Annotated in this window: 41 protein-coding genes and 1 other RNA gene (2 of these 42 cut by a window edge); 10 read left to right on the top strand and 32 right to left on the bottom strand. The window is 34.9% G+C overall.

From position 1 onward, the window contains the following. From JMA43_RS08990 to JMA43_RS08980, 3 genes are all read right to left on the bottom strand, one after another. A protein-coding gene (locus JMA43_RS08990; protein ID WP_342156161.1) for a 3-oxoacyl-ACP synthase III family protein crosses the window boundary here: on the bottom strand, positions 1-693 show its 5' portion. It extends 315 nt beyond the left edge of the window; the window shows 693 of its 1,008 coding nt (coding positions 1-693); it begins with the start codon at positions 691-693; the stop codon falls past the left edge of the window. Between the two features lie 162 nt (positions 694-855). Next, positions 856-1,617 (bottom strand): SDR family NAD(P)-dependent oxidoreductase, encoded by a 762-nt coding sequence (locus tag JMA43_RS08985; protein ID WP_342156160.1) that lies wholly within the window; start codon positions 1,615-1,617, stop codon positions 856-858. A gap of 80 nt (positions 1,618-1,697) precedes the next feature. Continuing rightward, complete coding sequence (locus JMA43_RS08980) at positions 1,698-2,903, bottom strand: NAD(P)-dependent oxidoreductase (protein ID WP_342156159.1); 1,206 nt, start codon at positions 2,901-2,903, stop codon at positions 1,698-1,700. Between the two features lie 288 nt (positions 2,904-3,191). Here JMA43_RS08980 and ssrA point away from each other — a divergent pair. The 4 genes from ssrA to JMA43_RS08960 all read left to right on the top strand — a co-directional run bounded on the left by ssrA (position 3,192) and on the right by JMA43_RS08960 (position 8,613). Then, positions 3,192-3,592: a transfer-messenger RNA gene (gene ssrA, locus JMA43_RS08975) on the top strand. Between the two features lie 328 nt (positions 3,593-3,920). Beyond that, positions 3,921-5,111 (top strand): glucuronyl hydrolase, encoded by a 1,191-nt coding sequence (locus JMA43_RS08970; RefSeq protein WP_342156158.1) that lies wholly within the window; start codon positions 3,921-3,923, stop codon positions 5,109-5,111. Positions 5,112-5,261: 150 nt separating this feature from the next. Further along, complete coding sequence (locus JMA43_RS08965) at positions 5,262-7,211, top strand: heparinase II/III domain-containing protein (protein WP_342156157.1); 1,950 nt, start codon at positions 5,262-5,264, stop codon at positions 7,209-7,211. Then, the gene (locus tag JMA43_RS08960; RefSeq protein WP_342156156.1) at positions 7,201-8,613 is read left to right on the top strand and encodes a sulfatase-like hydrolase/transferase; all 1,413 of its coding nucleotides are present in this window, start codon (positions 7,201-7,203) and stop codon (positions 8,611-8,613) included. The genes JMA43_RS08965 and JMA43_RS08960 overlap by 11 nt, the downstream gene beginning before the upstream one ends. Positions 8,614-8,706: 93 nt before the next feature. Here the strand turns inward: JMA43_RS08960 and JMA43_RS08955 are convergent, their stop codons facing one another. The 6 genes from JMA43_RS08955 to JMA43_RS08930 all read right to left on the bottom strand — a co-directional run bounded on the left by JMA43_RS08955 (position 8,707) and on the right by JMA43_RS08930 (position 22,963). After that, positions 8,707-10,068: a Gfo/Idh/MocA family protein gene (locus JMA43_RS08955; protein ID WP_342156155.1), complete on the bottom strand. Its 1,362-nt coding sequence runs from the start codon at positions 10,066-10,068 to the stop codon at positions 8,707-8,709. 153 nt (positions 10,069-10,221) lie between these two features. Further along, positions 10,222-13,584 (bottom strand): glycoside hydrolase family 2 TIM barrel-domain containing protein, encoded by a 3,363-nt coding sequence (locus JMA43_RS08950; RefSeq protein ID WP_342156154.1) that lies wholly within the window; start codon positions 13,582-13,584, stop codon positions 10,222-10,224. A gap of 178 nt (positions 13,585-13,762) precedes the next feature. Then, positions 13,763-15,562, bottom strand: a complete 1,800-nt coding sequence (locus JMA43_RS08945) for a RagB/SusD family nutrient uptake outer membrane protein (RefSeq protein WP_342156153.1) — start codon at positions 15,560-15,562, stop codon at positions 13,763-13,765. A 20-nt stretch (positions 15,563-15,582) separates the two neighbouring features. Beyond that, complete coding sequence (locus JMA43_RS08940; RefSeq protein ID WP_342156152.1) at positions 15,583-18,720, bottom strand: SusC/RagA family TonB-linked outer membrane protein; 3,138 nt, start codon at positions 18,718-18,720, stop codon at positions 15,583-15,585. Between the two features lie 202 nt (positions 18,721-18,922). Beyond that, on the bottom strand, positions 18,923-20,326 hold the full coding sequence (locus JMA43_RS08935) for a sulfatase-like hydrolase/transferase (protein ID WP_342156151.1): 1,404 nt from the start codon (positions 20,324-20,326) through the stop codon (positions 18,923-18,925). Between the two features lie 27 nt (positions 20,327-20,353). Continuing rightward, positions 20,354-22,963, bottom strand: a complete 2,610-nt coding sequence (locus JMA43_RS08930; protein WP_342156150.1) for an alkaline phosphatase D family protein — start codon at positions 22,961-22,963, stop codon at positions 20,354-20,356. 216 nt (positions 22,964-23,179) lie between these two features. On the opposite strand from JMA43_RS08930, the gene agaR reads away from it, so the two are divergent. Continuing rightward, positions 23,180-23,944 carry a transcriptional repressor AgaR gene (gene agaR, locus JMA43_RS08925; RefSeq protein ID WP_342156149.1) on the top strand — a complete coding sequence of 255 codons (765 nt, stop codon included), beginning with the start codon at positions 23,180-23,182 and terminating at the stop codon, positions 23,942-23,944. Between the two features lie 67 nt (positions 23,945-24,011). On the opposite strand, the gene JMA43_RS08920 is transcribed toward agaR, so the two are convergent. From JMA43_RS08920 to JMA43_RS08860, 13 genes are all read right to left on the bottom strand, one after another. After that, complete coding sequence (locus JMA43_RS08920; RefSeq protein WP_342156148.1) at positions 24,012-25,121, bottom strand: MBL fold metallo-hydrolase; 1,110 nt, start codon at positions 25,119-25,121, stop codon at positions 24,012-24,014. Between the two features lie 72 nt (positions 25,122-25,193). After that, positions 25,194-26,504 (bottom strand): BatD family protein, encoded by a 1,311-nt coding sequence (locus tag JMA43_RS08915; RefSeq protein ID WP_342156147.1) that lies wholly within the window; start codon positions 26,502-26,504, stop codon positions 25,194-25,196. Continuing rightward, positions 26,488-28,212 (bottom strand): VWA domain-containing protein, encoded by a 1,725-nt coding sequence (locus JMA43_RS08910; RefSeq protein ID WP_342156146.1) that lies wholly within the window; start codon positions 28,210-28,212, stop codon positions 26,488-26,490. Before JMA43_RS08910 ends, JMA43_RS08915 begins: the two co-directional genes overlap by 17 nt. Next, the gene (locus JMA43_RS08905; protein WP_342156145.1) at positions 28,205-29,212 is read right to left on the bottom strand and encodes a VWA domain-containing protein; all 1,008 of its coding nucleotides are present in this window, start codon (positions 29,210-29,212) and stop codon (positions 28,205-28,207) included. The genes JMA43_RS08910 and JMA43_RS08905 overlap by 8 nt, the downstream gene beginning before the upstream one ends. Beyond that, positions 29,205-29,681, bottom strand: a complete 477-nt coding sequence (locus JMA43_RS08900) for a DUF4381 domain-containing protein (RefSeq protein ID WP_342156144.1) — start codon at positions 29,679-29,681, stop codon at positions 29,205-29,207. The genes JMA43_RS08905 and JMA43_RS08900 overlap by 8 nt, the downstream gene beginning before the upstream one ends. Then, the gene (locus JMA43_RS08895) at positions 29,678-30,619 is read right to left on the bottom strand and encodes a DUF58 domain-containing protein (protein WP_342156143.1); all 942 of its coding nucleotides are present in this window, start codon (positions 30,617-30,619) and stop codon (positions 29,678-29,680) included. The genes JMA43_RS08900 and JMA43_RS08895 overlap by 4 nt, the downstream gene beginning before the upstream one ends. Positions 30,620-30,781: 162 nt before the next feature. Then, positions 30,782-31,747: an AAA family ATPase gene (locus JMA43_RS08890; RefSeq protein WP_342156142.1), complete on the bottom strand. Its 966-nt coding sequence runs from the start codon at positions 31,745-31,747 to the stop codon at positions 30,782-30,784. Between the two features lie 43 nt (positions 31,748-31,790). Further along, entirely contained in the window at positions 31,791-32,840 is a 1,050-nt protein-coding gene (locus JMA43_RS08885; RefSeq protein ID WP_342156141.1) for an HAD family hydrolase, read from the bottom strand. Between the two features lie 283 nt (positions 32,841-33,123). Continuing rightward, on the bottom strand, positions 33,124-34,635 hold the full coding sequence (locus tag JMA43_RS08880; RefSeq protein WP_342156140.1) for an arylsulfatase: 1,512 nt from the start codon (positions 34,633-34,635) through the stop codon (positions 33,124-33,126). Positions 34,636-34,785: 150 nt separating this feature from the next. Next, complete coding sequence (locus JMA43_RS08875) at positions 34,786-36,333, bottom strand: arylsulfatase (protein ID WP_342156139.1); 1,548 nt, start codon at positions 36,331-36,333, stop codon at positions 34,786-34,788. A 155-nt stretch (positions 36,334-36,488) separates the two neighbouring features. After that, a complete protein-coding gene (locus JMA43_RS08870; RefSeq protein WP_342156138.1) occupies positions 36,489-37,967 on the bottom strand; it encodes an arylsulfatase in 1,479 nt (492 codons plus the stop codon). A gap of 504 nt (positions 37,968-38,471) precedes the next feature. After that, positions 38,472-38,603, bottom strand: a complete 132-nt coding sequence (locus tag JMA43_RS08865; protein ID WP_342156137.1) for a hypothetical protein — start codon at positions 38,601-38,603, stop codon at positions 38,472-38,474. A gap of 124 nt (positions 38,604-38,727) precedes the next feature. Beyond that, positions 38,728-39,963 (bottom strand): ABC transporter permease, encoded by a 1,236-nt coding sequence (locus JMA43_RS08860; RefSeq protein ID WP_342156136.1) that lies wholly within the window; start codon positions 39,961-39,963, stop codon positions 38,728-38,730. Between the two features lie 3 nt (positions 39,964-39,966). On the opposite strand from JMA43_RS08860, the gene JMA43_RS08855 reads away from it, so the two are divergent. Further along, positions 39,967-41,196, top strand: a complete 1,230-nt coding sequence (locus JMA43_RS08855) for an exo-beta-N-acetylmuramidase NamZ family protein (protein ID WP_342156135.1) — start codon at positions 39,967-39,969, stop codon at positions 41,194-41,196. Positions 41,197-41,203: 7 nt separating this feature from the next. Here the strand turns inward: JMA43_RS08855 and JMA43_RS08850 are convergent, their stop codons facing one another. Then, on the bottom strand, positions 41,204-42,040 hold the full coding sequence (locus JMA43_RS08850; protein WP_342156134.1) for a thioredoxin domain-containing protein: 837 nt from the start codon (positions 42,038-42,040) through the stop codon (positions 41,204-41,206). Between the two features lie 96 nt (positions 42,041-42,136). Next, entirely contained in the window at positions 42,137-42,631 is a 495-nt protein-coding gene (locus JMA43_RS08845; protein WP_342156133.1) for a YkgJ family cysteine cluster protein, read from the bottom strand. Between the two features lie 186 nt (positions 42,632-42,817). Here JMA43_RS08845 and JMA43_RS08840 point away from each other — a divergent pair, with 186 nt between their 5' ends. Together JMA43_RS08840 and JMA43_RS08835 are read left to right on the top strand one after the other, a co-directional pair. After that, positions 42,818-43,489: a hypothetical protein gene (locus tag JMA43_RS08840; protein ID WP_342156132.1), complete on the top strand. Its 672-nt coding sequence runs from the start codon at positions 42,818-42,820 to the stop codon at positions 43,487-43,489. A 3-nt stretch (positions 43,490-43,492) separates the two neighbouring features. Next, a complete protein-coding gene (locus JMA43_RS08835) occupies positions 43,493-44,200 on the top strand; it encodes a class I SAM-dependent methyltransferase (RefSeq protein WP_342156131.1) in 708 nt (235 codons plus the stop codon). A 66-nt stretch (positions 44,201-44,266) separates the two neighbouring features. On the opposite strand, the gene JMA43_RS08830 is transcribed toward JMA43_RS08835, so the two are convergent. Next, positions 44,267-44,899, bottom strand: coding sequence for a 7-carboxy-7-deazaguanine synthase QueE (locus tag JMA43_RS08830; protein ID WP_342156130.1), 633 nt, complete (start codon positions 44,897-44,899; stop codon positions 44,267-44,269). A gap of 211 nt (positions 44,900-45,110) precedes the next feature. Here JMA43_RS08830 and JMA43_RS08825 point away from each other — a divergent pair, with 211 nt between their 5' ends. Then, complete coding sequence (locus JMA43_RS08825; RefSeq protein ID WP_342156129.1) at positions 45,111-46,625, top strand: helicase HerA-like domain-containing protein; 1,515 nt, start codon at positions 45,111-45,113, stop codon at positions 46,623-46,625. A 1,197-nt stretch (positions 46,626-47,822) separates the two neighbouring features. Here the strand turns inward: JMA43_RS08825 and JMA43_RS08820 are convergent. From JMA43_RS08820 to JMA43_RS08790, 7 genes are all read right to left on the bottom strand, one after another. Next, positions 47,823-48,650, bottom strand: a complete 828-nt coding sequence (locus tag JMA43_RS08820) for a mechanosensitive ion channel family protein (RefSeq protein WP_342156128.1) — start codon at positions 48,648-48,650, stop codon at positions 47,823-47,825. Next, entirely contained in the window at positions 48,643-48,819 is a 177-nt protein-coding gene (locus tag JMA43_RS08815; protein ID WP_342156127.1) for a hypothetical protein, read from the bottom strand. The genes JMA43_RS08820 and JMA43_RS08815 overlap by 8 nt, the downstream gene beginning before the upstream one ends. A gap of 2 nt (positions 48,820-48,821) precedes the next feature. Next, positions 48,822-49,394 carry an RNA polymerase sigma factor gene (locus JMA43_RS08810; RefSeq protein ID WP_342156126.1) on the bottom strand — a complete coding sequence of 191 codons (573 nt, stop codon included), beginning with the start codon at positions 49,392-49,394 and terminating at the stop codon, positions 48,822-48,824. A 150-nt stretch (positions 49,395-49,544) separates the two neighbouring features. Continuing rightward, on the bottom strand, positions 49,545-50,249 hold the full coding sequence (locus tag JMA43_RS08805) for a lycopene cyclase domain-containing protein (protein ID WP_342156125.1): 705 nt from the start codon (positions 50,247-50,249) through the stop codon (positions 49,545-49,547). Further along, on the bottom strand, positions 50,249-50,698 hold the full coding sequence (locus tag JMA43_RS08800; protein WP_342156124.1) for a beta-carotene hydroxylase: 450 nt from the start codon (positions 50,696-50,698) through the stop codon (positions 50,249-50,251). The genes JMA43_RS08805 and JMA43_RS08800 overlap by 1 nt, the downstream gene beginning before the upstream one ends. After that, a complete protein-coding gene (locus tag JMA43_RS08795) occupies positions 50,695-51,546 on the bottom strand; it encodes a phytoene/squalene synthase family protein (RefSeq protein ID WP_342156123.1) in 852 nt (283 codons plus the stop codon). Before JMA43_RS08795 ends, JMA43_RS08800 begins: the two co-directional genes overlap by 4 nt. Further along, positions 51,543-53,006, bottom strand: a complete 1,464-nt coding sequence (locus JMA43_RS08790) for a phytoene desaturase family protein (protein ID WP_342156122.1) — start codon at positions 53,004-53,006, stop codon at positions 51,543-51,545. The genes JMA43_RS08795 and JMA43_RS08790 overlap by 4 nt, the downstream gene beginning before the upstream one ends. Before the next feature lie 301 nt (positions 53,007-53,307). On the opposite strand from JMA43_RS08790, the gene JMA43_RS08785 reads away from it, so the two are divergent. Beyond that, positions 53,308-57,671, top strand: the 5' portion of a protein-coding gene (locus tag JMA43_RS08785; protein WP_342156121.1) for a choice-of-anchor L domain-containing protein. Its footprint extends 442 nt past the window's final position; the window shows 4,364 of its 4,806 coding nt (coding positions 1-4,364); its start codon is at positions 53,308-53,310; the stop codon falls past the right edge of the window.

Genomic DNA, 57,671 nt, shown 5'->3' with positions numbered 1-57,671 from the left:
AAATACAAATTGCCCGTTCATGTGTGGCAAGTACGATGTATCGTCTGGATTGTTGTCTTCTAAAATATCTGTTACCCAACGTTTCCCCATTCCAGGAGCAATTAATGCCAACTCTTCGGCATGCTCACCTTCAGAATGTAAATGTGTAGATAAAATCCCTTTTGAAGTATCTTCTTCTCTACTTAAAACAGCTGCACCCGCTCCATCTCCAAAAATTACTGAAACACTACGCCCGCGAGTTGTCATATCCAAACCTGTAGAATGTACTTCAGAACCAATTACCAGAACGTTTTTATACATTCCCGTTTTTATAAATTGGTCGGCTACAGAAATAGCATACACAAACCCAGAACATTGATTTCTAACATCTAGCGCTCCAACAGTTTTTAGTCCTAATTCACGTTGAACTAATACGCCTGGCCCAGGAAAATAATAATCTGGACTCAAAGTAGCAAACACAATAAAATCGATATCATCTTTATCTAATCCAGAGCGCTCAATAGCAATTTTTGCTGCTTTCACTCCCATACTTGTGGTCGTGTCTTCTCCTCTAATTACATGGCGACGCTCTTGAATACCCGTACGTTCTTGAATCCAAGCATCGTTGGTATCCATCAACTTCGATAAATCGTCGTTTGTTACTACATTATCTGGCACATAATACCCTAAGCCTGTTATTTTTGAATTATACATCTGCAAGTCCTTTCTTTTAAAAAATATAAAATAACCGCTTTGAATTGCGATTTTATTAAAATTTAGCGTCGCAAGTTACGGAATATTACTAACTCTTTAAAATAAAGATTGAAAGATTGCATCGTTCTTAACACTGTAAAAACAAACTGTATGAGATTAAAACTATATCATTTGCCCACCAGAAACTTCGATGCGCTGTGCGTTTACCCATTTGGCATCGTCGGTACATAGAAATGCAACAACACTCCCAATATCGTGAGGCAATCCAACTCTACCTAAAGCTGTATTTGCAGCAATTGTTTTGTTCATTCCCTCATTGTCGCGAACAACACCACCTCCAAAGTCGGTTTCGATAGCACCAGGCGCAACTACATTTGCACGAATTTGACGCGCACCCAACTCTTTGGCTTGATATTTTGTGAGTGTTTCTATAGCCCCTTTCATGGCAGCGTAAGCCGAAAATCCAGGTAAAGAAAATCGTGTAAGTCCGGTTGAAATATTTACAATTCCTCCTCCATCATTCATGATATTTATTGCCTTTTGAGTAAGCAAATACGTGCCTTTAAATTGCACATTTATCATAGAGTCTAAGGCTTCTTCTGAAGTTTCTGAAAACGGCACATTAATTCCTATTCCGGCATTATTTACCAAAAAATCGATTTTATCTGTTCCGAAGTTAGTTTTTAAAGCAGATTGAACTTCCTCTAAAAACGACTGAAATTTATCGAATTTTGTTGTATTTAATTGAATCGCAGTAGCTTTTTGACCTAAACTTTCAATTTCCTTTATAACCTCATCTGCCTTGTCTTTGTTGCTATTATAGGTAATAACCACATCAAGTCCTTTTTTAGCTATCGAAAGCGCCATGTCTTTTCCTAATCCACGACTTCCTCCTGTTACTAAAGCTATTTTTCCTTTTTCCATTTTGCAATTTTTTTTGATTGTAAATAATCAGACGGAAGTCAGTATAAAACATTTCATCCGCATGCTATTTTATGTTGAATTTAATCTTTTCCGTCGATATAATCTTGAAGGTAACTATATCGTTCTGTTAATTTTCCGTTGGAGGTCATTCGTGCTCTATGTAAAATTCCATCTGCATCATTATTGAAAAAAGCAGGAATTACATGCGCTATAAAACTGTCTCCAAAACCATCGCTAGCATCGGCTGGAAGTTCGCACGGAAGGTTATCGACCGCCATTACTGCAATGGCATTTTCATCTTTAAAATCTACCTCAGCTTCAGTAATTGGGTGATAGCCATAAATGGGCTCGGCAATGGTTGAAGGACGAATGGTGGTTGCCACAGGTCCGTCGATATCACAACTAATATCTGCAACAACTTTTATTTTGAAGTCAGTTTTTTTGGCATCTTCTCTAGTGAATAAAAACGGAGCTCCATCTCCATAAAAATGCCCCGCAATGTAAAAATCGGATACCGATGCAAACCGCATAAAATCTGATTCGTAAGCTGACGGATTGTTATAAAAATCTTCAACTTCTAATGTTTTTCCATCCTTACGTTTGTTATAATCTAAAACATCTATTTGGCAATAAACAGGCTCAGAAAAATCGGTTTCCAAATATTCGGTTAGCGAAACTTCTTTAATTTTCATGGCGTCGAGCATTTCTTTTGCGCCATTTCCAACACGACCTTTCCCTGTAAGTAAAATTTTAATTACAGGAATACGTACCCGTTTTAAAGCATCGATAAGCACTTGCTGATTTGGAAGTGTGGTTGCTCGTGGTAATTCAAACAAATTGTATTTGAGTCCGTAAGTTCTAAACCCGTTGTACGCACCTACAATTCCAGCATAACGCCCAAAAGCTACCAATCGCTGTCCGCCAGCACTGGTAATAACTTCGTGGTCGTACATTTCAATATTTTTCTCTAAAATTGCTTGTAGCAACTTTCTATTATAGGGTTGCTTTTTAATGGTATGCGAAAAGAAAAAGTATTTTTTATTCGGAATTAACGCCTCGATAGGCACCTCTTTTACCCCGAGCAATACATCGCATTGTTGCATATTGTCTGAAACTTCGAAACCTGCTTTTTGATAATCGGTATCTGGAAAGATTCTGATATCGGAGGGTTCGACAATTATTTCTGCGGAAGGAAATTGATTTTTGACAGTTTGACATGCTTTTGGCGACAATACTACACGGCGGTCTGGCGGTGTTTTGCGTTCTTTGATGATTCCGAATTTCATACGAATTTGGTATAAATTTTGTTCTAAGTTACACGGAAGGAGGGAAATGTACAAGTTTTATTTGGATTCGGAGAATTTGTGTACATTTGCACCCCGCATTAGGGATCGAAGCGACATCCTTTTTTGAAATGGCGGTAAGCGATTTTAAAAAAGATATAGCGAAGAGCCTGTCTACCGACAAAGGCAAGCCCGCCCGGAGCTTTTTTGCGAAGGGAATGCCCAAAATAACACCTTTAAAATGACTATTTTACAGTTTTTGAGGTGGTAAAAAAAGTTCTTTGAATACACGGGGTCGACTGGTTTTGACAGCGAGTCTAATGGAAGTGTAAGCATGCAGAGCGCTGGGATACAGCTCTTTAATCTCATATTTCACATTTTTTTAAATGGCGAGAATAACTACGCTCTTGCTGCCTAATCTGAATTCATAGTAAGATTTTGGCCACGTTCCTGCAAGGCGGGAAGGCGAGATGCCTCAGGGTAGCCCTTGTTGATGGCGACCCGTTTTGAGGCACCATAAAAGTCAACATAGAAATAGTGTAGCTTTGGCACTGTTTTAAACTTTAAGAAGCTAAGCGTGTAGTGGGCGGTTTTTGGTCAGCTGCACGTCGAAAATCGAACAAAAACTAAGCATGTAGAAAGCATTTTTATTGCTTGTTTGGACGGGAGTTCGAATCTCCCCGACTCCACAAAAACCCCTTATGAACCTAGTGTTTATGAGGGGTTTATTTTTTTCGTTGACAGTTTAGTTGACAATTTATTCCATAAAAAAAACGAGACAAACTTTGGAATGCCCCGCTTTAAATGTTTTCACAACATATGGAACTACTCAGCAACCAATATTGTTACCTGTGAATTCTCCTATAAATATAAGAATTGAAAGCAATAATTCTTACTTTCAACCCTACTTTCCTATTAAAGTTTACACACTATTAGACTAGTTTTAAGAAAAAACCATATATTTGAAAATACCAAAAAGAAACCAAACAAATATTTATTTTTTTCAAAAACTTACTTATAATGATAAAAAGAAGCTTCATAACAATAATTACAATCTCGCTCCTTTTCTTTTCTTGTAAAAAAGAAGAAACAAATCAAAATAACGTCCAATTATCTGTTATTCAAAAAATTAACAATCAGTACGATTATTTTTATCCTGAAATAAATAAAAGTATAAACCAAAAAAGGTTTATACCTCGATCTATTCATCATGACTCACTAAAACTAGTTTCGGCATTTGATTGGACAAGTGGATTTTACCCTGGTACTTTATGGAATATTTATAAATTAACCAACGATAAAAAATGGCAAGAACGGGCAAAAATATATACCGAAAAACTATCTAAAATACAATATTGGGAAGGAAATCATGATGTGGGCTTTATAATTGAATGCAGTTACGGGAACGGAATAAAATATGGTGACTTACATTTATATGACTCCATAATTGTTAATACTGCAAAGGCATTATCTACTAGGTTTAAACCAAAAGCAGGAATCATTCAATCATGGAATGCAAATAAGAAATGGAACTGCCCTGTTATTATTGACAACATGATGAATTTGGAATTACTTTTTCATGCAACAAAAATTTCGGGAGATTCTACATATTATAATATTGCAACAACACATGCAAATACTACTATCAAGAATCACTTCAGAAGTGATTATAGTTCTTTTCATGTGATAGATTATGATAGTGAAACAGGCGACATAATTCAAAAGAAAACTCATCAAGGTTTCAAAGATAACTCTTCGTGGGCAAGAGGTCAATCGTGGGGACTATATGGTTATACAATGTGTTTTAGAGAAACTAAAAATCAAACATATTTGCAACAGGCAATGGCTATTGCTAATTATATAATTAACAATAAAAATATTCCTACGGATAAAATTCCTCTTTGGGATTATAATGCTCCGAAAAGTAAAGAGACTCCTAGAGACGCTTCTGCCGCTGCGATAACTGCATCTGCTTTATTTGAACTTCATAAATATGTAGATGAAGAAAACAGTACTAAATACTTAAATTATGCAAACGACATCATGAGTAGCCTTGCTTCAAAAGAATATTTTGCAGATTATAAAACAAATGAAGGTTTTATCCTCAAACATTCGGTAGGTAGTATTCCGCATGGTACTGAAATTGATGCTCCTTTAAATTATGCTGACTATTATTACACGGAAGCCTTAATTAGAGAACAGTCATTATAAAGTCCTTACTTTAATCCCTAAAATCTCCAAAGAATCTAGAAAACAGGCTAAAATTCAAATATGAAAAAATAACAATACGAAAGATAATATTCTTTGTTTTAATAAAATTATTATTTTTACAAGGAACCGATAAAAAACCTAAATCTTTAAATGAGAACTAATTCTAAATTACTATTCTTCTACATATTTTTCATATTTACATTTTGCGGTAATAGTCTTTATGCACAAGAGGAAAGAAATTATTTATCAAAACAACTCACAACAGATAAATATAACGGAGAAATTACCACCTCATTCTTCCCCTCAAAAAATGAAATTTCAGAAAAAATTAAAAATCTATCTCAAGAAGAACAGGATAAGATCTTAACCAAAGCTGAATCAATTAAAAATAAAGCATGGAATAACATACCAGTTACTGCATATTTGGCTTTTAAACGCACGGGAGATCGAAATATAATGCAAACTCCACAAGACAGTAAAACAGCTAAATTAAAAACACTTGTTTTAGCAGAACTACTCGAAAATAAAGGTAATTACACAGATGCAATTATGAATGGAGTTTGGTCTCTTTGCGAACAAACTACATGGGTAAGATCGGCTCATTTAACTGCTCAAAAAGGTGGAATTGGAGCTCCAAATGTTGAAGAGCCAATAATAGATCTAGGGGCAGGAGAGATATCCAGCTTACTTGCATGGACATTCTATTTATTTAAAGATGAATTTAAAAGCATTTCTCCTTACGTTTATAATAGAATTCCGTTAGAAATAAATAAACGAATCATAACACCTTACCTCGAACGAAACGATTTTTGGTGGATGGCATTTAGAAAAGTAGCCTTTGTTAATAATTGGAATCCGTGGTGTAACTACAATGTCCTTTTAAGTACAGCTTTATTAGGAGAGGAAGTTAGCGTTGAAACTCAAGAGGAAGTATTGACAAAATCATTAAAATCATTAGACAAATTTATTAATTACTATAAAGATGACGGTGCCTGCGAGGAGGGCCCTGGATATTGGAGTCATGCTGGAGGGAAGATGTTAGAACATCTTGAATTGGCATACAACATAACAAATAAGAACATTTCATTAAAAGAGAATGACCTTATTAAAAAAATGGGGCTCTATATAATGGATGCAAATATTGAAAAAAATTATTTTACAAATTTTTCTGATGCTACGATTAACGTAAACCCAAACCCTACGTTAGTATATCGATACGGGAAATATATAGAAAGTGAAGAACTGAAGGAGTTTGCTTCTTATCTGGCTCCCAACAATGACTATTACAACAATATAACTAGAGGAAGTATTGATCAAGTAATACACAATCTATTTACACAAGAAGATCTTAAAAACACAAAACCAGAAAAAACAAATACTCCATTCTTTTTCTACAAAGACAACGAGATTATTGGCGGAAGAACTTCCACTAAAGAAAGTGACGGTTTTTTCTTTGCCGCAATTGGCGCTCACAACAAACAGAGTCATAATCATAACGATGTTGGAAGCTTCATTTTATATCACGAAGGAAAGCCTTTGATTTCTGATATTGGTATTGAAACTTATTCAAGAAAAACTTTCAGCAGTAAACGTTATGACATCTGGACGATGCAATCAAACTATCATAATGTTCCACAAATTAACGGCATGGCACAGTTGGCAGGAAAAAAATACAAAGCCACTAATGTAAGTTTTAAAAACACAGAATCTCAACTTAGTTTCAATCTTAATATTGAAAAAGCATATCCAGATTCAACTATGTGTAATTCATTTAAAAGAAATTACATCTTAAAACGAGAAAGAAAAGGTGCGCTAATTATCAATGATAACTATCAATTGAGTGAATATATTTCTCCCACAAAATCGCATTTTATAACTGCAATAAAACCAACTATATCGAGTCCTGGAAAAATATTTTTAAATGAAGATGTAACACTTGCCTACCCTGAAAATACTTTTATTGCAACTATAGAAACGCTTCCGTTAGAAGATAAAAAACTGAGAAACGATTGGAAACAAGATAATCTTTACAGGATTACGCTTTCAACAAAAAACAAAAACTTAAATGAAAACTATACCATCAAAATTTATGAAAACTAAAACCTTATTTCAGTCTAAACTAATTAACATTAAAACAATTTCGTTTGGCTTAATGTTCTTTATTAACTTTTTTGCTTTTTCACAATCTCCAAACGTAGTTCTTATTCTTGCGGACGATTTGGGTTATAACGACGTTGGGTTTAACGGATCTACGGAAATCCCGACTCCAAACATCGACAGAATTGCCAATGAAGGCGTAAAGTTTACCAATGGCTATGTAAGTTATGCCGTTTGTGGACCTAGCCGCGCAGGACTTATTACTGGAAGATTTCAAGATCGTTTTGGCTTTGGCCTTAATCCTTTATATGCGCCAAAAGACCCGAATATGGGGTTACCTCTTTCCGAAGAAACACTTGCTAGCGCACTTCAAAAAGCCAACTACAAATCGGTTGCTATCGGGAAATGGCATTTAGGAGCGCACGAATTGTTACATCCTTTAAAAAGAGGTTTTGATGATTTTTATGGATTTTTAACTGGTGGACATATGTATTTCCCTGAGCAACTTACCATTCAAGATCAGTCGGGGGTAAAAAGCCAGTACGATGCATATCGCGAAAAAATATTACGTAATTATGAACGTGTTGAAGAAACCGAATACTTAACCGACGGACTTTCGAGAGAGGCTGTAAACTACATTAAAAAATACAAAGACGAGCCATTTTTTATTTACTTAGCATACAATGCGCCACACACACCGCTACAAGCAACTCAAAAATATTTAGATCGTTTCCCTAATATTGAAGACAAAAAAAGAAAAACTTATGCTGCTATGGTTAGCGCTGTAGACGATGGCGTAGGAGCTGTTTTGAATACGTTAGAAGAATTAAATTTAGATGAAAATACAATTGTAATTTTCTTATCGGATAATGGTGGTCCTGAGAAACACAATGCTTCTGACAATGGTGTTTTAAGAGGCGAAAAAGGTTCGCTATTTGAAGGTGGTGTACATGTTCCGTTTGCAATGAAATGGCCAAAAGCAATTCCGCAGGGAATGATTTATGAAAAGCCTGTTATCTCTTTAGATTTATTTGCTACTGTTGTTGCACAATCAAACATTCAAACTAAAAACAAGCTAGATGGTGTAAACTTAATTCCATATTTACAAGGTGAAAAAGAATTGGACGACAGACCTTTCTTTTGGAAACAGTTCAATAAAAATAGTTACGGTTTGCGATTAGGAGATTACAAGTATCTTCAATTAAATAATCAAAAAGAAAATATGCTGTTTAATCTTGAAGAAGACATTAGTGAAACCTCCAATTTGTACGAAACAAAATCAGCTACATTTTTAGCCTTAAAAGAAGAGTTTGAAAAGCTTAACAAAGAAATGAAAGATCCAATTTTTATGGGACTTTCTCAAGGAAAGGAATACAACGAATTACACCCAGATAGATTTGAATAATAAATTCTAAATCAAAATAATTTTAAACAAAAAAGCGAATGAAAATTTTCATTCGCTTTTTTTAAGCTAACTGCACAATAAACTAAAAACAAATTATCTTCTGTATTCTTCCTTCATCCAATCGTATGGTTTTCTAGCAATCCATCGACCTCTGGTAAAATCTGGAAAATCTTGTGGCTGACCGTTATTTTCTATCGAAGCTTCCGATAGCGGTGTAATTGCACTCCAAGCAGCAGCATCATATGCGTCCATTGGCGGAGCAACATTATCTAATGCCGACTCAACAAATGCTTTCATTACAAAATAATCCATTCCTCCATGCCCTGCTCCCGTAGCAGTTTCTCCATATTTTTTCCAAATTGGATGATCGTATTTTTTAAGCCATTCCTGAGCATCGTCCCATTTGTGTGGCTTTGATTTCCCTTCAACATAAATTCTACTTCCATCAACTTCCCACAAACCATTTACTCCTTGCACTCTAAATCCAAGTGAATATGGTCGTGGCGAATTGGTATCGTGTGTTATAATAATTGTTTCTCCGTTAGCAGTTTCTACCGTAGAAGTAATTACATCTCCCAATTTGAAATTTACTTTTGCATTTGGATGATCCGCACCTCCTTCATTCACAATATACCTATGTAAACCTCTAGCTTTAGTAGCGTGAGAAGTTATCGACACAAAACGGTTACCACGATTGATATCGCACATTGCAGCAATCGGGCCAACTCCATGTGTTGGATACACATCTCCATTTCTTAAAACAGAATGTTGCGTTCTCCATTTTGCTTCGGAAAGACCTTTCTCTCCAAACTCAACACCACCTCCATACGGTTGCTTTCCATTATTAAATTTTACATGACGTAAATCGTGTTGATATCCGCATCTAAAGTGTAGCAATTCTCCAAAAACATTTTGCTTCACCATATTCAAAACAGCCAACACATCCCTTCTGTAATTCACGTTTTCCAAGATCATTAAGTGCGACCCTGTTTCTTCAGAAGTATTTACCAAGTCCCAACACTCCTCTATTGTTTGCGCTGCCGACACTTCTAAACCTGTATATTTACCAGCTTTCATCGAATCGACTGCCATACGGGTATGCCATAACCAAGGGGTAGAAATAATTACCGCATCAATTTCTTCAAGTTCAAGCATGTTTAAATAATCGTGTTCGTCTTTCCCAAATACTTGCGGTTTTTTTCGTCCTGCTTCTGTTATTTTTTTATTTGCAATATCAATACGGCTCGGGTCGATGTCGCAAATTGCTGTTATCTCTACATCACCTCTATGAATCGCATTATTTAAATGATTCGTTCCTCTTAATCCAACACCTAAAAAGGCTAGTTTTAATTTTTCATTTTTTGCTGATGCATATCCGAAAGACAGGTTTGGGGCTAAAGAAATTCCTGCTCCTACTACGGCCGACTTTTTAATAAAGTTTCTTCTAGAATTCATAATATGGTTACTTAATCTCTTTGTTTTGAATGATAATTTAAAAATGAAGCAAAATGAAAATAAAATATCTTCATTTTGCTTTGACAATATATAATTTTACTTTTTAAAAAGAAAATTATATCTAAATTATTTCAGAAAGAATTCAGTTAACACTTATTCCACATAAAGCTTTTTAAAGTTTTCAATCCACTCTTTTTGAGAACCTTGCTGAAATGGCACTAAATAAAATGAATACGTATATGTATTATCTCCAGAAAAAGTGTACTCTTTTTGTGGTATTGCTCCCCAACTATTATCTCCTGCAACACCACGTTGCCCTAAATCAATATTTAACTGAATTAAATCGCGCTCCACAATATCAATGGTGTGTTTACTTACGTTTACATCTGGCATCCCATCGCTGTAGTTTTCATCTTTAGTTTGCATTTGAGTGTTTTTCGACTTTCCTGTATCGTACGATAAACCTTCTGTAGCATCAAAATCTTCGTTTAACATGTGTAATGCACTTATCCCTAAATTATCTGGATTTTTTTCAGAAGAAACCACCAACAATCCATTTGCATTTTCATCAGCAAAAGAAACCCAACGAACTCCTGTTTTATAACCATTTTCCTGCGGACGTATATACGGCACGTATTGATCTTTCACTTTAGAAGTATACACATCTACAAAACTTGCTGCTTTTCTATCCTGATAATTTTCCCAAGGCCCTCGCCCATAAAACGTCATCGCGTCAAACTTTTTAGGAAGTTGCATTTTTAGCCCAATTCTCGGAATATCGCCTGTGTAGGTTGTTTCATGCAAAGTAGCATCTACCTTAATAACTCCTGAAGCTAATATTAAATAATCAACATTATAGGTTGTTGCCACCCCAGGTAAATTATAGCTAACCGAAACTGTATAACTTCCATCGGTTTGTTTATTGTAGCTAAAATCTATTACCTGCGCTTCCAAGGTTGCTCGCTTCCACTCGATGTTTCTAAACTGCATTTTATTCCCGAAGTCGTTGTCGGTTGGAGCGCGCCAAAAATTAGGCGTTAGTCCATTTCCATCTTTAATCAATTCTTCTTCAGAAAAAACATATGAAGTTATCTTTCCTTCTTCTTTATTAAATTTTACAAAAAATTGATTGTTTTTAAACTCCAACTCATTTCCATTATTCTGAACATTTACAACTCCTTGGTTCCCTAATTTATTTGGTTCCCAATTGATTTTATTGTCGAGTGCTATTTGCTCTCTTGCAACTTGATGCCCTTTGTCAAGAATTCCCCAATCGTATTTAAATCGAGCTTCCAACTCTATAAAATACTCTGTATTTTTTTCAAACTGAATATCGTTTAAAGAAACACGCACCAACTTACTCGTATGCGGATCCACCTCAATAGTTTCGATAGGAATTGCTTTTAAAATTTTCCCATCAGCTTTTACAAACGCATTCAAATCGAAAGCGTGAAGATTTAAAAAGTCATATAAATTTTCAACTAAAATTCGAGCTTCATTGTTTTTGTTAATTCCTTGAAGCGAAAACTTAATCCACTCATGAGCTTTTTTCACTTCGTGAAGTGCAGGTTGCGGAGTTCGATCAGGAAAAACAATTCCGTTGTTTAAAAATGTATTATTGGTTGGCATGTTTTCGCCATAATCACCTCCATAAGCATAATATTTTTGCCCTTTTTCATTGGTTTTCCAAATGGATTGATCTACCCAATCCCAAATAAATCCACCTTGCAAATTGTCGTGTTGGTTGATGATGTCCCAGTAATCTTGAAAATTCCCAGTACTATTTCCCATGGCATGCGCATATTCACTTGGAATAAATGGGCGGTCTGTTTTGTGCTTTCCAACAGACTCAAATCGGGCTGGCGATGGATATTGAGGTACAATAATATCGGTATTGCTATCCATGTCAAACAAGTTTCCGTCTTCGGGTTTGTAGGCGCGTTCGTACTGAACAGGGCGCTTTTGTGGGTCGAGCGCTTTGATGGCTTTGTAACCCTCAAAAAAGTTAACGCCATTTCCTGCTTCATTTCCCATCGACCAAATAATAACAGAAGCATGGTTTTTATCGCGTTTTACCATGCGTTCCATTCTGTCAACATGTGCTTTTTCCCAATCTGGTTTTTTGGCTAGCGAGTACTTTCCGTAATACATTCCATGCGACTCGATATTGGCTTCGTCAACAACGTAAATTCCGTATCTGTCGCATAATTCATAAAACTTTTCAGACTGTGGATAATGACTCAAACGTACCGCATTGATGTTATTTTCTTTCCACAATTTTATATCTTTTAAAATATCTTCTTCGGAAACTACGTGTCCAGTTTCAGGGTTTGTTTCTTGCGTATTGACCCCTTTTAAGGTAACAATCTGTCCGTTTACCTTCAGTAGCCCGCCAGTAATTTCAACCGTTCTAAAACCAACATCCAAAGAAGTCGATTCTATAATATTTCCTTTTTTATCTTTAGAAGAAATTACAACCTTGTACAAATTTGGCGTTTCTGCATTCCACGCCATAACATCGATAATATAGGACGCAAAATTTACTGTAGTTACTTCTTGCGCGTTAAGTTTAATTTGCTGTTCGTCTTCAGCAACTGGAATTTCACTACTATCAAAAATTTGATAGGAAACCGAAATTTTAGCATTCTTGTCAGTATTGTTTTTCACCTCAACACCCAAATCTAAAATCCCATCGCTGTAAGAACTTCCGAGGCTTGCAATAGCTTCAATATCTTTAATCGCTATTTTTGGTTTTTTATACAGATACACGCTACGCTCGATTCCGCTAATACGCCAAAAATCTTGACACTCAAGATACGAACCATCTGTCCATCTAAAAATTTGTAATGCAATGGTGTTTTCGCCTTCTTTGATATATTTCCCAATATTGAATTCTGCTGGAAGTTTACTTCCTTGCGAATACCCTACATAACTCCCATTAATCCAAACAAAGCCACCAGATTTCATTGCTCCGATATGCAAGTACACATCGCTCTCTTTCCAAGTTTTATCAACCGTGAAAGTTTTTCGATATGAGCCAACGGGATTGTAATCGTCGGGAACATTTCCTGGATCTTTAGGATATACACGATCTACAAATTCCATTTCTTCGGAAACAGGAGCTTTGTAATCGGCAAACTCATACTGATGGTTTACATAAATAGGAATCCCGTAGCCTTGCACTTCCCAATTGGAGGGCACTTGAATGTTATCCCAAGTAGAAACATCGATAGAAGGATTCATAAAATCTGTAGGGCGATCGGATGGCTTTTTCACCCAATTAAACTTCCAAGTACCATCTAAAGAAAGATAGTTTCTCGAAATAAGGTAATCGTTATGATATGCTTCCTCTTCGGAAGGATATGAATAAAATGTTGCATGTGTTTCTTCTTTATTTTCAGAAATCACTGCAGGGTTTTCAATGTAATGTTTTAAATCATTGGTTTGGGCGGAGGATAAGCTAACACCAAAAAGTAAACAAAATAAGGATGTTGCTTTAATTGAAATCTTTTTCATTTTAAAAAATATAAATTTCTATGGGTGGTTTAAGGTACTGTTTTATTTGACTTTTATTAAATAGATTATCTTAAAAGTTCTAACAAAATTTTCTTCTTTTACGTATAAATTGAAAAAGCAGAAGTTAACAACTATTTAAGAGGTCTACTTCTGCTTTTTATTTCAAATTAAAATATTTCTACTCTTCTTCTTCAGCACTTGAAGGCCAACCTGGATTTTGAGTAAGTTGTGGGTTCAGCACTAACTCTTCCGTAGGAATTGGATACAAATAGTAATAATCTGGAACTCCTGGAGGTACTCCGTAAGGAGAAATATACCCAGCACTTGCTCCACCTTGAATTGGTAATTTATTACCATAATCAGCGTTATTTACATAACGACCAAGTTTTTCTTCAGCACCATATTCTTGAAGTTTTTTCCATCTTCTGATATCATTAAATCTAAATCCTTCATGCATAAGCTCCACTGCTCGCTCACGTCTAATTTCCCAAAGCACAGCATCAACATCTGCATCTCTAGTTGGATCATCTGGAATTGAAGCTACTTTTAAATCTGCTACATTACCTCTTTTTCTTAATTTATTAATAGTAGCATCTGCAACTGCTTGATTAAATCTTCCTAATTCGAACATAGCCTCTGCATGATTTACAAGTACTTCTCCCATTCTAAAAACTGGAGCATCAGCAAAATCTTGGTTTTGAATACCTGTATTTAGATTGTTATAATATTTGTGACTACGATACCCTGTATAACTCACATTAAACCCTTGCCCATTGTTTGAAAGTCTAAAGTGCGGTTCTTCTTTAATAACAAAACCATTCCAGTTTGCAGTTGGAGTCCCTTTGTGTAAATCATCAGACAAATTTGCCATAATGTCAAGGTACTCTCTATCTGCAGGATCATCTGTATAATCCCACTCCGAAGACCTACCACCTGTTTCTACTTTAAAAGGAGGAACAGTTGTAAAATACAATCTTTCATCTCTATTTCTAAATTCATCGTAAGGATCTTCATCCCCATCAAACATATCACTAACCCATCGGTTCTTTCCATCTTTACAAAGGTATAAATCGACACCTTTTTTTGTTAAATCCCAATATCCTGCAGAATTTCTATGTCTTGAAGTTAATATATGGGTCAACTCTCCAAACAAATAAGTTTTATAAAGCAACACACCACTCACACCACTAAGCGATTCAGAATTAAACAATTCATCATACTTTGAATGTAATGTAGGATTAGAAGCGATTAATTTTGCACTAGCATCTGCAGAAGCTTGTAAATATGTTTGCTCTCCTCCTAAGGCATGGTATTTACGCCATGTTCCTTCAAAAAGTCCGAACCTTGAAATCATTGCGCGTACGACATCTACACCAACAGTATTTGCCGCTCTGTCATCAATATTCTGCTCGGCAAATTTTAAATCTTCTAAAAGTTTACTCGCAACTTCATCTCTTGTATTCTTAGGCCCAAATAACACATCTTCATCCGCATCTGTCAACACCTTATCTACATATGGAATTTCGCCATACTTCACCAATAACTTATAGTGATTATAAGCTCTAAAAAAGCGAGCTATACTTTCCCAATGCCTTTTCTCGTCATCGGTAAGTTCGCTACCTTCGATATTCCCTAGCATTAAATTTGCGCGCCTAATGTATCCATATGGCCCCGACCAACTACTTGTAGAAGCTGGCACAGTTACTCTTTGCCAAAGCCATGAATTCCCTAAGGCTCCACTACCTCGAACCATTAGATCTCCTGACAATTCTGCATCAACTGTTTCATCCCAATCGCTACTATCATAACCTGGAAATACGTTATAAAATGACCATGAGTAAGTTTCGAAATTTTTATCGGTCGTAAACACAGTTTCTTCTACTAAAGAATCTTCTGGTAATTTTTCTAAAAAGTCATCACTACAACCAAAAGTGATTGCGGTTAAGAGACTTATCGATAATATTTTTATTTTTTTCATCTGTTCTTAATTTATCTTTACTAAAATGAAATATTAACCCCTAAACTATACGATGTTAAGTAAGGATACGCTGCCCCTTGACCTTGATTTGCTAGTTCAGTATTGATTCCGTCAGGAAGGTCATCAAACGAGTATAAATTTTCTCCCATTACAAAAATTCTAACTTTATCCATCTTTATTTTATCCAAAACTGATTTTGGTAAACTATATCCAAAAGTTAAGTTTTTGATTCTTAAATAAGATCCGTCTAATAAATACTTAGTTTGTGTTAGCCTACTATTTCCGTAGTTAACACCACCGTTTACATAGTTTCTTGGGAAATACGCATCGGTATTTTCTGGAGTCCAATAATCCATCTGATGATCATAAATAATATTAAACTCTCCAACAAAAGGGAAACGAATTGGATCATTTCTCCAGAGATCTCTTTTTCCAACACCATTTAAGATGAATGAAAAATCAAACCCTTTGAAGTTTGCTCCTCCAAAAATACCGTATTGATAACGTCTTGTTGTGTTTCCTATAACTTGTCTATCTCCTGGATCATCTAAAGTTCCTTCACCAGAAAATATAATTCCATCACCATTTAAGTCTTTATACTTTGTATCTCCTGGATTTGGACTTCTTCCTTGAAAAACTGGAACACCCTCTTTTAAGGTTCCATTCATTAAATTTTCGTCCAAGGTGCCTTCTTCGAAATCATCAACAGTATAGAATCCATCAGAAACATACCCCCAAATTTCTCCAATTTGTTGACCTGCATAATACTCACTGATTAGTCCACCCGGGTTATCAAATTTTGTAATTTCTGATTGTCCATCTGAGAGCGTAGCTCCAATATTATAAGAGAAGTCTCCGATTTTATCTTTCCAATTCACAGACAATTCCCATCCACTAGATTTTAAATCGGCAGCATTCGTATCTGGTGGACTAGCCCCTAAAGTTGCTGGAAGCTGAGCCCCAACAGTAATCATATCAAGAGTTTTACGTTCGTATATATCAAAAGATCCTGAAAATTTATTTTTAAACATCCTTATATCTACTCCAAAGTTTGCAGAACGCACAGTTTCCCATGTAAAACCAGCACTCACCAAATCTGGAAGCCCTAATGTTCTATATCTTAATCCTGTACTTTCGTCCAACCAACTAGCATTAGTTACACCAATTTCTGGTAAATATGGGTAGTATTGTTGCGACCCTCCTCTAGTTACATTCTGATTTCCAATTTCTCCATAAGAACCTCTAAAGTGTAGGTGATTTAAAAAACCAACATTCTTCATGAAATTCTCCTTAGTAACTGTCCAACCAACGGAAGCTGATGGGAAGAAACCATATCTATCATCTTCAGCAAAACGAGACGAACCATCGTAACGACCATTTAACTCAATAAAGTATTTTTCTTTATAATTATAATTAAGTCTTCCAAAGTACCCTAACGTTGCATACCCATAAAAACTATCATCTCCTTCTAAAACTCCTGTTGCAGTTGAAATTGACGGTAAATCAACAGAAATCAAATCTGTTTTTCTAATATAGAAATATTCAAAATCAACATCTTCTCTATTCATCCCCGCTAAGAACTTAAAGTTATGATTACCAAAAGACTTAGTGTAACTTCCATACATATTTATTAAATGACTAACCTCTTTGTCATTCGCTTTTCTATAAAAAGTAGATTCTGGAACACCTCCAAAAGTAGAAAGTGACTCTGGATGAATGTATTCCTGCTGATTATCTCCACTATAAAAATCTCTATATTTTTGTTCGTAGGTATACTCCCCAGTAAAATTCAGTCCTGGAATTGGATTATATTCTAATTTCTGAAACAACCTTATATTACTAGTTTTTCTATTGGTAGAAACACCGAAACGCTCTTGGTTTTCTGGGGTGTAATATGGAGTTTCATTTCCCTCTTCGTCTGTATAAAAGCCTTCTCGAGCAAATGGACTATAATTTACAGCACGACCATAATCTCCAATTGGAAAATTAGTATCTGTAGCAGTAAATAAAACATTAGATGTTGAAGCTATTTTTGAAGAAAGATCTGCTTTTAAATATGCATTTACAGTGTTTTTCTTTGTTTTATCATTGTCCGTCACCATAATTCCATCAACCTCAGTATATCCAGTTGATACACGATAAGCAACGTTCTCTCCTCCACCATTAAAGCTAAAATTATGAATTTGAGAAAAACCACCCTCATCTAAAAAGTCTTCTAATAAACTTGTATCCTTTAATGGATATTCCTGCCCATTTTCATCATAAGCAACCCCTTCAGGATAAGCTCCTGGGTTATTTTTATACTCCTCTAAATAATCAACCCAAGTATCGATATCTTGACCTATCCAAAAAGTATCTTGACCAAAATCTTGTAACGCATTGATAAAATCATACGTTGAAGCTTTTGTAGGAAGGTTTTCAGGATAATTAATACTTGTTGTACCAGAGTAGTTGAATTTCAGTTTTTGGTTTTTACTTCCTTTTTTAGTAGTGATTAAAACCACCCCAAAAGCAGCTCTTGCTCCGTATATTGAAGCTGCAGCAGCATCTTTCAAAACTGTAATAGTTTCGATATCTTGAGGGTTTATATCTCCAAAATTAACAGGCACGTTATCCATTAAGATTAAAGCGCTTCCTCCGTTTAAAGAAGTGGCCCCTCTAATTTGAATACCTAATCCTTGAGACCCTGGTTGCCCAGAAGTAGATGTTACTTGCATCCCTGGAATCATCCCCTGCAAAGATTCTACAGGGTTAACAATTGGTCGATCTCCGAGCACATCTTGCATTTTAACACTACTAACAGCGCCCGTTAAGTTTTCTTTCTTTTGAGTACCATACCCAACTACAACAACTTCATCTAATTGTGCAACATCCTCTTCCAATGTCACATTAATAGTACTTCGTCCCCCAACAACAATCTCTTGTGTTAAAAAACCAACATAACTAAACATTAATGCAGTTTCGGAAGAATTTACCGTTATTTCGTACTTCCCATCAAAATCGGTAGCCGTACCAGACTTTGCATCCTTAAGCTGCACATTAACACCTGGAACTGGCATCCCAGAACTGTCAAAAACTGTCCCCGTAACCACAGTTTGTTGAGCAAATGCTACCACTGAAATCAGTAGAAAAAGCCCTAAGGTTAATAATTTTCTCATAAGTTAAATAGTTTGATTAAATGAATATAAAATAAGAGTACACCTTACTAATATTTTAAATTTTTGTTAAATCTATATATTTCAATTGAGTAATGCAAGGAAAACGAAAATAAATTTTATTTCGTTTTGATATTAAATGAAAGAAATATCATAAAACACTAATATTTATAAAGAATAAAAACTAAAAGTTAAAATCGAAAGTTTAAGGTTGTGTAATTGGGTATTTATCGTCGTACTGATGCAACTGCACTTTTTTCCACATTGCATTTTCCATAAATAAGGGCTGTGGCAAAGAAACTTCCCATTCTCCGAGCTTTTTTAAAAGAGATTTTGTAAGCTCTATATTTTGAAGCGCCACATCATTTTGTTCAGAAATATCTTCCGACAAGTTAAAAAGCATTGGTAACCTATCAGGAATTCTAATTAATTTCCAACCATTTTCTTGTATTGAAGCGCTAATCGTAAACTTCCAAAACATTGATGTTCCCTCACTTCTTGAAGTATTTCCATTTACAACCGATATTAAATCAGGAGATATAAAAGTTTCTTTAATGTTTATTTTATGATTGTAATCTGCTAACGAAATAAATGTAGGAGCGATTGATAAAGAAGTAATTGGTGTTGAAATAATCTTTCCTTTAGACAAATTATTTTTCCAACTCATAATAAAAGGAATATGAATTCCTCCTTCATACAGCGTTCCTTTTTTTCCATTATAAGGGGCATTTATCGATCCATTTGTTTTTACAGGACCTCCATTATCACTTAAAAAAACAATAACTGTATTTTCTAGTAAACTTTCGTTTTCTAACTTTTTTATGATTTTCCCAACATTTAAATCCAATCGATATACCATTGCAGCATAGGTTCTCCTTTTTTCATCTTCTATAAAATCAAAAAGAGCCATATCCTTTTTTAATGCTTGCATTGGGGTATGGGGTGCATTAAACGATGCATACAAAAAGAACGGTTCTTTTTTATGTCTTTCTATAAAACCTACACATTCATCTCCCTTATCATCTGTTATATAAGTTATTGGTTGCGGTGTTTTATAATTGCATTCAATTGTAGCTTTCCCATTTTTATCAACTCCCGAAAAATAACTATGACTTCCACCTCTGTATCCCCAAAACTCATCAAAACCTCTATTAGTTGGATAAAATTGATCTTCGTAACCCAAATGCCATTTACCTACTAGTCCTGTTGTGTAGCCTAGTTCTTTTAAATAATCAGCAATTGTTTTTTGATCTATCGGCAAACCTCTGTATTCTGGATCAAAACCTGGCTGATTTCCTCCTAAATTATTATCATATCCAAACTCAACCTGATTTATCCCTGTTAAAAATCCAGCTCTCGACGGACTACAAACAGGCGCCGAAACATAGGCGTTTTTAAAAAACACACCCGATTTTGCAAGTTTATCAATATTAGGTGTCTTTAACTGTGTTGTACCCGTAATCCCTAAATCGCCATACCCCAAATCATCTGCAACAATTAAAATAAAATTTGGAGGCGTTTTATCATCTCTTTTAACTCCTCTTTCATTTGAAAAAAGAGTAGATGATATCAGTATAAAAAATAATAGAATGGTATTTGGGAGGTTCATAAGTAGTAATGGTTGGTTGTGATTAAATTATACTTTTACTGACTTTTTATTTTCTTTCAAAGCTTTAAACTGATGCTTAATCGTTTTGTTTTCAACTTCAAAATACAATTCAACTGTATGCATTCCCTTCTTAAAAGTTTTTAAACTGAATTTTGCGGAATTAGGTCTATACGCATAAACCAATTCATCTGCACTGTAAAGTTTCACCAAAGGAATTTCTTCAAAAGAAGTTATCTTAATTTCTGGCAAAAAATACTCCTCAGATTTTGAATAACAATCGTATTGCTGTACAGTTATTGGCCAACCCGGGTACTGCTCCTCTCGATTAGTTTTTACATCAACAAACCTCGGCCAACATTCCGTTTTTATACTTCTGTCTTTTTTATTGAAAGTTACCAATCCGTAGCCAGTAGCACGATTGTACAAAACCGAAGGTTCTAAGTTTGTTTGATACGGATTTCCTGCTCCGTAAACCGAAATTTTATTACCAAACCCATCAATATGATCTCCTAAAAACACAGGATTATCATAGGAATGTTTTTCAATTGCTGATGCATTTACAGGGGGCCAAAACCTACGTGGCCAAATATTATTAAGTGCTGGACCAGCAAAAGCATATCCACTATCGCCAAATTCCTCTAACCCGTATTTCACAAAACTCGCCATATGCTGGTCGCCCGCAATATGGAAAGCAAACGCTTTTCGGATAATTCCAACAGCTTTATCTCTTTTATTTGCTGGCCAACCGTTGGAATCCATATCTGTTGTCATCGCATCACCCAAAACATATTCTTCCTTTTGCGGAATGTTAAGTTTAGGTACTACAGCATCTGTTTTTGCTTCCTTGGGCAATGTTGCTACCGTTGCTAAATTTGTTTGAGACAACACAACTTTCATAGTCGTATTTTCACTCCAATCTTGCACCCAATCTTCCAAGAATTTCTCTTGACGCTCGCCTAAAAGTTCCGCATCTAAATCTCTATATTTTTTAACATCAAAATTCTCGTTTTGAATCCACCCATTCCAAATATCTGCTTCTTTTGGCAATACATGCATAGGTGCCGATTTAAACTTTCGGTCTTCTAAAATGGCAAAACTCAACCCTGCATATTTCCATTGCGTATAGTAAACACCTATCCCTTGTTTTACAGGTCGGTCGTCGTAAGGATCTGGTAAATGACTTGTTTGTGTGAATTGAACCATATTCACCCATTCCGGACTCATTTTATACCCTCCAGAATCTTGAGCTGATGCACCATAGCCTCCCGATGTATCTGCAACTTCTCCTCCTTCACCCCAGATATTTCCGTGGTACACATCATGATCATCTGGAATAATTGCACAAGGTTTATGCCTAAACAATTCCCGATACGACCATCCAAAAAGCACCCATTTTCTTATATATTCAATACACAATTCATCAAAATCTCCATCATACATTACCCCATAACCTCCTGTTCCTTCATAAAACTGATCGCCTAAAAACAGAATAATATCAGGATTTAAATAGGCTACATTATCGCAAACATCTTGATCTGGAAAACCATAATGAAAATTACAACTAAAAACACCCGCCGTAACCTCATCTTCATTTATTGGCTCTACAGCAATTGTTCCGTCGTAAAAATATTGATGCGTTTCATTTTTCAAAGGCAATTCTACCAAAACTCTGTATGGAATATCTTTTGTTTCACTCCAATTTTCAACTACAAAATTATTGGCTCTCCCAGCATTTTTATTGGTTTGCGAATCGGAAGTTTGCCAAACTCCATCTTTTTTAAACTGAAGTAAAACCTTATGATTTGGTACATTTTCAAAGGGCGTTAACTGTGCAGTAAGTTTTAGTTTTTTACCATGCAACGTATATTGCGCAAAACAAATTGGTCCGTACAATTGTTCTTCATTCTGAAGTAATCCTGTAGAATTAATTTTCCAATTTGAAAACGAAGCCACCTTCTTTTTCTCTACCTTTTTATTTGATGAATGTACTACCAAGGCGAAGTTTCCATTGATATCCGTATGCGGTATTGTGTTTTCTGCTGAAGCAATTTCTTCCGAAGCATTATTAAAAACAATAAGTTTTACGCTATAAGCTTCGTTTTTATATTTTGCAATAAGTTTTAATTTGAAATTTTCTGGAATGCCATTCAAATCGGTTTTAAAAATTTCATCTCCAATCATTAGATGTCCATCCCCAGTAACTCCAATAGCCAAACCTTTTCCAAAAACTGAAGCCGAACGATAATCGTCAAACTGCCCTTTTACTCCAATTTTAAATCCGACATAAGCATCTTTGTCACCTTTTATATCTTCCGAAAGTATTTTAACTTGTACGTCCTCTTGAAAGTCATCTGTATTCTTTCCCTTCTGAATAGTGAGCAAGTTTAGATTTCGATCCTTACCAACTGCAGTACATACTACTTCTCCGTTTTCAATAACCCAATCTTGCATGCGGTTTGCCCAATATTCTGGCCCAACCCACTTCATATCATACCAATACTGCCAATTGCTTTGAAAATTCACAGCTGTCACTTCACCAAAAAAATTAAGCACTTCGGTATTAATTGGTCTCGACATACCAATAGCAGGTAAAATAGCTCCCAACGAGAAGGTTTTTAGATACGCTCTCCTATTCATAATTAAAATCTGGTTGTTAAAGCCACTAATATAAAAACATATCTATAAAAAACACCATAACAACATAAATAATATTTCGAATTGTTTCTTTTTTATTTTAAAATGATTGCAAATCGAAAATATTTTATTACATTTAGGATTATTTTTATTTCTTTTTTAAAATAAATATTATTGTTTATTTTTATTTATTGAAATCAAGACCATAATTCAATCATAGTGAAAAAAACAGCTGTAAGAAGATCTTTAATTTTAAAAGAATTAGACGAACACGGTCAAGTAAGTGTAAACGACCTTAGTAAAGCCCTAGGGGTAAGTGAGGTTACCATCAGAAACGATCTGGATAGATTAGAAAAAAATAAGCTTTTAATTAGAGCCCATGGTGGTGCTTTTAAAACGAGTAATATTGCTTTAACTGTTAGCGAGAAAAAGAAAATTAACCTCGATATAAAACGCTTAATTGGTAAAAAGGCTGTGAGTCTAATTGGTGAAGACGAAAGTATCATTCTAGATTCAGGGACAACTACTTTTGAAATTTCAAACAACCTTGCAGAAATTCAAAATCTTACGGTTATTAGTAATGCCTTGGATATCGTAAACAACTTATCGCAATACAAAAACTTACAGGTTTTTATGCCTGGTGGTTATTTAAAAGAATTTTCGATGTCATTAGTTGGGCCAATGGCAGAGAGAAATTTAAAACAATTATACTGCAACAAACTATTTTTAGGAGTTGATGGAATAAAACCAAGCTTAGGTGTTTTCACACATCATGTTGAAGAAGCCTACCTAAACCAACTCATGATTGAAATTTCGGATGAAGTTATTGTAGTTGCCGATTCTTCTAAATTTAAAAGAAGTGGTCTAGCATTTATTTCCAATTTTGATAAGATTGACAAGATTATAACAGACTCTAACGTTGACGAGAGTTTTGTTAAAGAACTAGAAAACCATAATGTAGAAGTTATTTTTGCTGATAAATAATAACACTGCAAAAAACATATTTCAAAGCCTCACAAAATTTGTAGAGGCTTTTTTTATTGTGTAATTACTAATCTCTCCACCAAAACTGTTCTAAATCGGTTTTGCTATCTTCAATTAAAATAGGTTCTCCAATTTTAGGAACTCGTATATTTAAATTTAATTCTGAAGCTTTTTTAACAACTCTTTCTACTGGGTCTCTCCAATCGTGTAGGGCTAATTTGAATGCACCCCAATGTATCGGCATAATTACTTTTGCATTTACGTCGACTCCCGCTTGTGCTGTTTGCTCTGGAAACATATGAATATCTGGCCACATTTCGTTATACTGCCCGCATTCCATCATTGCAAAATCAAACGGCCCATACTTTTCTCCTATAGCAGAAAAATGATTGCTATAACCACTGTCCCCACTAAAAAACACATTAAAATCATCTGTCTTAACTACCCACGAACTCCATAAAGTACTTTGTCCATTTGTGAATTTTCTCCCAGAAAAATGCTGTGCAGGCGTACAAACAAACTTCATATCTTTAAAGTTCGCTTCTTGCCACCAATCTAATTCTATAATTTTTTGTGGTGTAACACCCCAAGATTTTAAATGCCTTCCCACACCAAGCGGAACGTAAAACATTTCAACTTTATCTTTTAACTTCTGAATAGATTGATAGTCTAAATGATCGTAATGATCATGAGAAATTAGCACCGCGTCTATGGTAGGTAACTTTTCAATTTCAATTGGTAAAGTGTCGTTAAAACGTTTATCTCCCAACCATGTATAAGGTGCCGCTACTTCGCCAAGCATTGGATCGATTAAAATGGTGTGCTTATCCGATTGCAATAAAAAAGCAGAATGGCCAAACCAAAACATACGCATTGGTCCGTTGTAATTTGCAACATTCGAAGAATCTATTTTCTGAAGAGTCAAAGGGTGATTTGGACGACCATTTGGCACTTTTGTAAACAAAAACTTCCATAAAATATTTACAGTCCCTACAAAACCGTTACTTTTTGGAACATCTTTGGTGTTTACAAATTTATTGTCTTTATAGTTTGCAGAAGCTTGGTAAATCGCTTTATCTTCTTTTGTGATTTCACCTCCAAAAGAAGGTGTAAAATAAACCATCAAAAGGTAAATAGAAATTAAAATTCCTATTAAAAAAAGTATACTTAAAATCATTCGTTTTAAAAAATAAAAAATTTTATTCAACATCATCAACCTAATTATTCAGCACAAAGATACATCTTTCACCTAAGGATTAATCCAATTCTTGTTGGCGTAAACTTCGTTTCTTTTTAGGTATCGATTTCGAATGTTTTTAAGCTTTTTCACCGTCATAGAAACTACAATATTATTTTCATCTACCTCGTTTTGAGGATCGTACTTTTGAAGCACATATTGAATACTTGGTTCTTCAACCTCAATTTCATCAATCCAACGATATAAAGCATTCATCACTTTTGCTTTATCTGAACTCCCTATAACTCGCTTTGCTTTATTGAAATAGTATAATTCTGATTTTAAATAATCCTTTCTACGCTGAATGACATAACTGATAATTTTCCTCAATAGAAAAATCAGTATTAACAAACACAAAATTAACACTACAGCAGCTATGATAAATTCTTTTACTGAAAGTCCTAAAATGGTAAATGGCTTTTCTGCAGATGCTTCTTCTGCCACTTGAACTTCTTGTAATTGAAGCGAATCCCTAACACTATCCAACATTCCTAAATCTGGATTTGGAGCTACCTCAATAGTTACAGCCTTAAGTGTTTTTTTATACAGTTTCCTTTGATACGGATTATACCATGTGAATACCTTTTCAGGGATTGTAATTGTTCCTTCTTTTTCCAATAAATAACGTACCGATTCCGTACGCTGAGCACTAATTGATGTTTTTGATTTATAACTATCAATAGTACCTCGTCCTGGATACAAACTCGCATCTGGTAGTGTATCCCAAACTGCAGGCGGAATTAATTCAGGAACAGTCCCTGAAGCTTTTCTAGTAATCGTACGTTCTAAAACGTCGCCTACTTTAGCTCTTTTTGTGTTGCCAGACCAACCCTCGCTTACCGATAAACTCGAAGCTACCAACCAATCAGAACGTTCAAAATTAGGTGGAATTGGTTTTACTTTTATAAGTTTCTCGGCAGTTTTAACAGTGTGTTTTATTCCTTTATAACCTCCTGGCGCAGGCGATTCTACCTCGATTTCTAAAGCAGGAAAGGTTACATCATCTTCTGAAAAAGGAAAAACATTATAAATAAGTTCTACACCTGCAAAGTTATTCCCGTTCTTCTGAAAAGACTTACTTACGGGTCTGAAATAAGTTGAAAATGCTCCGTTTACTTTAATATTCCCCAAATCTAAACCTGTTGTAAACCAAGTAGAAGTGTACACCGTAAAACTTACTTGCACAGGTTCTCCAACATAAACACTCGATTTATTTAAACGAACATCTCCCCAAATTTGCTGCGCAACTACACTATGGAAACTCAAAACAAGTATCCATAAAAAAACTATTTTTTTGATTAACATATTACCACGCTTGCTCATTAGATCTTGGTTTTATGTTATACTTTTTCACTTGATATTTAAATTTTCGCTGTAAAAATAAAGTTGGATCGTCGTCTACTTTTCGCATTAAAATTTGAGTATCGGTTTGTTGTATACTCGCTTGCACATCGTCGGGAACCTCATCCAATTCTTTCCCCTTATGTACGTTGGAGTTTACAGTTTCTTCCTGACGCTGTTTTTTCATGTCTTCTTTGGTAGCTTCTTGCCCTCCACCACTCAAATCTTCTGGTCCAGAGTTTTGCGTATTTTCAGCATTCTGTTCGCCATTGGATTCTTCAGCATTTTCAACCGACATTTTATCTTCTTCAGGAAGTACTTGCATTAATTTTTGCTGATTCGTTTTGGCTATTTCCAAGGAAGGGTCTTTTTCAACCGCCATATTAAACGCAATTTGCGCAGCAGCATAATCACCATTTTTAAAATATGCTAATCCTAAATTATAAGATCCCATTGCCGAAGTATCTTTAGAAAAAGCATTGATTGCGTCTTCATATTCTTCAGCTTTAAAATACGCCACCCCTTTTCTTAACGGATCTGTATATGCTTCAGCGGCATCTTTATAATCTCCTTTATCGCTTAATCGTTGTCCTTGGTAATCTTTGGTGTACCACAAATCTGAAAAACTTGAAGATGAAGAATCGTTACACGAAACCAACAACAAAAAGGCGAGCGAATACAAAACCCACCCTTTTCTAAACCAAAGCAATAGAAGTACCGCCATTGGAATAATAAACAAAAGACCTACATCACGCCAATCGTCATCCTTTTCTTCATTTTTTTCAGTAAATTCTAAATTTTTACTGATGTCTTTCGCTATCAATTCTACATCGCTATCATCCAAGGTAAGTTGCTGCACTGTAATTCCATCTATACCATTTAAACTCGCCATCAGCGTAGCATCAAGATAAGAACGTACTGCTTTTCCGTCTTTACTTCGGATAACTCCTTTTCCGTTTACAGAAGGAACTTCGGAACCTCCAGGCGTATTCATCGGAAGAATAACAAGTCTGTTTTTAGAATTCTTCACAAAATTACTGAGTAAGTCTCGCTGACTTTCTTGAAAATCATCAGAAAAAATAACGATGGTTCCAGGGGCTTTTGTTACTTTGGTAAGCGAATCTCCTAACGTTAAAGCCGCTTCCAGATCAGATCCTGGGAAAGGCATCGTAGAAGGTTTTAAACCTTCAATATGACTATTAATAATCTCGTAGTCTTTGGTAAGTGGCACAATTGTATGCGCTGTTCCAGCAAAACCGATAAGCGCCATTCGAGCCCTCGGATTGTATTTTATTAAATCTTTAATTTTAAATTTTGCGCGCTCCAATCTATTAGGCTGCATATCTTCTGCCATCATACTTTGCGACAAATCGAGTAATACAACCATAGGCGTTTCTAACTTTTGCCCAGGAACTTCAATTTTCTTCCACGTTGGTCCAGAAAGTCCTAAAATTCCACTTGTAAAAGCCAATAATAAAACTATATGCATAAATATTTTTACGCCATTACTTCCTTTAGAAATAACATAAGGTCTTAAATGCGGTGCTATTATTTTTTTCCATTTTACCTCTTGCTGCATCGATAATAAGCTTATAAGCATCAACACTACAACAGGCACGAGCAACCACAAAAATTGAGGTCGTAAAAAGTGAAAATCACTCCAATTGATAGGAAACAAATCTTTATACATAACTTTCCTTTTTTTGAGTGAATTGACGAATCATTTTTAACAGTGTAAGCACCAACATCATAAACAACAACACACCCACAGCAACACCTAGCGGATACATATACAATAGGGTTACTGGTTTGTTTTGCTCCTCTTCATATTCAATAGGTTCTAACTTATCAAGTTCGGTATAAATTTGCGCCAGACGCTTTTCGTCTTTCGCTCTAAAATATTGTCCGTCGGTAAGGTCTGCAATATCTTCGAGTGTACGCTCATCTAAATCGGTTCCCGATCCACCTGGATCTCCAATTCCGATGGTATAAATTCTAACGGTATCTTTTTGCGCTAAATCGGCTGCATCGAGCGGTAAAATATCTGTTCCTGCATCCACCCCATCTGTTAAAAGCAACATTACTTTTGTTTTGATGGTGTCTTTTTCAAACATCTCTACCCCTTTGGTAATAGCCTTTCCAATATGCGTCATTTGCCCTGCCATTCCAACATCGGCTTCCTCCAGCATTTGATCTACAACTTCAAGGTCTGGCGTAAATGGAGCTTGGATATACGAACTCGAACCGAAAAAAATAAGTCCCATTCGATCCCCTTCACGTTTTTTAATAAAATCGTGCATCACACTTTTCACTGCATCCCAACGGCGCGCTTGCTTTCCGTTTATCGTCCAATCGCGCTGTGCCATACTGAAAGAAATATCAGCAGCTATTAAAAAGTTCCTAGAAGTTTTTACTTTCATTTCTGGTTCTCCTACAATTTGAGGAGACGACAGCGCCGCCAAAACTCCAGCCCAACAAATAAAAAGTCCGAGCCAAACAAAAATATTTCGTCGTTTTACAAAAGCCGACTTTTTAGGTTTTTGGTGTGTATATTTTACTGCATTATTAAATCCTGGAAAAAACAAAGACGCACTTTTTATACGCAACGACGGAAAAAGCGCATACACTATAAAAGGCAACGGCAGTAGAAAGAAAATCCACGGATATGCTATTTCGAAATTTTCAGGCATGAGATTTTATCCATTTTTTAGAATTCGTCAAAATCTGTTGTTTTACTTGTGCATCAAGTTCTTCATTTTTATAAACCGAATTTTGAATGTCGGCCTCCAACGGAATAAATTGTACATCTTTCCCTGTTTTATCTAAAAACTCCAACCACGATTTACCATATAATCTACCAACCTCCTCGCGACCAAAAGTTTGTAATGCTACCATTTTTAAAATCACTAAAACTTCAGAAACAGCGGTCACTTCAGATAATTTCTTTATTGCTTCTCTGCGGTACGCATTTTTAATATAATTTCTGATAAATAAATATCCCGCAATCAAAATCCCTAATAAAATCAACGCTGCTAAAATTTTCCAACCAACAGTTTCAAAAGTAAAAGGAATAGGCTGTGGCTCATAAATTTCTTCAAGCTGAAGATTTTTTAAGTTCTCGGGAATAGAATCTTGTATGGCAGAAGGTATTATACTCATTTTTTAGCATTCATTTTTCCAAATACTTCTTTCAGTTGAAGATCCAGCGGTGTTGCTGTATCGACATTGAAAATTGGAATTTGATATTTTTTCATTTCAGATTGAAAAGCGTAAAAATCGCCTTCAAATCCTTGTATAAAAGCATCTTTTATTTTTTTGTTTTTACCATCTACTACTATTTGATGCGTTTGGTTACTCGCAACAAATTTGGTGTTTGGCATAGCGTATTCCATAGGGTCTGTAACTTTTGCCAAAATCAAATCGTTATGCATAGATATTCCTGCAATTGCTTTAATAACCGTTGGCGAATACCTTAAAAAATCGCTAATGATAACCACTAAATAATCGTGAGTAACAATGTTTCGGACTCTCGGAATTACTGCATTTAAAGTTTCTTCATACGCTTCCGCTTTGGAATCTTTCAAAGCCCGATTTCTGTTTTCGATATTTTCTAAAAAGTGAATTATATTTTTACGACTTCGCTTTGGTGCTACAACATCAAAACCTTCATCAGCAAAAACAACACCACCTACTCTATCGCCTTCTTTAAAAACTCTAAAAGCGGCTATTGCTGCCAACTCGGCGGCCACCACTGCTTTTGTCTTTAAAACCGATCCAAAAAACATAGATTTTGACTGGTCGACAACAATAAGCACAGGTTTTTCTTTTTCTTCAGTATAAACTCGAGTGTGCGTTTTTTGCGTGCGCGCCGTAACTTTCCAATCGATGTTTCTAATATCATCGCCTTTAACATAGTTACGAACTTCTTCAAAATCTAAGCCTCGTCCTCTAAGTTTTGAAGCGTGCTTTCCAGACAAAATACTGTTTACTTTATGTTTTCGAGAAAGCAATGCAAAACTTTGAGCCGTATGCTCCTGCTTTAACAAGTGCTGTAAAGACACAAATACATTTTCTGGATATTCTTCTTTTTTAGACATTGATTTCTAGCTAATAGATTTCGGATTTGCTCCCTTAGTTGAAATTTAAAATAGCTTGACATTTACGTCAAAATATTTTCAAGTTTTTCTGTTTTTACTGCGGAAGTTCGCTCTTTTTGGTAATTGACAAATTTTATCTCAAGGAACTTCAAAGAACCATATTTAAGCTACTACGGCTACTTGCTTTAAAATTTCATCAATAACTTGATCTGCAGAAACTCCATCGGCGTTAGCTTCATAACTCAACATAATTCTATGACGAAGACAATCGTGCACAACAGCACGCACATCGTCTGGAGAAACAAAGTCATTCCCTTCCATCCAAGCATGAACTCGACACGCACGATCGATAGCTATCGACCCTCTAGGACTGGCACCATAATCGAGCCATTTATCCAGTTGCTCATTGTATTTTGAAGGGTATCTAGTTGCCGAAATAATGTCTACAATATATTTTTCCATAGCTTCCGAAATAGTCACTTTAGCTATTTCTTTTCGCGCTTCAAAAATTACGCTTGGCTCTAGTAATTCGTGCTTTTTCTTTTCGGTATGCGTTTGCTCTTCTCGATTAAGTCTTAAAATAGCGAGCTCAGAAGCATCATCTGGATAATCAATAGTAACGTGCATTAAAAAACGGTCCATTTGCGCTTCTGGAAGTGGATACGTTCCTTCTTGCTCTACTGGATTTTGCGTTGCCATTACCATAAAAAGCGGTTCCATAGCATAGGTTTTTCCTGCAACAGAAACTTGACGTTCTTCCATTGCTTCCAACAAGGCTGCTTGAACTTTAGCTGGCGAACGGTTAATCTCATCTGCAAGGATTAAATTACTAAAAATTGGCCCTTGTTGAAACACAAACTTATCTTTTAATTCTGGTTGATAAATCTCAGTCCCAGTAATATCCGAAGGCAATAAATCTGGCGTAAACTGTATTCTGCTTAAACCACAGTTTAACTCTTTTGCCAATGTTTTAATGGCACGAGTTTTTGCCAAACCTGGCAATCCTTCTAACAACATATTTCCGTCGGCTAAGAGAACCAAAATAATTCTTTCAATCAATGTGTCTTGCCCGATAATGGCTTCCGACATTCTTGACTTAAGCGACGTAATTGCTTCGTGTGCTGTCATAACTTAAATATTCTTTTGTATATATTATTGTAATTTGAGGTGTTTATTGAAAACTAAAAATCTTTTTGAAATCGTTTTTCATATCAACCACCAACCAATTTTTCTCTTTTGCTTCTACCAAAGCAGTTTCCAAATGACCGCTTAATGTTTTTGTATCGTACGCAAACTCACGCTCTGCATCGGTATGATGAAGAATTACACACATCGATTTATATTTAGAACTGCTAGTGTACTGCATCATTGCTTGATCTCCATCGCTATTTCCTCCACAAAAAACTGGTTTCTTACCAATAAACCTATGAATTGCTTCTGGTTTCTCGGTTTTATCATCTACAAAAATTGCTCCTGGAACTTTAGAAAGTGTAGGTTTTCCGTCGACTACTTCATATTTAACTTCTCCATACGTACCAACTACTTGGTAAGGCGGAATTCCGTAAATATCTTCCGTCCAAACACGCATAAAATCGGCTCCACCACCACTTACAATAAATGTTTTAAATTGATGCGCTCTTAAATAATCTAACAATTGTAACATTGGCAAGTATACCGCTTCCGTATAAAGTTTTCCGAAACGCTTACTTTTGGTTGTATCGATCCATTGCCTAACGGAATTATTAAAATCGTCTTCCGTTTTGTTCGAATGTGTTTTCTGAATCAAATCAATCAACCCTTTAATTCCAGCTTTTTTTAAAGGTTCAAAATCTCCTTTTACAGCTGCACTAGCCACAGGATTTTTTTGCCATTCTGGATGATTTGGCATTTCCTTTTTAAGATAATCCAACATAAATTGTGCTTGGTTTGGCACAGGTTGTTCTGGCCAAAGCGTTCCGTCGTTATCAAATACTGCTATTCTATCTTGAACAGGAATAAAATCTGAAGATCCTTCAGTAGTTACAGCAGTTACCCAATCTACAATTTCCTTTTTGGGAGCATCTGCCCAAGCATCGAGAGAAACATCTGAAGCGTCTTCAGTATAAGAAATTTCAGAAACAACACTATTTACTTCTGGATGATCTTTAGCTCCTTGCTTACAACCAACAATCGAAAGGATTAAAGCTCCCCCTAAAAATGCATTGAAATTAACTTTTTTCATTTTTTTTTCATTTTAAATAAAATTAAACGCTTGGTTTAATTCATCATAATATTTTAGAACTACAACTTAGTAGTACTTTTCTAAAAAATTATAAGAATTGATGGTTTCACTTTTTAAATTGAATAGACAACATCGCTTTTTATTTGATGCTTATTTTATTTTTTAAGTGAACGGGGGAAATTTTACACTAAAGTAAGAAATAAAAACGGAGTACATATAATATGCACTCCGTTTTCTAAATTATTATCGATGAATTTCTGTTAAGAAACTCTATTTTACAAGCTTAGTTTCTTGTTGGTGTAGACATTTGTTTTACAACTTCGTCAATCGATAAAGAAGATCCTTTAACTGGCGGATACTTTTTAAACGACTCTAAGAAATTTGCTGCCAACTCTTGCGCTGGTACAAACATCCACATATTGTCTCCATACCATTTTAAATACATTCCTGCTTTGTATGATACTTCATACGGATCGGCTCTTAAGTTGATTACTAAAGGCCAGCTTGGCGATTTACGGTATGCTTCATTAATTGCACCTTCCATAAAAGTAAAGTGAAGTTTGAAGTTGTTGTAACGAATTGCATTTAAGTTTCCTCCAGCGTCGAAATAGAAAATCTCTTTTCTTGGAGATTCTTTTACTTGCCCTTTGAAAAATGGCAATAAGTTGTAACCATCTAAATGTGCATTAAACGTTTTACCGTTTGCTTTATATCCGTTTAGCATTTTGTTTACCAAATCAGACTCTCCAGCTGCTGCTGCCAAAGTTGGCATCATGTCTTCATGCGAGAAAATATCGTTGTAAACTGTTCCTGGCTCGATAACTCCTGGCCAACGAATTGCACAAGGCACACGGAAACCACCTTCCCAAGTTGTTCCTTTTTCTCCAGCAAATGGTGTACTACCACCATCAGGCCATGAGAATTTCTCAGCACCATTATCTGTAGAATACATAATAATAGTGTTATCGATAATTCCAAGTTCTTCTAATTTAGCTAAAACACGACCAATACTTTTATCGTGCTCTACCATTCCATCAGCGTATAAACCGATACCAGTAACACCATCACTTTCTTCTGAAAGGTGTGTCCAAACGTGCATACGTGTTGAGTTTAACCAAACAAAGAATGGTTTTCCATCAGCGTGTGCTTTCTCGATAAATTTAATTGCAGCATCTTCAAACTCTTGATCTACAGTTTCCATACGTTTAGAAGAAAGTGGTCCTGTATCTTCAATTCTACCATCAGCATACGAGTGTAATACTCCACGAGGTCCGTATTTTTTTCTGAATTCAGGATCTTTTGGATAGTAATAACTTTCTGGCTCTTCTTCAGCATTTAAATGGTAAAGGTTTCCGAAGAACTCATCAAAACCATGATTTGTAGGAAGATGCTCGTCTCTATCTCCTAAGTGATTTTTCCCAAACTGACCAGAAACATAACCGTGAGGTTTAAGTACTTCAGCAATTGTAGGTTGGTTATCTTTGATACCTTGTTTTGCTCCAGGCATCCCGATTGTTAACAACCCAGTTCTAAATGGGTGTTGCCCTAAAATAAAAGCTGCTCTACCAGCAGTACACGATTGTTGCGCATACCAGTCGGTAAAAATAGCTCCTTCATTTGCAATTCGATCGATGTTTGGAGTTTTGTACCCCATCATTCCACGATTGTTAAAGCTTACGTTCGACCAACCTATATCATCACCCCAAAGAACGAGGATATTTGGCTTGTCTTGCGCAAGTAATACATTAGTCACTAACAATATTGCTAACGACAAAAAATAGTTTTTCTTAATCATAACTACTTAATTAAATTGGTTTATTGATTCTGTAGCAATTGAGGGAATTTGCGACTAAAATAGTATTATTTTAATTACAATCAGCTTAAAATACGAAAAAAAGCCGAACATTAAATGTTCGGCTTTTAAATCTATAAAACTCGTAAAATACTATTTTCCTTCTTGACCAGCTGTAAGTGACTTCATTACCTCATCTAGGTTGAATGAAGCTGGACGCTGTCTTGGTGGATATTTTTTGAAAGTTTCAATCATTTGCCCAGCAATTGCCTGAGAAGAACCTCCTGCAAACTGAATAATTCCTTCCATCCATTCGTAATATCCGTTAGCATTGTGTTGTGCTCTTTCAAACGGATCCATACGTAAATCGAAAACTAATGGAATTCTCAATTGCACAAACGGATACATCCAAACTCCAAATTTAGAAGATTGTTGCTCCATGAAAACTAATTTCCAACGGTCGTAACGCATCGCTACCAATTGTCCGTCGTCATTCCAATAATAAAACTCTCTTCTTGGCCAAGTTGTTGCTCCGTATTGGTCTTTAGAAACTTGTTTTTCATCTGTTAAATATGGTAAAATATTGTATCCATCTAAATGAACTTTGTATCCGTTGTAACCATTTAACAAATCTTGTTTGATGTTTGGTTTCCCTGCAGCTGCCATAAGTGTAGGCACCCAGTCGTTTCCTGCAACAATTTCGTTAACAACTTTACCTGGCTTAATTTTTCCAGGCCATTTTACGATACATGGTACACGGTAACCACCTTCCCAGTTTGTATTTTTCTCTCCTCTAAACGGTGTAATACCACCATCAGGCCACATATTAAAGTGCGGACCGTTGTCTGTAGTATAAACAACAATTGTATTATCATCAACTCCAAGCTCTTCTAATTTTTTAAGAATCATCCCAATTTGATCGTCATGCTGAACCATTCCGTCTGCATATTCGTTCAAACCAGTTCTTCCGCTGTAAGATTCTGGAACGTGCGTAACGTAGTGCATACGAGTTGTATTAAACCACACAAAAAATGGTTTATCGCTACTTACTGCTTTTTCCATGAAATTTTCAGCTGCATCTAAAAACTCTTGATCTACAGTTTCCATACGCTTTTTATTCAATGGGCCTGTATCTTCAATTTTTCCATCAGCAGTAGAATGAATTACACCTCTTGGTCCGAATTTTTTTCTGAACTCTGGGTTTTTAGGATAGTAAGGATTCTCTGGAGTTTCTTCAGCATTTAAATGATAAAGATTTCCGAAGAACTCATCAAAACCGTGGTTTGTTGGAAGAAATTCATCCAAATCTCCTAAGTGGTTTTTACCAAATTGCCCTGTTGTATACCCTAGTGGTTTTAACAATTCTGCAAGTGTTGGATCTTCTTTTTGAAGCCCTAGTGTAGAACCAGGAATACCAACTTTTGTCATACCTGTTCTTACTGGCATTTGCCCAGTAATGAAAGCAGCACGACCAGCAGTACAACTTTGCTCTGCATAATAATCTGTAAAAATAGCTCCCTCGCTCGCAAGTTTATCGATGTTTGGCGTAGTGTAGCCCATCATCCCGCGGTTGTTGTAGCTTAAGTTCCAGTAACCAACATCGTCCCCCATAATCACGAGGATATTTGGTTTCTTTTGTGAAAACATCACATTTACCACCAACAAGCCTGCTAATGATAAAAACAAATTTTTCTTAAACATAAGATGTGATTTAATTAATTTTTAAGTGATAACGTAGGGAGGGAAATTCTCCACTAAAATACTATAAATTATTATATATCGAAAATAAATCGATAAAAACAGAAAAGTCTGAATATGTTTATTCAGACTTTTCTTATATATAATTTTATGAAGAATTATTGTTTTGGTGTAAAGCTTCCTGGCTCTTGACGTACAGGGAAGTCTTTAAACGTAGCCATATAGTTAGCCACAACACTTTGTAATGGTACAAAAGCATACATTCTACGTAATAACCAATCATCGTAGTACGATGAAGATTCTGGAGCACTTTCAAATGGATCTCCTAATAAATCGATTAACAATGGTGCTTTTCTTGGTACTTGAGCATGTAACCAAGCTCCCATTCCTTCTTCTTCTTGCGTAGAGAAGTGATATTTAAAACGTCCTAAACGAACTGCTCCTAAAGTACCATCATCTACAAAAGCGAAGAACTCGTTACGTGGCCCTTTTTCTTCTTTACCAGTCATGTAAGGAATAAAGTTATATCCATCTAAATGTACTTTATATCCTTTGTATCCGTTAAGTAAATCTTTCTTAATATTTGTATTTCCTGCAGCTGCTAATAAAGTTGGCATACAGTCTTCAAGAGAGAAAATCTCGTTAGAAACTTGTCCAGCTTTAATTTTTCCAGGCCATCTAATCATGAAAGGAACTCTAATACCACCTTCCCAAGTAGTAGCTTTTTCTCCTCTAAATGGAGTTGTACCACCATCAGGCCATGTAAATTTCTCTGCACCGTTATCTGTAGTATAAATTACAATTGTGTTATCTGCAATTCCTAATTCGTCTAACAAATCTAATAATTGACCAACTTGCATATCGTGCTGTCTCATACCGTCAGCATAAACTCCAAGTCCAGTCTTCGCATTATACTCATCACTTAAATGTGTAAAAATGTGCATTCTTGTAGAGTTGAACCAAGTAAAGAATGGTTTTCCAGCATCGTGTTGTTTTTTAATAAACGCTTTAGCAGCATCCAAAAACTCTTGATCGATAGTTTCCATTCTCTTTTTAGTTAATGGTCCTGTATCTTCAACTTTTCCGTCAGCTGTAGCTTTTAAAACTCCTCTTGGTCCGAATTTTTTTCTAAACTCAGGATCTTTTGGATAATCTGCATTCTCTGGCTCTTCTTCAGCATTTAAGTGATAAAGATTTCCGAAGAACTCATCAAAACCGTGATTTGTAGGAAGGAATTTATCCAAATCTCCTAAGTGATTTTTTCCAAATTGCCCTGTTGCATACCCAAGTGGCTTTAACATTTCTGCAATTGTTGGATCTTCTTTTTGTAATCCTATTGGATCTCCTGGCATACCAATTTTAAGAAGCCCTGTTCTTTTTGGCGACTGTCCTGTAATAAATGCAGCTCTACCAGCCGTACACGATTGTTGTGCATAAGCATCTGTAAAACGCATCCCCTCGTTGGCAACACGGTCAATATTTGGAGTTCTATACCCCATCATTCCGCTGTTATAGGCACTGGTGTTAAACCATCCTATATCATCCCCCATAATTACGAGGATGTTTGGCTTATCTTGTGCTACAAGAAAGTTTACCAGTAGCGCAGCTATTGGCAATAAAATAGATTTTTTCTTCATAATTGAATAAAATAATTTAATGATTGTGCATTTAATAATAGGTCGAGGAGAATATAAAATTAAATATTTCTGCTGAAAATACAACTATCTTCTGTAAAAATATAGAAAATATAATCATTTCATCATACTGAAAACAACTACATACGTCAATAAAAATGATAAAATGCTATTTATTTTCCTTAAAAAAACATAAAATGAAACCATAAATCAAAGTAATACGCTACAGTTATTATGAAAAATACAATTCTGATAAAAAGATAATTTTCTTCATATTTAAAATCGTTACGCGTAATGTTTTTCTTCGGAAGTAAATGCTTTACTATATTTTTACTAAACAGAAAAAGTATGATTGTCTGTAATCTGTCATAATACACTGTAACCTCGAGCGTAGTCGAGAGGTTATTTGGCTTAATAGCTTTAAATATGGTCTCGACTACGCTCGACCTGACATTTTAATCTTGGCATGATAGATTACGGATATTCAAAGAAAAAATATAAAAAGTATTAATTCAACACACCTACTAAACTAAGTATTGCTGAAACGACTACCCAAGATAAAATTGCGATTAAAATGTACACTATGGCTTTTAAAGCGATAGTTAATGCGGAAGTTTGATTGTGTAATAATTGCCCCATGACGATTTGATTTTATTGATTAATAAAATATTTGGGGCAGTAGCTTCCATTAAAGATACAAAAAAAATAAAACAAACTGAAATTCAACACCTTAAAAACAGTATTCCATTTCTAAACTGAAAAGCTATTCAAACTTCATTGAACGTGCAGGCGATATTTTTGTAATAATGTATGACGGAATTAACAGCATTAATAAGCATAACAACAACACACCAACATTAAGAAAAACTACATGTAGCGGATTGATATAAACAGGGGCTTGCGAAACATAATAAGTGGAAGCATCCAAACTTATAAAGCCAAACTTACTCTGTAAAAACAAGAGTCCGAGTCCGAGTAAATTTCCCCAAAACAACCCGACAACAATTAAATAGGCAGCATTGTAAAGGAATATCTTTCGAATGCTCCAATTGTTAGTTCCCAACGCTTTTAACAAGCCAATCATTTGAGTACGCTCTAAAATAAGTACAAGCAAGGCGGTTATCATATTAATCCCGCCAACAATAATCATGATTCCAATAATAATAGCAACATTAAAATCGAAAAGCGAAATCCACTCAAAAATAGTGTAATATTTTTCGGCAATGGTTTGAGAGTCTAGCGTTGAAAGTGTAACACCATACACTTCTCGTCCTTTTTCTTCTATTTTATCAAAATCGTCTATAAAAACTTCGAAAGTACCAATCTCGTCGGCTTTCCATTTATTCATCCGTTGAATGTGGCGTAGATCAACAAAAATATAATTGGCATCAAAATCTTGGAACCCACTATCGTAAATTCCTACAATTTTAAACTTCACTTGGTTTGGTATTTCATTGACTTCATTTTTCAGAAAAAACGCCCAAAACTCAGTTCCTACTTTAAATTGCAATCGGTTTGCGAGGTAACGCGAAATTAAAATCTCTTCATTGCGCTTTCCCGAATAATTAGGCAGTCGTCCGTCAACTAAAAAATCTTCAAAGGGTTTCCAATTGTAATCGGCACCAACACCTTTGGCTATAATCCCTTCAAAAGTATTTTCAGTTCTAATAATTCCGCCTTTGGTAGCTACGGCTTGTACATGGTTTATTCCCGAAACATTTTTAAATTCAGGATAAAAATCTTGATGTATCGAAATCGGATTAACAGAAACATCTGAAGTATTATTATCGTAGTTATAAATTTGAATGTGCCCATTAAAAGCGGCAATTTTTTCTCGAATTTTACGTTGTAATCCAGCCCCAGTAGCCATCGCAATAAGCATCATAATAACGCCCATCGCAATCGCTGCAATGGCAATTTTTATAATTGGCGCCGATATACTACTTTTATACTCCTTACCCTTTACAAGGCGTTTGGTAATAAAATATTCTAAATTCAAATTATGAGGTACTTTATGAGTTTCAAAAATACATTTTTATTATTGTTTTTAGTAGTGATTTCGTGTGCGAATGGAAATCAGGAAAAAAAAGCAATTATTACTTCGGAAGAAACTCCGCAGGAAAAACCTATCATTGTAGGTGCTAATAGTACTGAAGCTTATTTGCCTCTGCTGAAAAATAAACGCGTGGGAATTGTTGCCAACCAAACTTCCGTAATTTTTAAAAATGATGAAACATATACACATTTAGTCGATTCGCTTTCGGCATTAAACATAAATATTCAGAAGATATTTTCTCCTGAACACGGTTTCCGAGGAAAGGCTGATGCTGGAGAACTTTTGGAAGGAAACAAAGATGCTAGAACAGGAATCGAAATTGTTTCGCTTTACGGAAAACACAAAAAGCCTGCTCCTGCACAACTCAAAGCCATCGATATTATGGTTTTTGACATTCAAGATGTTGGCGTACGCTTTTACACCTACACCTCTACTTTACATTTGGTTATGGAGGCTTGCGCCGAAAATAACATTCCATTAATTGTTTTAGACCGACCAAATCCGAATGCGAGTTATGTTGACGGTCCAACACTCGAAATGGAACACGCTAGCTTTTTAGGAAAAGTTCCTATTCCGCTTGTGTACGGACTTACCATTGGAGAATACGGAAAAATGCTCAATGGCGAAAAATGGCTTACCAACAAAGTGCAATGCGATTTAACTGTAATTCCTGTAAAAAACTACAACCACGAATTATCGTATAGTTTACCAATTAGGCCTTCTCCAAACTTACCAAACGACCAATCAATTTTATTATACCCAAGTTTAGGCCTTTTTGAGGGTACACATGTAAATGCAGGAAGAGGAACTGAGTTTCAGTTTCAACGTTATGGTGCTCCTTGGTTGGATAAAAATGTTTTTTCTTTTGAATATACTCCGAAACCCAATTTTGGCTCGAAAGACCCAAAACACAATGGGAAATTATGCTACGGAGAAGATTTATCTTCTGTAACGCCTCCAAAAGAAGTGACTATGCAATGGATTATTAAAGCCTATCAAAACAGCAATGACAAAGCTAACTTTTTTAAAACCGCTAGTTTTACGTTACACGCAGGTAACAACAAACTTCAAAAACAAATTGAAGCTGGCATGCCCAACGACGAAATTAAAGCCACTTGGCAAGAAGGCATTGAAAACTTCAAAAAAATAAGAAGTAAGTATTTTATTTATGAGTAAAGGAAGACTAAGAATCTTCCTTAAAAATCATGTTTATTTTTGAATTATAAGTCTCGAAATTAGAAGTAGTTTTAAGTTTATCAAGCCATTCAGAAGCTTGGTCAGCCTCGTTATTACTTCTACACACACAGTAATTAATAAAGTAATAATCTGCTTTATTGATCGGGTCTATAGTAGCTTCGTCGGTTTTAGCTAATTTTCGAACAACTTTTTTATGATTGCCACGATATACGTCGATTGTCATTTTTAGCAACTCAATTTTTTCTTCAAATTTTGGTTGATTCTCCAACATTTTATTGGCTTTATCAAGATATACATTGGACACCGAAAAGAAGTTATTCTTTACTTTATCATCTACTAATAAAGAATAATCAATATAACGTTTTGCCAATCGTAATGAATTTGCAAAATTTTGACGTTGAAAATAATTCACTAATTCTTTATTAACATAAGATGTATTTAAAACAAAATCATCTAAAAAATTAAGTAATTCCACTTTGTCCATATACCCCTTACTATCAGCAACAATCTCTCCATTTGCATCCATAATATAAACATTAGGAATAGCCTTGATACCATAGCGTCTTGCTAAATTTGTTTGCGTATCAATATCAACTTTTAGCGGTATAAAGTTATTCATCATATCTCCAACTTCATTAGTATGCCAAGCATCGGAATCCATTTTTTTACAAGGTCCACACCAAGTAGCCCAAAAATCTACCACGATGAGTTTATTTTGCACCAAAGCTAACTTTTGAGCATCTTCAAAAGAAGATAACCAATTAGTACTATATCCATTATACACAGATAAAAACACAACCAAAAGAGTACATATACTTTTCATAATCACACTTATTTTTAACTAAAATATAAAAATTATAGAAAATAAACGCAATATTTTAACAAAAAAACTGTGACTCTTTATAGAAGGGATAAAAAATTATTTAGGCAAACGAGCTTTCATAGCCTCAACAATATTGTAAACCGCAGGGCAAATAGCGGTGTTTTTAATTGTTAAATTACTTATTTGTTGGAATTTCTTTCGGTCGGTATGCGGATATTCTCGACACGCTTTTGGACGAACATCATAAATTAAACAATAATTATCTGGTGCTAAAAATGTACATGGCACCTCTTGCAACACATAATCATTGTCTTCATCTATTCTTAAATAAGTATCGATAAATTGTTGTGGCTTCTGCTTAAAATGTTTTGAAATTCGTTCTATATCTGCATTGGTAAATAACGGCCCCGTAGTTTTACAGCAATTAGCACAGCTAAGACAATCTGTTTTTTCAAATTCTTCCTCGTGCAGTTCTTGCATTACATAATCTAAATCTTTAGGAGGTTTCTTCCGTAATTTCGCAAAATACTTTTTGTTTTCGCTTTGCTTATCTTTTGCTAATTGTGGGAGCTGTTTTAAAAATTCGTCCATCATTAATTTTTCAGAAGAAATATTGAATAGTACAAAGATACAGTTTATCCATAATCAAAAGCATAATACCAACAGTCTTACTCTCCATAATATTTGGTTATTTAAAAAAATTAAATTTAATTTACTATACCACAAACCTGAAAAATCAAAACATTTGATTTTCATACAACATTAAACTTTTTAGATATGAAAAAAATATTTTTAGCCCTTTCGCTAATTACATGTATCGTTTTACAAGCTCAAATAGATCAGTATGGCTATCAAAGCGGACCATTAATAGACACTAAAAACTCTAGTGAATACTCTGGAGTGGACGGATCTTTATATTTAAACGGAGATGATTTCACTAAAGGAAAAATCTTTGTTGATGGGAAAGTATACGAAAATGTAGACTTAAGATATAATGTTTATAAAGACTTCATAGAAATTAAAATGTCTGAAAATGAAATTTATAAAGGTTCAACAAAATCTAATTATGCATACGAAGTATATGGTAAGAAGTTTTTCTTATTAGACTATCAAGACAATAACAAAACAAAAACTGGGTATTTAGAGTGCCTTTTTTGTACAGAAGATGACATGTTGCTAAACAAGTACATTAAAATATATTATCCGCCAGAAAAAGCCAATACTGGATACCAAAAAGATAAACCTGCAAAATTTTCAGACAATCAAAACTATTACATTAAACTGAAAGGAGCTGATTATGCAATTCCGCTAGAGAATAATACAAAGAGAATTTTAGCGCAGTTTAATAACAAACAATTAGATAAATTTGTAAAAGAAAAAAAATTGAATCTTAAGAAAGAAGAAGACTTAATTTCATTCTTTAAATATTACGTAAACATTAATCAATAAACATTGAAAGACCTCTTAGGGAAAGCCATTCAAGATTTTTATACTGATAATTTTTCAGAAGAAATCTTTACAGAAACTTCCATCTCCGAAGAAGACATTTTACCTATTTCTTATTTATTCAGAAGTCATAAAGAAATGCCTCCTTTGGAGAAAGAGGCTCTCAAACAAAGTTATGGTAATGTGCTCGATATAGGTTGTGGCGCAGGAAGCCATGCTTTATACCTTCAAGAGACAAAAAATCTAAACGTAAAAGCCATTGACATTTCTGCTGGCGCTATCGATGTTGCTATAAAAAGAGGTGTTTTAAATGCAGTTCAAGAAGATGTTTTTCAGCTAAAAAACGAAAAATTCGACACCATTTTAATGCTGATGAACGGCACTGGAATTTTAGGCACTTATAAAAGTGTTCCCGAAAAACTAGCCCATTTAAAAAGTTTACTTTCTGAAAACGGACAAATACTAATCGATTCTTCCGATATTATTTACATGTTTGATGAAGATGACGACGGCGGAAAATGGATTCCGATGGACAACGATTATTACGGCGAACTTACGTATACCCTCAAATACAAAGGAGAAACTGAAACTACAACTTGGCTTTACCTCGACTTCAATACACTAAGTTTATGTTGCGAAATGGTTGGTTTAAACTGTAAGCTCCTTGCCGAAGGCGAACATTACGATTACCTCGCAAAACTCACATTAAAATAGTTGGAAGGTTGGAGACGTATGTTTGAGGTTTAAAAATATTAAAAACGAGAAACAAAAAACAATTCCCTAAGGAATATTCAAATATTTATGTGTCTGTAAAGACACCTTCCATTTCGGATTTTTCATAACATATTCCACAATTTCAGGAATCATTTTATCGCGCTTGCTCCACTCGGGTTGCAAGTATAAAATACAATCCTTGCCTACCTTTTCAGCTTGTTGTTCAGCAAACTCAAAATCGCTTTTATTGTATACAATACATTTTAATTCGTTTGCATTTTCATAAACTTTAGCAGTGGGTAACTTTAGTTTTTTTGGCGACAGGCAAATCCAATCCCACTCCCCCGTTAGCTCATACGCACCAGAAGTTTCAATATGCGTTTTTAAGCCACGCTTTTTTAATTCCGAAGTAATAAAAGTCATGTCCCATGTAAGTGGCTCACCACCCGTAATCACAATAGTATCCGAATATTTTGCTGCATTCTCAACAATCTCACTCACCGCTGTTGGCGGGTGTGTCTCGGCGTTCCAACTTTCTTTCACATCACACCAATGGCATCCTACATCGCAGCCGCCAATTCGAATAAAATAAGCCGCCGTTCCTTTATAAAATCCTTCGCCTTGAATGGTGTAAAACTCCTCCATTAACGGAAGCATCTCTCCCGCATTTACCTTCGCTAAAATCGCTTCTTTTGTCATGCCGCAAAGATACGCTTTCCTTTTTATTTTAAGCAGCCATTTCCTATTGCTTTTTTAGTAAGGCTGTTACCTGCTTTCGCTACTACACGGTAGTTAGCTCAATCAGGGCTAGCAGCTAGCGGTAGTTTCCATCAGCAAAAAAACTACGCTAAAAAAATACTCCTTTTAACTTCGATAAGTTTACCTTATTTTAGTAGAAAATAATTACAACATGAGCAATAAAGACGTATTTTTTCAACATATAGAAGAAGGGTATAAAACCAAAGGTGATTACATTAGTATGGGAGCTGCCATGCTCGACGGTGAGCCACTTACAAATGCCTTAGTAAAAATACCTTTAAAAACCTTAAATCGACACGGACTTATTGCTGGAGCTACGGGTACTGGAAAAACTAAAACATTACAAATCCTGGCAGAAAACCTTTCTGAAAAAGGAATTCCTGTTTTGTTAATGGACTTAAAAGGAGACCTTAGCGGACTCGCACAACCTGGAGAAGATAATGCTAAAATTCAAGAGCGACATACCAAAATTGGATTTCCATACGAAGCAAAAAAGTTTCCAATCGATATCCTTACACTTTCCGAACAAAATGGAGTTCGCCTACGTGCCACCGTTTCTGAATTCGGACCTGTACTACTCTCCAGAATTTTAGACCTTACAGATACGCAACAAGGTATTGTTGCTGTACTTTTTAAATATTGCGACGACCACCAACTTCCGTTACTCGATTTAAAAGACTTTAAAAAAATATTACAATACGCTACCGCCGAAGGAAAAGAAGAGTTTCAAGAAGCTTACGGACGAATTTCAACTTCCTCAACAGGAGCAATTCTTCGAAAAATTATAGAACTCGAGCAACAAGGAGCCGATTTATTTTTTGGAGAAAAATCGTTTGAAGTAGACGACCTTACTCGAATTGACGAAAACGGAAAAGGAATTATCAATATTATACGTCTTACCGACATTCAAGATAAACCGAAGCTTTTCTCTACTTTTATGTTAAGTTTATTAGCCGAAGTTTATGGCAATTTCCCAGAACAAGGCGATAGCGATCGTCCGGAGTTGGTCATTTTTATTGATGAGGCACACCTTATTTTCAATGAAGCCTCCGATGCTCTTTTAGATCAAATTGAAAGTATCGTAAAACTTATCCGCTCAAAGGGAATCGGACTTTACTTTGTAACACAAAATCCAACGGATGTTCCAGATGCTGTACTATCTCAACTCGGACTAAAAATTCAGCATGCACTACGTGCCTTCACTGCAAAAGATAGAAAAGCTATTAAGCTTACTGCCGAGAACTACCCAATTTCCGACTTTTACAACACTGCAGAAATACTTACATCATTAGGAACTGGAGAAGCATTAATTTCTGCTCTCGACGAAAAAGGACGACCTACACCACTGGCAGCAACCATGCTTAGAGCTCCTATGAGCCGAATGGATATTTTATCTGAAAGTGAAATTAAAGATGTACTTCAGCAATCAAAATTAATTCCTAAATACAACGAGACTGTTGATAGAGAAAGTGCCTATGAGATTTTAAATAAGAAAATTGAAAAATCGCAAACAGAAGAAGCACAACAAAAAGCAAAAGAAGAACAAAAGAAAGTTTCTAGAACTTCTAGCAGAAAAAGCACTGCGATGAACCCTATTGTAAAAGTGCTTACAAGTGCTACTTTTATACGTGGAGTTATGGGGATACTCAGTAAAGCTATGCGATAAAAAAGAACAAAAAAAATGGCGCTTAATTTTTTAAGCGCCATTTTTTTTGGAATACAAAACCCCCATAATGTAACAACTATTGTGCTTTTTCTCTTATAACACCATTTTTCAACTTCATGTAATTTGCTCTCGACTTCTTGTAATCAAACCAACTAATTAAACCCAAAAAAATTAAACCTGGTAAAATCAAAAGCTGAATAAGTAAAAAAAACATTTCCATTATCTATCTATTTAATTGTGTGTTTAGAAGTTTGTGCTTCTATTTATTTAGACACATCATTTTTTAATAGGTCACACTTTTTCAGAAAAAAAATGAAAATTTATTTAAAATATCATTTTTAGTAAATTTTGAATACTACTCAATACAATGTATCTACTAAATAAAAACAGCGCTCAAGTTTAAAAACTTGAGCGCTGTTTTATATGGAAATATTGACTCGTAATTTGTATAATCCCCCAAAAATACAATTACTTTACCATCAATTGTTTTTCTCTTATCATAACATTTTTCATTCTCATATAAGTCGCTCTTGATTTTTTATAATCTGTCCAGCTAATTAAACCCAAAAAAATTAGACCAGGCAAAATCAAAAGTTGTATAAGTAAGAAAAACATTTCCATTTCTATTTATTTAATTGTGTGTTCAGAAGTTTGTGCTTCTATTTATTTAGACACATCATTTTTTGATAGGTCACACTATTTTTTCAGAAAAAATGAATTTTATCCCTAAACCACTTAATAACAATTATTTATGATTGAATATTTATTTTAAAATAATTGAAAATACTTTTTAAATGAAAAGTGCTTTTCGACTTTTTATATAAAAAAACAGCGCCCAAGTTTAAAACTTGAGCGCTACTTTATATGGAAAAATTGACTCGTAATTGTATAATCCCCCAAAAATACAATTATTTCATTATCAACTGTTTTTCTTTATCATAGCATTTTTTATTCTCATATAAGTCTCTCTTGATTTTTTATATTCTGTCCAGCTAATTAAACCCAAAAAAATTAGACCAGGCAAAATCAAAAGTTGTATAAGTAAGAAAAACATTTCCATTTCTATTCTAACTAAATTCAAATTGTGTTTAGAAGTTTGTGCTTCTATTTATTTAGACACATCATTTTTTGATAGGTCACAATTTTTTCAGAAAAAAATGAAAAATATTTTTATACGCTATGATATTCAGAACTTTACTAGTCTAAAATTTCTACTTTTTTATTGACTACTTGCTTGATTGGAACTACTATTTTTTTATTCTGATCGTCTTTAATGATTAGAGAAATATTATTTACAGCAAGTACAATTCCTTCTGTTTCTTCAAATTTTATACGCTTTCCTATAGGAAAAGTTTTTCTTGAATAAAATCCAAACAAGAGCCTTGAAACTACATCTCTAGAACCTAACCCGAGTGCTATTGCCAATGCTGCTAAAAATGCTCCAATAATCAAAAACAGATTGTTGGTGATGATTTCGGTATCGATTCCTGCTTGGTTAAGCGACATAATTGCTACCACTACAAACACTAAATAAAACACAAGTGTACTAATGGCTTTTGAACCATTCATATCGAATGCTTTTAAAGCCGATTGCACTGTTTTACGAAGCAATACTGCACCGTAGGTACCAATAAAAAAGATAATTACCGCAGTGAAAAATTGTGGCAAATACTGGAGAATTTTACCAACTTCGTTGGAAACGATGGTTAAGCCAAGAATATCGGCACCAATAATAATAAGGATAAGTATTAAAAACCACTTTACGAATGCTAAAATTACTTTGGTAGGTTTAATTTTTACAGAGCCTCCGAAGATTGGATTTTTATCGTTTGCACTTTCTAAGAGCGAATCTATCTTGGTAAGTTTCAACGATTTTTTTACTATAAAAAGTACAAATCTTAAGAATAGCCAACTCCCTATAATAAATGCTATTCCTAGTAAGATGTTCGGTAACACTTCTAAAAAGTCATAAAAATAATTGTGTAGAATTTGAAAGTCAAAATTCACTTGTAGTTGTTTATTCATCTTTGTCTTTTAGGTTTAATATATTGCTTATTGTATCTGGGTATTTTATCACAAATAAATCGGCGACATCTAGCGACAGTTTAATCAAATCAACATCCTGCATTACCTTATCCTTTACGGTATCTGGTAACTTCTCATTGTTTATTATTTTCTTGAACGGATTATCCATAATTACAGTGTGTTGTATATTTCAATTAAACGTCCTTTTGCTCTATTCAATCGCATTTTTACTGCGCTACTTCCTAAATCTAATACTTCTTGAATTTCTTTAATTGATAAATCATCTTGATATCGCATAAGCAATATCATCTTGTCGTTGGCTTCTATTTGCTTTAAAGCTTGGTCGAGTTTTTTTGATTTCATTTGATAAATATTTTCATCTGAAATCTCTTGGTAATCTTCCGATTCGCTTGGCAATTCATCTGTTAAAACAAACTTATCTTGCCTTTTATTTAAATTTCTTTGCACATAATTTACGCAGAAATTATAGGTAAACGAATACAACCATGTAGAAAACTTAGCGTTTCCTTTATAGGTTTTCAGCTTTAAAAATAAATTTATAAAAATGTCGTGGGTTAAGTCTTGTGCCTCTTCGGTTGCTCGTGTAAAACTGAGACATTTATTATACACAACTTCCGAGTACCTATCGTAAAGAATAGCAAAAAGATGCGTGTTGTTTGTCGCTACAATTTTTGCAACAAGTGTTTCATCATCTATGTTATTATCTACGTGTGTTTCTGCCAAAGTTGTATAAAATTAGGCCATAGCCCCTCCAAAATATTAGACACAAGAAGTCAAAAATGGTCACCTTTTATTTGTAAGAAAAGGGAAATAACTTCTTGAATAAAGTTATATATTTTTTTTACACGGCATAAATTATTTCATACAAATATACTAGGCTTTTCTAAAATGTAGTTTCGCTTTAAAATATTCGAACAACAAAACACTAGTGTAAAGCATTGAAAAACAATAGAAAAAATCTTCCACAGGAATTGTCCCTACCCTTAAACCTAGATTTTCTGCGTTGTTGTAATACACCACTGGAGCTTCTGTAAACGAACCTGTAAGCCAAGAATTGACTAAAAGAAACGGAAGTAAAATTATTATAAATGACAAGATATAACGTTGAAATGTCTTAAACCGAAAACACAATTGCAACAACATTACTACAGCGAAAAGTCCGAAGCTACAAAGCGTGTAAATTTTATCAGTATTTGTAAAAGCTATGCAAGCACTCGATACAAATAAAATTAAGCTGATATAAAAACTTGTTTTAGCTGAAAGTTTTGGTTTAGGAAAAAAGTATAAAAGTGCGTAGTGAATAAAATTACTTGCATAAGGAATCAATAAAAAAAACACCCATTCTTCAATAGGAAGATGCAAAAATTCAACACCAATTAAATACGTACTATTAAAACCCCAAACGCCGTGAATGGTGAAAAAAACATCCCAGGCTACAAAGCATAAACCTACAATAAAAATAGCTGTAAAATAAGGTTTCCAATACTGAATAAAGTACAAATGCTTCCGCTCAAAACTGTATAAAAACGGAATGAGGAAACTAAAAATATCTAATAATAAATACAACGATTTTTCCACTACATCTTAAAGTATTTCTTCGGAACAAAAAGCATCCCGAAGCATTCTCCATCTTCTTTTCCTAGATGTTTATGATGAATTTTATGTGCCTTTCTAAGTCCTATTAAATACTTATTATTGGTTCGTTTAAACCATTTAAAACGTTGATGAATCAATACATCGTGCACTAAAAAGTAGGCAATTCCGTAAAATAAAATTCCCAGCCCGATAAAAAACAAAAAGTTAATTCCGTTTCGAGTTCCGAAGTAAAAAAGTAAAATGCTAGGAATGGCAAAAATCACGAAAAAGAAATCGTTTTTTTCAAAAGCATGAGGATATCCAGGTTGATGGTGGTCGTCGTGAAAATACCACATAAAACCATGCATTACATATTTATGTGTAAGCCACGTTACCGCTTCCATCAAACAGAAAACAAGTAGCGTAAGTATAATGTAAAACACAACAATCATATCTGGATGTTTAAACTTTTCTGTACGTAAATTCGAGAAAACAACATTAACTTTTCGAGGTTGTTAACACGTATTCGCTTTTTAAACAACAATTCCGAATCGGTTTTTTTAATTTTCTTGAACAAACTCGTGTAATAAAGATACGCAAGGTAAACGGCAAAACGCGAGGTTAGCGGTAATTTTTTTATACCTTTTATCGCTTCTTGAAAATCGGTTTTAATATCTTCTTCGATGGTTTCTTTATCGGCTAAGGTAAAACGTTGAAAATCTACATTTGGAAAGTACGTTCGGTTTAACTGATGAAAATCGGCACTTATATCTCTTAAAAAATTCACTTTCTGCAAAGCCGAACCAAAGCGTTGCGCCGAAGGTTTTAAAGCCTCATAGTCTGTTTGATTTCCTTTTAAAAATACTTGCAAACACATTAACCCAACTACCTCAGCAGAACCATAAATGTATTTTTTATATGCTTCGGAATTTAAATCGCTCATCACACCCAAATCCATATACATCGATTCTAAAAACGAATCTACTAAATGTTGCGGAATAGCATAGTTTTTTTGAGTTTGACAAAACGCTTGAAGTATAGGGTTTAAAGAAATACCTTGATACAATGCCAAATGATAATCTTCAACAAAGCGGTCTAGTAATTTTTTTCGATCGTGCTCATGAAACGTATCTACAATTTCATCTGCAAAACGAACAAAACCATAAATATTATAGATGTTTTCACGAATTTCTGGAGCTAGAAAAAGTATGGAACGCGAAAAAGACGAACTGTACTTCTTTGTTACCATTTTGCTTGTTTCGCCACATACATGTTGATAAAGGTTGTAGTTGGTTGTCATAGGTTTTTCTTTTTTATGTAATTGCTAACAATTTTTCCTGAAATTAATGCTGGAGGCACACCCGGACCAGGCACTGTAAGCTGACCGGTATAAAACATATTGTCGATTTTTTTGTTTAAAATCTTTGGGCGCAACACCGATGTTTGCCATAAAGTATTCGCCAAACCGTAAGCATTTCCTTTGCACGAATGGTATCGCGACTTAAAATCGGTTACTCCAAACGATTTTTTAAATACAATTTTATCTCTTAAATTTTGTCCTGTACACTGCTCAATTCGGTTTAAAATTATGTCGAGATAATAATTGTGCATTGCCGTGTCGTCTTCAATATCTACAGCTACGGGAATTAAAAAAAAGGCAGTAGACATCCCTTCTGGCGCCAAAGATTTATCTGATTTTGACGGGAAATTTGCATAGAAAAGCGGATTTGTAGGTGCGCATTTTTTATCATAAATTTCTCTAGCATGCACTTTAAAATCGGTATCAAAAAACAAATTATGATGCTCTAAAAAATCTGCATCACCCTTAAAACCAATATAATACAAAAACGAAGAAGGTGCAAAAGTTTTCTTATCCCAATATGTGTCCGAATAGTTCCTGAAAGTCTCTGGCAACAGCTTTTCGGTATGAGCATAATCGGCTCCAGAAACTAAAATATCGCAATGAAAAATATTTGTTTTCGTTTGCACACTACTCATTTTATAAGACTTTACATCTACCGATAACACTTCTTGATTTGTATGATATTTTACACCCAATGACTTTCCTAATGCAACCATCGCATCAACAATTATATGCATCCCACCTTTTGGATACCACGTGCCAGCACCAAAATCGGCATAGTTCATAAAGTTGTAAAAAGCTGGAGTATTTTCGGGTTTTGCTCCTAGAAACAACACCGGGAACTCCAAAATGCTCTGTAACTTTTTATTTGCTGTTATTTTTTTTACTTCTGAAGAAATATTACGGATGAATAAGTTCAACTTAGAAACTGTTTCTGAAGTAACTAATTCGAGTATTGAAAGTCCGGGTTGATACACCAATTCCCCCATAGCAACATCATAATTCTCTTTCGCCTGTTTAATAAAAGCTTCTAACCGCTTTCCACTCCCCTTATCAATCTCTTCAAACGTTTTTACAATATTTGATAAGTTATCACCAATTGAAACAAAGTCGTTTTCACCAAAGTACACATTATATGCCGGCGATAATTTTTCCAACTCATAATAATCTGAGACTGATTTTCCGAAGTCGTTAAAAAAGCGTTCAAAAATATCGGGCATCCAATACCATGAAGGTCCCATATCAAATTTAAAACCCTCAGCTTCTAAAACAGAAGCACGCCCTCCTAACTGCTCATTCTTTTCAAGTACAGTTACATTTTTTCCTTGTTGCTGAAGGTAACAAGCCACTGCTAGTGAAGAAAAACCCGAACCAATAATTACTACATCTTTCTTCATAAAAGTATTTAACTTTTTTTTGTTTAATCTTTTCAGTATAAAATTAAACAAAATATTCAAACTAACACTATGTACTCTTGTAAATTTAACATTAATATTTAAGAGAAAACAGAAACACCTCAAATAAATACAAATGTTAAACCACTGAATATCAGTGATTTTTATTTGTTTTAAATGTAAGAATTAACTACATTAGATTATATTTTTTATCCTACAAATTACCCCTTTGTAGCATACAAACCTGTACCAACCTAATCTTAACAGGATGAATGCAAAGTGGCTATTATTTCTACCTATATTTTTGTGCACAACAATAAGTACTGCACAGCAAATAACTATTGAAGAAACGCCATCGGTAAACGACTTAATTAATGAGCAATTCATTAACGGTTGCATCCAAGTAAGTAACGTTAATTCTCCTGTAAACGGCAGTATTTCTAACATAAATAGCTACGGATATTTTACAAACACCAATACTTCTTTCCCTTTTTCCGAAGGAATTGTAATCTCCTCTGGAAACATTCACGAAATTGGAGGCGGTATTAACACCAAACTTTTAAGCGCGGGAGATACAAATTGGGGCGGTGATGCAGATTTGGAAGCCATTACTGGAGTTACGCAAACTTATAACGCCACCACTATTGAGTTTGAATTTATTGCGAGCACCAATACCATTTCTTTTAATTACATTTTAGCTTCCGAAGAATATTCAAACTATTTCCCGTGTGAATATTCCGATAGTTTTGCCTTTCTCATCCAACCCGCAGATGGCTCGGAACCTTATCAAAATATCGCAGTAATTCCTGGCACCAATACTCCTATTGCTACCAACACAATTCGGCAGGAAATAGTTGGACAATGCGAAGCGTTAAACGAACAATATTTTGAAGGTTACAACATTGGCGACACCAATTACAACGGTCGCACAGTTCCATTAACGGCTACGGCGACTATCGAACCCAACCGCCCGTATCGCATAAAATTAATTGTTGCCGACCAAAGAGATACGCTTTTAGATTCGGCTATTTTTATTGAGGGAAGTAGTTTTAATACTGTGGTCGATTTAGGTCCTGATATCAGTTCGTGCGCGAATAGCATCGAGCTTCAAGCCGTTGTTGACAGCCCAATAGCTACTTATCAATGGTTTTTAAACGACGTTTTACTTCCCGAAACTACTGCTACCATAACTGCGACTGCACCTGGTGGGACCTATAAAGTAATTTCAACAATTCCGCTAGGGTTGAATTCTTGTATTACTGAAGACGAAATTCTAGTTGAACTTGGCACAGAGCAAGCTACAACGCCCCTAACAGATTTTATCCGTTGCGATGAAGATAACGATGCTTCCGAAGTATTTGACTTAACCGAAAAAAATCCAGAGGTTATTAATTCCGTAGGAAATACTGGTAATTATCAAATTTCGTATCACCTTTCAGCAGAAAATGCTACGCAAAATAACAACCCTCAAACCCAATTTACACTTACAAATAATTCACAAGAAATCTTTGTTCGCATTGAAGACCTAGACAATGGTTGTCTCGCTTACAATCACTTTAATTTAATACGTTCTCCGTTGCCCGAAATTAAAAACAATGCAGTAACTGTAAGTAAATGCGACACCAACATTATGGGGTTTGAAGTTTTTTATTTAGATGAAATTACTCCGATGCTGATAGATGAAAATGAAAACATTGTTGTAACATATCATGAAACCCAAACAGAAGCGGAAAGTGGAATTAATGCTTTAAACCCGACATATATTAATTATCAAAGTACAAAAACACTGTATGTACGCATCAGAAATACAATTTCGAAATGTTTTACAACTACCGAAGTTACCTTAAACATCGATAGAGGTCTGCTACTTACCGAAACCGTACAAAGTGTAAATAGTTGTGACCCCGATTTGGATGGATTTGCTACTTTTAATTTAGTTGAAATTGCCAAACCAATATTGGACGGCCTAAGCAATGTTACTGTAAGTTATCATTTAACAACCAACGATGCTTTGGCGAATCAAAACCCGATTTTAAATCCAACCAACTTTACTAATACAAGACCTTTTCAGCAAATAATTTATGTTAGAATTAAAGAGTTGAATTCTGATTGTGTTTCGCTAGCGTATTTACGACTTTTTACCAACAGACTTTTAACCGAAACCAACTTAAACCCTTATTATCTCTGTGATGACACAAGTAGTGACGGAGTAGAAAATTTTGATTTATTAGATATCGAACAAACAATTGCAGGCGTTATTAACAATCTAGAAGTAGATTTTTACCTCACAGCAACCGATCGAGATTCAAATACAAATCCAATCGACAAAAATGTTCCGTTTACCAATACCCAAAATCCGCAAACATTGTATCTATCCTTACAGTCTGATGCCTGCGCTGAAAACGAAGAAATTGAAATAGGCGTAAGTCCAAATATTACAATAACGCCACTTGCCGACCAACAGATTTGTGATGATGATCAAGATGAAAGAACACAAATAAACTTAACGCAATTTAGCACCCATTACAACCAAGGAAACCCGATACAATTGGTTTCGTATTACACAAGTCAAAGTGATGCTGAAGCTGGAGAAAACAACATTCGTACGCCCAGTATTTTTGAAAATACTCAAAACCCACAAACCATTTATGTTCGGGTGTTTGATGTAGTAAGTAAATGCGAAGCTTTTGATAGTTTTCAACTAAACATTCAAGCTGTGCCAATTACGCAATCGCCAACCGATATCAATATTTGTACAACAGATAATAGCGATACTGCTATCGTAAATCTACAAAGTAAAATTAACGAAATTATTAGCGATCCAACCAACTATTCGATTCAGTTTCACAATACTTTAGCTGATGCTGAAAACAACACAAATAGCATTCAAACTCCTGATAGTTTTGAAACAGAAGCAACAACTGTTTTCATCCGGATACAACATTCTGCTACGGGTTGTTTGCGTATTGTTCCGCTTACTATCAACATTTCAAATCAACCCATTACAATTCCTATTTCCGATTATACTTATTGCGATACAGACCTCGATGGTATTGGCGAATTTATCTTCCGCAGTAAAGACAACGAAATCCGAAACAGTCAGAATGAGCTACAAATAATTTATTATACTTCTCTTGAAAATGCTGAAAACAGAACGAACGCTCACAACAAAGATGTCCCGTTTTTCAACACAACAAATCCGCAAACTATTTATGCACGTGTTGAAAATATAAACAACCAAAACTGTTTTGAAATTGCGCCTTTTAATTTAGTTGTAAATGAAGGTCCAAAGTTTAATCCTCCAACCGATTTGTATGTTTGCGACGATGCAACCAACGACGGACAAGAAATTTTTAATTTAGCTGAAGTTGAAAATGAAATCCGAAATGGTTATCCTGATTTGGTCTCGGTAAGTTTCCATGAGGAAGAAGAAAATGCTAGTTACAACAGCAATCCGCTGTCATTTAACTATACTAATAATGTAAATCCGCAAACTATTTTTACGCGTATTGAAGCTTCAAACGGATGTACTCAAATTGTGGAATTTGAATTAAATGTAATTTTAACAGGGTTAATAAATACGCCCATTCCGATTAATGCTTGTGAAACCGATCAAGATGAAACAACCACTTTTGACCTTACCGATCAAAACATCGATATTTTAGGAATTCGGCAAAATAATGTAATTCTTAATTATTTCACTTCAGTAAACGATGCCGACGCTAACACAAACCAAATAAGCACTCCAGAAACGTACACAAATACTACAAACCCAGAACTGGTGTACGTTAGAGCGACAAACACCAACACAAATTGTTATGCCATTGTACCGCTAGAACTCAATGTTTCTAGTCCGCCTAAACTAAAAAACTTCAGCCGAATAGCACTTTGCAAAGACATAAACAATGTTGTTAATTTAGCTGAACTAAGCACTCAAATTGCCGAAGTTCCTTCCGAAGTAGAAATCTTATATTTTAGTACAAATACCGATGCGGAAAACGAACGTAATGCCCTCCCCAATAATTTCATTCCGACAGCAAATTTACAAACGCTCTATGCTAAGGTTTTTGATAAAGTTTCTCGCTGTTTTGCCATTACGAGCTTTGATATTCAGTTATTAGAAAAGCCTACTTTTAATACGCCTCCAGATTTAAAAGCATGCTCTAACAACGCCCAAGCAAACTTCGATTTGAGTCTCCAAAGCTCCGTAATTCAAGGTCCTGCTCCTCGATCACAGCAAATTAGTTATTTTACTTCGGAAGAAAATGCCTCCATGAATTTAAATCCGATTACCACTTCTGAACTTTCAAATTATCAAATCAACACTGAAACGGAAATTTATGTTCGACTAGAAAATCCATTAACAGGATGCTTTGTAACTACTTCCTTCAAATTAATTATTGAGAATCCACCAGAAATCCCAATTGATGATGTTATTTTAAAATGTGAAGATATCGCCAATATTACTGTTGATGCAAGCACTGGGACTGCTGGAGAAACCTATTTATGGTCTACAGGAGCTACCACGGCTTCAATTACCATACAAAATACAGGCCATTACTGGGTAGAAATACAGTATCCTCTTGGTTGTAGCAGTACAAAAAACTTTAGTGTTGAAACTTCGGAAGTCGCATCGATAGTTAATATTGAAACTATTAGCCTTACAAA

It is taken from the genome of Joostella sp. CR20 (assembly GCF_038433465.1).
In the GTDB taxonomy this organism is placed as follows: Bacteria; Bacteroidota; Bacteroidia; order Flavobacteriales; family Flavobacteriaceae; genus Galbibacter.
This window is presented reverse-complemented; position numbering and strand designations above follow the sequence as displayed.

Excerpts from the sequence above, each read along its gene's own strand:
- JMA43_RS08905 (WP_342156145.1), bottom strand. The coding sequence starts at position 29,212 with ATGCCTGAAAATTTCGAAATAGCATATCCGTGGATTTTCTTTCTACTG.
- JMA43_RS08880 (WP_342156140.1), bottom strand. The coding sequence starts at position 34,635 with ATGATTAAGAAAAACTATTTTTTGTCGTTAGCAATATTGTTAGTGACT.
- JMA43_RS08940 (WP_342156152.1), bottom strand. The coding sequence starts at position 18,720 with ATGAGAAAATTATTAACCTTAGGGCTTTTTCTACTGATTTCAGTGGTA.
- JMA43_RS08800 (WP_342156124.1), bottom strand. The coding sequence starts at position 50,698 with ATGATTGTTGTGTTTTACATTATACTTACGCTACTTGTTTTCTGTTTG.
- JMA43_RS08870 (WP_342156138.1), bottom strand. The coding sequence starts at position 37,967 with ATGAAGAAAAAATCTATTTTATTGCCAATAGCTGCGCTACTGGTAAAC.
- JMA43_RS08790 (WP_342156122.1), bottom strand. The coding sequence starts at position 53,006 with ATGAAGAAAGATGTAGTAATTATTGGTTCGGGTTTTTCTTCACTAGCA.
- JMA43_RS08820 (WP_342156128.1), bottom strand. The coding sequence starts at position 48,650 with ATGAATAAACAACTACAAGTGAATTTTGACTTTCAAATTCTACACAAT.
- JMA43_RS08815 (WP_342156127.1), bottom strand. The coding sequence starts at position 48,819 with ATGGATAATCCGTTCAAGAAAATAATAAACAATGAGAAGTTACCAGAT.
- JMA43_RS08915 (WP_342156147.1), bottom strand. The coding sequence starts at position 26,504 with ATGAGCAAGCGTGGTAATATGTTAATCAAAAAAATAGTTTTTTTATGG.
- JMA43_RS08895 (WP_342156143.1), bottom strand. The coding sequence starts at position 30,619 with ATGTCTAAAAAAGAAGAATATCCAGAAAATGTATTTGTGTCTTTACAG.
- JMA43_RS08885 (WP_342156141.1), bottom strand. The coding sequence starts at position 32,840 with ATGAAAAAAGTTAATTTCAATGCATTTTTAGGGGGAGCTTTAATCCTT.
- JMA43_RS08920 (WP_342156148.1), bottom strand. The coding sequence starts at position 25,121 with ATGATTTTAAGTATACTTTTTTTAATAGGAATTTTAATTTCTATTTAC.
- JMA43_RS08900 (WP_342156144.1), bottom strand. The coding sequence starts at position 29,681 with ATGAGTATAATACCTTCTGCCATACAAGATTCTATTCCCGAGAACTTA.
- JMA43_RS08935 (WP_342156151.1), bottom strand. The coding sequence starts at position 20,326 with ATGAACCTCCCAAATACCATTCTATTATTTTTTATACTGATATCATCT.
- JMA43_RS08970 (WP_342156158.1), top strand. The coding sequence starts at position 3,921 with ATGATAAAAAGAAGCTTCATAACAATAATTACAATCTCGCTCCTTTTC.
- JMA43_RS08825 (WP_342156129.1), top strand. The coding sequence starts at position 45,111 with ATGAGCAATAAAGACGTATTTTTTCAACATATAGAAGAAGGGTATAAA.
- JMA43_RS08865 (WP_342156137.1), bottom strand. The coding sequence starts at position 38,603 with ATGGGGCAATTATTACACAATCAAACTTCCGCATTAACTATCGCTTTA.
- JMA43_RS08890 (WP_342156142.1), bottom strand. The coding sequence starts at position 31,747 with ATGACAGCACACGAAGCAATTACGTCGCTTAAGTCAAGAATGTCGGAA.
- JMA43_RS08960 (WP_342156156.1), top strand. The coding sequence starts at position 7,201 with ATGAAAACTAAAACCTTATTTCAGTCTAAACTAATTAACATTAAAACA.
- JMA43_RS08980 (WP_342156159.1), bottom strand. The coding sequence starts at position 2,903 with ATGAAATTCGGAATCATCAAAGAACGCAAAACACCGCCAGACCGCCGT.
- JMA43_RS08930 (WP_342156150.1), bottom strand. The coding sequence starts at position 22,963 with ATGAATAGGAGAGCGTATCTAAAAACCTTCTCGTTGGGAGCTATTTTA.
- JMA43_RS08830 (WP_342156130.1), bottom strand. The coding sequence starts at position 44,899 with ATGACAAAAGAAGCGATTTTAGCGAAGGTAAATGCGGGAGAGATGCTT.
- JMA43_RS08955 (WP_342156155.1), bottom strand. The coding sequence starts at position 10,068 with ATGAATTCTAGAAGAAACTTTATTAAAAAGTCGGCCGTAGTAGGAGCA.
- JMA43_RS08850 (WP_342156134.1), bottom strand. The coding sequence starts at position 42,040 with ATGAAAAGTATATGTACTCTTTTGGTTGTGTTTTTATCTGTGTATAAT.
- JMA43_RS08985 (WP_342156160.1), bottom strand. The coding sequence starts at position 1,617 with ATGGAAAAAGGAAAAATAGCTTTAGTAACAGGAGGAAGTCGTGGATTA.
- JMA43_RS08945 (WP_342156153.1), bottom strand. The coding sequence starts at position 15,562 with ATGAAAAAAATAAAAATATTATCGATAAGTCTCTTAACCGCAATCACT.
- JMA43_RS08875 (WP_342156139.1), bottom strand. The coding sequence starts at position 36,333 with ATGTTTAAGAAAAATTTGTTTTTATCATTAGCAGGCTTGTTGGTGGTA.
- JMA43_RS08910 (WP_342156146.1), bottom strand. The coding sequence starts at position 28,212 with ATGTATAAAGATTTGTTTCCTATCAATTGGAGTGATTTTCACTTTTTA.
- JMA43_RS08855 (WP_342156135.1), top strand. The coding sequence starts at position 39,967 with ATGAGGTACTTTATGAGTTTCAAAAATACATTTTTATTATTGTTTTTA.
- JMA43_RS08965 (WP_342156157.1), top strand. The coding sequence starts at position 5,262 with ATGAGAACTAATTCTAAATTACTATTCTTCTACATATTTTTCATATTT.
- JMA43_RS08950 (WP_342156154.1), bottom strand. The coding sequence starts at position 13,584 with ATGAAAAAGATTTCAATTAAAGCAACATCCTTATTTTGTTTACTTTTT.
- JMA43_RS08845 (WP_342156133.1), bottom strand. The coding sequence starts at position 42,631 with ATGGACGAATTTTTAAAACAGCTCCCACAATTAGCAAAAGATAAGCAA.
- JMA43_RS08840 (WP_342156132.1), top strand. The coding sequence starts at position 42,818 with ATGAAAAAAATATTTTTAGCCCTTTCGCTAATTACATGTATCGTTTTA.
- JMA43_RS08795 (WP_342156123.1), bottom strand. The coding sequence starts at position 51,546 with ATGACAACCAACTACAACCTTTATCAACATGTATGTGGCGAAACAAGC.